Origin of the sequence: Pseudomonas soli (assembly GCF_021283165.2) — a bacterium.
Lineage (GTDB): Bacteria > Pseudomonadota > Gammaproteobacteria > Pseudomonadales > Pseudomonadaceae > Aquipseudomonas > Aquipseudomonas soli.
The window spans coordinates 330,515-388,185 of record NZ_CP128543.1 but is presented as its reverse complement, the minus strand read 5'-3'; the positions used below and the strand labels follow the sequence as shown (position 1 = coordinate 388,185).

The 57,671-nt window shown below is 63.8% G+C and carries 45 protein-coding genes and 3 pseudogenes (1 of these 48 cut by a window edge); 13 read left to right on the top strand and 35 right to left on the bottom strand.

Annotation, left to right across the window (positions count from 1 at the left end; all coding sequences use genetic code 11):
• The 8 genes from LU688_RS01630 to glnE form a co-directional block, all read right to left on the bottom strand.
• Positions 1-650, bottom strand: the 5' end (the start) of a protein-coding gene (locus LU688_RS01630; RefSeq protein WP_094011542.1) for a lipopolysaccharide kinase InaA family protein. Its footprint begins 793 nt before the window's first position; the window shows 650 of its 1,443 coding nt (coding positions 1-650); its start codon is at positions 648-650; its stop codon lies off the left edge, out of view.
• Complete coding sequence (locus LU688_RS01625) at positions 650-1,402, bottom strand: lipopolysaccharide kinase InaA family protein (RefSeq protein WP_094011543.1); 753 nt, start codon at positions 1,400-1,402, stop codon at positions 650-652. The genes LU688_RS01630 and LU688_RS01625 overlap by 1 nt, the downstream gene beginning before the upstream one ends.
• Entirely contained in the window at positions 1,399-2,133 is a 735-nt protein-coding gene (locus LU688_RS01620) for a lipopolysaccharide kinase InaA family protein (protein ID WP_094011544.1), read from the bottom strand. Before LU688_RS01620 ends, LU688_RS01625 begins: the two co-directional genes overlap by 4 nt.
• Positions 2,133-2,939 carry a lipopolysaccharide core heptose(I) kinase RfaP gene (rfaP, locus tag LU688_RS01615; protein WP_094011545.1) on the bottom strand — a complete coding sequence of 269 codons (807 nt, stop codon included), beginning with the start codon at positions 2,937-2,939 and terminating at the stop codon, positions 2,133-2,135. Before rfaP ends, LU688_RS01620 begins: the two co-directional genes overlap by 1 nt.
• Positions 2,936-4,060 carry a glycosyltransferase family 4 protein gene (locus tag LU688_RS01610; RefSeq protein ID WP_038707213.1) on the bottom strand — a complete coding sequence of 375 codons (1,125 nt, stop codon included), beginning with the start codon at positions 4,058-4,060 and terminating at the stop codon, positions 2,936-2,938. The genes rfaP and LU688_RS01610 overlap by 4 nt, the downstream gene beginning before the upstream one ends.
• On the bottom strand, positions 4,060-5,118 hold the full coding sequence (waaC, locus tag LU688_RS01605) for a lipopolysaccharide heptosyltransferase I (RefSeq protein WP_038707212.1): 1,059 nt from the start codon (positions 5,116-5,118) through the stop codon (positions 4,060-4,062). Before waaC ends, LU688_RS01610 begins: the two co-directional genes overlap by 1 nt.
• Positions 5,119-6,168, bottom strand: a complete 1,050-nt coding sequence (waaF, locus tag LU688_RS01600; RefSeq protein WP_094011546.1) for a lipopolysaccharide heptosyltransferase II — start codon at positions 6,166-6,168, stop codon at positions 5,119-5,121.
• Positions 6,169-6,385: 217 nt separating this feature from the next.
• On the bottom strand, positions 6,386-9,319 hold the full coding sequence (gene glnE, locus LU688_RS01595; protein WP_160291024.1) for a bifunctional [glutamate--ammonia ligase]-adenylyl-L-tyrosine phosphorylase/[glutamate--ammonia-ligase] adenylyltransferase: 2,934 nt from the start codon (positions 9,317-9,319) through the stop codon (positions 6,386-6,388).
• A 383-nt stretch (positions 9,320-9,702) separates the two neighbouring features.
• Between glnE and aceE the strand changes: the two genes are divergently transcribed.
• The 5 genes from aceE (at position 9,703) to LU688_RS01570 (ending at position 18,345) form a co-directional block, all read left to right on the top strand.
• Entirely contained in the window at positions 9,703-12,348 is a 2,646-nt protein-coding gene (gene aceE, locus LU688_RS01590; protein ID WP_023630463.1) for a pyruvate dehydrogenase (acetyl-transferring), homodimeric type, read from the top strand.
• A gap of 13 nt (positions 12,349-12,361) precedes the next feature.
• The gene (aceF, locus tag LU688_RS01585) at positions 12,362-13,993 is read left to right on the top strand and encodes a dihydrolipoyllysine-residue acetyltransferase (RefSeq protein ID WP_094011548.1); all 1,632 of its coding nucleotides are present in this window, start codon (positions 12,362-12,364) and stop codon (positions 13,991-13,993) included.
• Positions 13,994-14,246: 253 nt separating this feature from the next.
• Entirely contained in the window at positions 14,247-16,940 is a 2,694-nt protein-coding gene (locus LU688_RS01580; RefSeq protein WP_038707208.1) for a putative bifunctional diguanylate cyclase/phosphodiesterase, read from the top strand.
• 118 nt (positions 16,941-17,058) lie between these two features.
• Positions 17,059-17,727 carry a peptide-methionine (S)-S-oxide reductase MsrA gene (gene msrA / locus LU688_RS01575; protein ID WP_023632108.1) on the top strand — a complete coding sequence of 223 codons (669 nt, stop codon included), beginning with the start codon at positions 17,059-17,061 and terminating at the stop codon, positions 17,725-17,727.
• A 3-nt stretch (positions 17,728-17,730) separates the two neighbouring features.
• Positions 17,731-18,345, top strand: a complete 615-nt coding sequence (locus tag LU688_RS01570; RefSeq protein WP_104444596.1) for a glutathione S-transferase — start codon at positions 17,731-17,733, stop codon at positions 18,343-18,345.
• 177 nt (positions 18,346-18,522) lie between these two features.
• On the opposite strand, the gene creD is transcribed toward LU688_RS01570, so the two are convergent.
• The 4 genes from creD to rloA2 form a co-directional block, all read right to left on the bottom strand.
• The gene (creD, locus tag LU688_RS01565; RefSeq protein WP_160291023.1) at positions 18,523-19,851 is read right to left on the bottom strand and encodes a cell envelope integrity protein CreD; all 1,329 of its coding nucleotides are present in this window, start codon (positions 19,849-19,851) and stop codon (positions 18,523-18,525) included.
• Positions 19,852-19,980: 129 nt separating this feature from the next.
• A complete protein-coding gene (creC, locus tag LU688_RS01560; protein WP_160291022.1) occupies positions 19,981-21,414 on the bottom strand; it encodes a two-component system sensor histidine kinase CreC in 1,434 nt (477 codons plus the stop codon).
• Positions 21,414-22,094: a two-component system response regulator CreB gene (gene creB / locus LU688_RS01555; RefSeq protein ID WP_104444597.1), complete on the bottom strand. Its 681-nt coding sequence runs from the start codon at positions 22,092-22,094 to the stop codon at positions 21,414-21,416. The genes creC and creB overlap by 1 nt, the downstream gene beginning before the upstream one ends.
• A 108-nt stretch (positions 22,095-22,202) precedes the next feature.
• On the bottom strand, positions 22,203-22,703 hold the full coding sequence (gene rloA2, locus LU688_RS01550) for a retropepsin-like aspartic peptidase RloA2 (protein WP_023630860.1): 501 nt from the start codon (positions 22,701-22,703) through the stop codon (positions 22,203-22,205).
• A 182-nt stretch (positions 22,704-22,885) separates the two neighbouring features.
• Here rloA2 and yihG point away from each other — a divergent pair, with 182 nt between their 5' ends.
• Positions 22,886-23,773 carry a 1-acylglycerol-3-phosphate O-acyltransferase, YihG family gene (gene yihG, locus LU688_RS01545; RefSeq protein WP_094011551.1) on the top strand — a complete coding sequence of 296 codons (888 nt, stop codon included), beginning with the start codon at positions 22,886-22,888 and terminating at the stop codon, positions 23,771-23,773.
• Between the two features lie 171 nt (positions 23,774-23,944).
• Positions 23,945-25,294 carry an APC family permease gene (locus LU688_RS01540; protein ID WP_160291021.1) on the top strand — a complete coding sequence of 450 codons (1,350 nt, stop codon included), beginning with the start codon at positions 23,945-23,947 and terminating at the stop codon, positions 25,292-25,294.
• 53 nt (positions 25,295-25,347) lie between these two features.
• On the opposite strand, the gene LU688_RS01535 is transcribed toward LU688_RS01540, so the two are convergent.
• Positions 25,348-25,920, bottom strand: a complete 573-nt coding sequence (locus tag LU688_RS01535; RefSeq protein WP_160291020.1) for a DUF2780 domain-containing protein — start codon at positions 25,918-25,920, stop codon at positions 25,348-25,350.
• 209 nt (positions 25,921-26,129) lie between these two features.
• Positions 26,130-26,438, bottom strand: a complete 309-nt coding sequence (locus LU688_RS01530) for a hypothetical protein (RefSeq protein WP_143067553.1) — start codon at positions 26,436-26,438, stop codon at positions 26,130-26,132.
• A gap of 401 nt (positions 26,439-26,839) precedes the next feature.
• Between LU688_RS01530 and LU688_RS01525 the strand changes: the two genes are divergently transcribed.
• Positions 26,840-27,691, top strand: coding sequence for an RHS repeat-associated core domain-containing protein (locus LU688_RS01525; protein ID WP_232888116.1), 852 nt, complete (start codon positions 26,840-26,842; stop codon positions 27,689-27,691).
• A 326-nt stretch (positions 27,692-28,017) separates the two neighbouring features.
• On the opposite strand, the gene fdhA is transcribed toward LU688_RS01525, so the two are convergent.
• The 7 genes from fdhA to LU688_RS01490 form a co-directional block, all read right to left on the bottom strand.
• Positions 28,018-29,217 carry a formaldehyde dehydrogenase, glutathione-independent gene (gene fdhA, locus LU688_RS01520; protein ID WP_046787516.1) on the bottom strand — a complete coding sequence of 400 codons (1,200 nt, stop codon included), beginning with the start codon at positions 29,215-29,217 and terminating at the stop codon, positions 28,018-28,020.
• Between the two features lie 207 nt (positions 29,218-29,424).
• On the bottom strand, positions 29,425-30,282 hold the full coding sequence (gene purU, locus LU688_RS01515; RefSeq protein ID WP_023631289.1) for a formyltetrahydrofolate deformylase: 858 nt from the start codon (positions 30,280-30,282) through the stop codon (positions 29,425-29,427).
• 11 nt (positions 30,283-30,293) lie between these two features.
• Positions 30,294-30,926 carry a sarcosine oxidase subunit gamma gene (locus tag LU688_RS01510; RefSeq protein ID WP_038707202.1) on the bottom strand — a complete coding sequence of 211 codons (633 nt, stop codon included), beginning with the start codon at positions 30,924-30,926 and terminating at the stop codon, positions 30,294-30,296.
• 140 nt (positions 30,927-31,066) lie between these two features.
• The gene (locus LU688_RS01505; protein ID WP_160291019.1) at positions 31,067-34,084 is read right to left on the bottom strand and encodes a sarcosine oxidase subunit alpha; all 3,018 of its coding nucleotides are present in this window, start codon (positions 34,082-34,084) and stop codon (positions 31,067-31,069) included.
• Complete coding sequence (locus LU688_RS01500; RefSeq protein WP_023631299.1) at positions 34,081-34,416, bottom strand: sarcosine oxidase subunit delta; 336 nt, start codon at positions 34,414-34,416, stop codon at positions 34,081-34,083. Before LU688_RS01500 ends, LU688_RS01505 begins: the two co-directional genes overlap by 4 nt.
• A 17-nt stretch (positions 34,417-34,433) precedes the next feature.
• Entirely contained in the window at positions 34,434-35,684 is a 1,251-nt protein-coding gene (locus tag LU688_RS01495) for a sarcosine oxidase subunit beta family protein (RefSeq protein WP_160291018.1), read from the bottom strand.
• A gap of 15 nt (positions 35,685-35,699) precedes the next feature.
• Positions 35,700-36,953, bottom strand: coding sequence for a serine hydroxymethyltransferase (locus LU688_RS01490; protein WP_023631298.1), 1,254 nt, complete (start codon positions 36,951-36,953; stop codon positions 35,700-35,702).
• 294 nt (positions 36,954-37,247) lie between these two features.
• Here LU688_RS01490 and LU688_RS01485 point away from each other — a divergent pair, with 294 nt between their 5' ends.
• Complete coding sequence (locus tag LU688_RS01485; protein ID WP_094011558.1) at positions 37,248-38,288, top strand: threonine aldolase family protein; 1,041 nt, start codon at positions 37,248-37,250, stop codon at positions 38,286-38,288.
• 70 nt (positions 38,289-38,358) lie between these two features.
• Here the strand turns inward: LU688_RS01485 and LU688_RS27830 are convergent, their stop codons facing one another.
• The 4 genes and pseudogenes from LU688_RS27830 to LU688_RS01470 all read right to left on the bottom strand — a co-directional run bounded on the left by LU688_RS27830 (position 38,359) and on the right by LU688_RS01470 (position 40,962).
• The gene (locus LU688_RS27830; RefSeq protein ID WP_371041542.1) at positions 38,359-39,087 is read right to left on the bottom strand and encodes a methyl-accepting chemotaxis protein; all 729 of its coding nucleotides are present in this window, start codon (positions 39,085-39,087) and stop codon (positions 38,359-38,361) included.
• Positions 39,088-39,222: 135 nt separating this feature from the next.
• Positions 39,223-40,251, bottom strand: a pseudogene (locus LU688_RS27825) (HAMP domain-containing protein); the annotation flags it as partial.
• A 181-nt stretch (positions 40,252-40,432) separates the two neighbouring features.
• Positions 40,433-40,735 carry a cell division protein ZapA gene (locus LU688_RS01475; RefSeq protein WP_023630184.1) on the bottom strand — a complete coding sequence of 101 codons (303 nt, stop codon included), beginning with the start codon at positions 40,733-40,735 and terminating at the stop codon, positions 40,433-40,435.
• Positions 40,732-40,962 (bottom strand): hypothetical protein, encoded by a 231-nt coding sequence (locus LU688_RS01470; RefSeq protein WP_011536153.1) that lies wholly within the window; start codon positions 40,960-40,962, stop codon positions 40,732-40,734. Before LU688_RS01470 ends, LU688_RS01475 begins: the two co-directional genes overlap by 4 nt.
• A gap of 237 nt (positions 40,963-41,199) precedes the next feature.
• On the opposite strand from LU688_RS01470, the pseudogene LU688_RS27820 reads away from it, so the two are divergent.
• Both LU688_RS27820 and LU688_RS27815 read left to right on the top strand, forming a co-directional pair.
• A pseudogene (locus LU688_RS27820) lies at positions 41,200-42,009 on the top strand (MCP four helix bundle domain-containing protein); the annotation flags it as partial.
• The gene (locus LU688_RS27815; RefSeq protein WP_371918340.1) at positions 41,992-42,864 is read left to right on the top strand and encodes a methyl-accepting chemotaxis protein; all 873 of its coding nucleotides are present in this window, start codon (positions 41,992-41,994) and stop codon (positions 42,862-42,864) included. The pseudogene LU688_RS27820 and the gene LU688_RS27815, both read left to right, overlap by 18 nt.
• Before the next feature lie 87 nt (positions 42,865-42,951).
• On the opposite strand, the gene gbcB is transcribed toward LU688_RS27815, so the two are convergent.
• Positions 42,952-44,052 carry a glycine betaine monooxygenase reductase subunit gene (gbcB, locus tag LU688_RS01460; RefSeq protein WP_031314933.1) on the bottom strand — a complete coding sequence of 367 codons (1,101 nt, stop codon included), beginning with the start codon at positions 44,050-44,052 and terminating at the stop codon, positions 42,952-42,954.
• A gap of 297 nt (positions 44,053-44,349) precedes the next feature.
• On the opposite strand from gbcB, the gene gbca reads away from it, so the two are divergent.
• Entirely contained in the window at positions 44,350-45,642 is a 1,293-nt protein-coding gene (gbca, locus tag LU688_RS01455; protein ID WP_094011560.1) for a glycine betaine monooxygenase oxygenase subunit, read from the top strand.
• A gap of 191 nt (positions 45,643-45,833) precedes the next feature.
• Here gbca and LU688_RS01450 read toward each other — a convergent pair whose 3' ends face one another.
• The 8 genes and pseudogenes from LU688_RS01450 to LU688_RS01415 form a co-directional block, all read right to left on the bottom strand.
• The gene (locus LU688_RS01450) at positions 45,834-46,337 is read right to left on the bottom strand and encodes a hypothetical protein (protein ID WP_232888122.1); all 504 of its coding nucleotides are present in this window, start codon (positions 46,335-46,337) and stop codon (positions 45,834-45,836) included.
• A 21-nt stretch (positions 46,338-46,358) separates the two neighbouring features.
• A pseudogene (locus tag LU688_RS01445) lies at positions 46,359-46,658 on the bottom strand (RHS repeat-associated core domain-containing protein); the annotation flags it as partial.
• 735 nt (positions 46,659-47,393) lie between these two features.
• Entirely contained in the window at positions 47,394-48,164 is a 771-nt protein-coding gene (gene etfB, locus LU688_RS01440) for an electron transfer flavoprotein subunit beta (RefSeq protein WP_094011562.1), read from the bottom strand.
• 10 nt (positions 48,165-48,174) lie between these two features.
• A complete protein-coding gene (gene etfA, locus LU688_RS01435) occupies positions 48,175-49,407 on the bottom strand; it encodes an electron transfer flavoprotein subunit alpha (protein WP_094011563.1) in 1,233 nt (410 codons plus the stop codon).
• The gene (dgcB, locus tag LU688_RS01430; RefSeq protein ID WP_094011564.1) at positions 49,407-51,359 is read right to left on the bottom strand and encodes a dimethylglycine demethylation protein DgcB; all 1,953 of its coding nucleotides are present in this window, start codon (positions 51,357-51,359) and stop codon (positions 49,407-49,409) included. Before dgcB ends, etfA begins: the two co-directional genes overlap by 1 nt.
• A gap of 176 nt (positions 51,360-51,535) precedes the next feature.
• The gene (dgcA, locus tag LU688_RS01425; RefSeq protein WP_094011565.1) at positions 51,536-53,596 is read right to left on the bottom strand and encodes a dimethylglycine demethylation protein DgcA; all 2,061 of its coding nucleotides are present in this window, start codon (positions 53,594-53,596) and stop codon (positions 51,536-51,538) included.
• A 15-nt stretch (positions 53,597-53,611) separates the two neighbouring features.
• Entirely contained in the window at positions 53,612-54,142 is a 531-nt protein-coding gene (locus LU688_RS01420) for a DUF5943 domain-containing protein (protein WP_012316656.1), read from the bottom strand.
• Between the two features lie 77 nt (positions 54,143-54,219).
• Complete coding sequence (locus LU688_RS01415) at positions 54,220-55,197, bottom strand: dipeptidase (RefSeq protein WP_094011566.1); 978 nt, start codon at positions 55,195-55,197, stop codon at positions 54,220-54,222.
• A gap of 274 nt (positions 55,198-55,471) precedes the next feature.
• Between LU688_RS01415 and LU688_RS01410 the strand changes: the two genes are divergently transcribed.
• Positions 55,472-55,873 (top strand): lysozyme inhibitor LprI family protein, encoded by a 402-nt coding sequence (locus LU688_RS01410; RefSeq protein WP_023629701.1) that lies wholly within the window; start codon positions 55,472-55,474, stop codon positions 55,871-55,873.
• A gap of 55 nt (positions 55,874-55,928) precedes the next feature.
• On the opposite strand, the gene LU688_RS01405 is transcribed toward LU688_RS01410, so the two are convergent.
• Positions 55,929-57,605: a DUF4153 domain-containing protein gene (locus LU688_RS01405; RefSeq protein ID WP_094011567.1), complete on the bottom strand. Its 1,677-nt coding sequence runs from the start codon at positions 57,603-57,605 to the stop codon at positions 55,929-55,931.
• Positions 57,606-57,671: the final 66 nt, after the last annotated feature.

Genomic DNA, 57,671 nt, shown 5'->3' with positions numbered 1-57,671 from the left:
GCCAGGATGTAGTGCACCAGCGCCTCCTCGATGAAAGGCTCCAGGCGCTTGGGCAACTGGGCGAAGAACACCCCGAGGTTTTCCAGCACGCGCTGACGCGACAGCTGCTGGCCGGGGGTTTCGGCCTTGATACCGGCGCCGTCGATCAGGTACAGCGTGCCGTCCTGGCGCAGCAGGTTGTCCAGGTGCAGGTCCTCCTGCCACAACCCCTTGGCGTGCATGTGCGCAACAGCGGTCAACGCCTCGCCAAGCACCAGGTGCTGCTCGTCGGCGAGCATCGGCAATGATTCCACCTTGGCCCAGGCGTCACCCAGGCTTTCGGCGTGATCGAGGTATTCGAACAACAGCCAGCCACCTTCGCCTTCCTTGAGGCCATCGACCAGCAGCCGCGGCGTGGTCAGGCCCTGGTCGGCCATCAGTCGGGCGCCATCGCGTTCGCGCTGGAAGTGGCGAGCGGCATTGCCGCCGACCAGCAACTTGGCCAGGACCTTGGTGCCACGCCAGATGCCGGCGCCGACATAGCGCTGGCCCGGCAGCACGCGCAGCAGGCTGAGCAGTTGCAGGTCGGCGCTGCCCGCCGCGTCAGCGAGGGTGATGGTCAGGGGCAGGCTTGGGCTGCGCCCGGCCTCCTTCAATTCGGACAGGCGCATCAGCGGGCCTCTTTGTGACGGCGGCGTTGGGTCAGGCGTTGCAGCCAAGTGGAAACCAGGGCGCTGTCTGCCGGCTGCTCCAGGTAGGCGGCCAGCAGCACACGCACGTCTGCCTCGCTCCAGGCACGGGCACGCCTTAGCAGCGGCTCGAGGTCCTTGACCCGGTCACGCATGCCGAACAGCAGCGGGCGGGTCTTCTCCAGGTCGATCAGCTGTGCCTGCCAGCCCTCGCGGCGCTCACGCAGGAAGATATGCTTGGGGTAGAAGCAACCGTGCATCTGCCCGGCGGCGTGCAGGGTGCGGGCCAGTCGTCCACAGGCTTGGAGAATCGCCTCGCGCTGCGGCGCAGCCATCTGCGACCAGCGGGCAAGCAACTGCTCGAGATCAATCCATTCGTCCAACGCGCGGGTCATGAGAATCGCGCGATGCTGCCCAGCCTGTTTGCGCTCGCCGTAGAACACCGCCTGCAAGGCAGGGATGTCGAGCTTCTGGTAGCGGCTGATGTTGCGGAACTCGCGGGCGAACGTCGGCTCGCCAAATGGCCGCTGCAGGCTGCGAGTAAAGTAGTCGCTCTGGCGCTTGAGGTAGAAGCCCTTGCCCTCCAGCTCCAAACGGAAAACGCTGCTCCAGCCACCACGGCCAGTGTTGGGTTCATCGACAGCGTCCAGTTGCAAAGCCCAGAGCGCCTCGAAGTCGCCCAGTCCGTGGCGTTGCAGCAGTGCCTGATCGGCACTGGCCAGGTAGTCGGTCATTCTCTTCCCTCGAAAAAACCCAGGACCTGACGGATACGCTTCTTGTCGCGGCCATGCAGACGCGCATGTCCACGGTATTGCAGATAAAAGCGCAGGCGCTGGGTCGCCGACAAATGATATTTGGCAACCTTGTCCAGGCATGCCAGATCCTTGATCAACCGATGGCGCAGCATGAAGCCGCGCCAGAAGTCACCGGTTGGGCAATCGATGAAGAACAGCGTGCCCTGGTCATCGACCAGCAGGTTGCGCCACTTCAGATCGTTATGGGCGAAATGATGGTCGTGCATCACCCGCGTATGTCGCGCCAGCTGGCGGCTGACATGGTCGACCCAGGCCGCGTCACGCAGGCGCGGATCATTGCGCTCAGCCAACGCCGAAAGGTCCTCGGTGCGTGGCAGTTCGCGGGTGATCATCGCCCCACGGCCAAACGCCAGGCCCTGGCGCTCGAGGCCCCAGGCGACCACGTCGGCGGTGGGGATGCCCCACTTGGCGAACTGCTTAAGGTTCTGCCACTCGGCCTTGACGCGCGGGCGCCCCAGGTAGCGACGCATGTGCTTGCCGGCGCCAGTGTAGCGTTTGACGTAGTAGTTGACCCCGTCCCGTTCGATACGGATGACCTCGCTCAGCGGGTCGCGGGTCAGGCGCTCGCCCTTGATCGCGAACACCGCGTCGATACTGCCGAAATCGGCCGCCAGGTGCGCATACTCAGGCGCCAGGTTCCAGCTCGCCATCAGAGTGCGTCCCCGTAACGTTGCTTGCGGTCATAGAGTTTCTGCGCCTTGCGCTCCAGCCAGGCGAGCAGTGCGGCCTCGTCCTTGAGCACCTGGCGCAACGGGCGCTGGAAGTAGCCACGCAAGAAGCGCAGCTTGTCGCGGCGGGTCAGGCCGATGTCCAAGGCCGAGAAATACAGGGCGGCCAGGTCCTTGTCGCGCCAGCGGCGGGTAATTTTCGCCCGTGTCTGAGCGCGGTGCAGGTCGATCACCGACAGCTTGAAGTCTTCCGGCGTCACCGGGCGGTCGGTGTGCAGCAGGAAATGACAGATGTAGCAGTCGCGGTGATTGACCCCTGCGCGGTGCATGCCGCCGGTCATCTTCGCCACCTCGGCGATCAGTGCGCGCTTCAGGCGCGGCGCTGGCGGCTGCTTCACCCAATCGATGCTGAAGTCTTCCAGGCTGACGGTCGGCGCCAGCTCCTCGGTGACGATGAACGAATGCTGGGTGGCCGGATTGCCACCGCGCTCGCCGTAGGCCACGGCGGTCATGGTTGGCACGCCAGCTTCATGCAGGCGCTGGATCGCACGCCACTCCTGGCCGGCACCGAGCACCGGCAGCTTGGCGCTGAGCAGGTTCTTGAAAATCTCGCCCCAGCCGATGCCACGGTGGATCTTGACGAAGAAGCCCGCGCCATCGACCTCGGTACGCAGGGTGCGACGGCCTTCCAGCTCGCGATATACCTCGCCCTGCAGGGCCTCGACGGCATCGAAGGGGTCACGCCCGGCCCACAGGCGCTTGAACGGTTCGGCCAGTATCAGCTTCATGCGGTCTCCTGCCCAAGGATCACATCGGCGGCATGCTGCGGCATGCTGTACAGGTCGGCGGTGGCGGCGAACGCCACGCCGTTGCTCGCCCAGGATGCACGGGCCGCGGCGTCTTCGAGCATGCGTTGCAGATAGGCGTTGAGCTGGTCCTGCTCGAATGGCTCGTCCAGCACCAGGCCGCTGTCGGCCTCGGCGATGTAGTGGGCATAGCCGCACACCTGCGACACCAGCACCGGCAGGCCGGCGACCAGCGCCTCTAGCAATACGGTACCGGTGTTTTCGTTGTAGGCAGGGTGGATCAGCAGGTCGGCGCCAAGCAGGAAGCGCGGAATATCGCTGCGCCCCTTGAGGAACTGCACCTGGTCGCCCAGGCCGAGAGCCGTGCTCTGCACCTGGAACAGCTTGGGGTCGTCCTGGCCGATGACCATCAGTTTCGTACGCTTGCGCAGGGCTGACGGCAGCGCCGCGAGGGCCTTGAGGCTGCGGTCGACGCCCTTGGTCTTGAAGCCCGAGCCGATCTGCACCAGCAGCAACTCGTCGTCGGCCAGGCCGAACTCCTGGCGGAAGGCGGCGCGGATGGCCTCGGCGTCGGCCGGGCGCCGGCGGTCCTGGGAAATGCCCGGCGGCAGCAGGTGGAAACGCGCCTCGGGCGTACCGTAGTGCTTGATGAACAGCGGCTGCTGCACCTCGGAGATCATCAGGATCTCGGTACGTGCATCCTTGGCGAACACCGCCCGCTCGTACTCGGCGAAGTGGCGATAGCGGCCCCAGCGGCGGTAGAGGCCGCCGCGCAGGGTCTGGGCCTTGTCCTCGAAGCAGCCATCGGCGGCGTAGTAGACATCCAGGCCGGGCATCTTGTTGAAGCCGATCAGGCGATCGACCGGACGCTTGGCCAGGTCCGCCGCCATCCACGCACTGAGCTTCTCGTTGCGGCGATGGTTGAACAGCGCCTTGACCGGCGCCACCAGCACCTCGAAGCCCGGCGGAATATCGCCTTCCCAGATCAGCGTGTACACACGGATCTGGTGGCCACGCTTCTGGCATTCGAGGGCGATGCGCATGAAGTCACGCTGCAACCCGCCAAAGGGGAAATACTTGTAGAGCACAAAAGCCAATTGCATCAACGAACATCCTCAGCCAGCAGCAGCGCGCTCAAGCGGCCCGCCACATGCTCGGGATTCAGGCGAGTGAAGCACAGCGGCCACTCGCGTTTGAGATCGAACCGGCGCAGGTCCTCGGCACTCGGTTTATAGGTGCACTTCTTCTGCAGGCACGGGGCGCAGGGGAAGTCGCTCGCCTGGTGGATCTGGGCGCGTCCGTAGGCACCGGTCAGACCAGGGTTGGTGGGGCCGAACAGGGAGATGGTCGGCACATCCAGGGCGGCGGCCAGGTGGCCCAGGCCGGTGTCCACCGCCACGCAGGCCTTGGCGGCGGCCAGCACACGGGCCACGCCCGCCAGGTTCAATTTGGGCAGCACCTGGCAATTGCTCAAGCCCTGGGCGATGCGCTCGGCGCGGGCTTTTTCCGCAGGATTGCCCCACGGCAGCATCACCTGCAGCTTGCGCCGGCCCATGCGCTCGGCCAGCTCGCGCCAGTAGGCCTCGGGCCAATGTTTGGTGGCCCAGGTGGTGCCATGCAGGAACACCACGTAGGGCGCGGCAGGCGGCAGTTGCAAGCGGTTGAGGTCAAGGCCGTAGTTGCCCAGCCCTTCCGGCAGGTCGTAGGCAAGGGCCAGGGCGAACAGTTGGCGCACGCGTTCAACGGCGTGCTGGCCGACAGCGACCGACAGCCGCCGGTCATAGAAGCGGCTGGCCCAGCCCTCACGAGCCGAGTAACGGTCCAGGCCGGCTACCGGCGCTTTCACGTAACGGGTCAGCCAGGCCGACTTGACCAGGCCCTGGGCATCGATCACCAGGTCGTACTTGCGCTCGCGCAGGCGCTGCTTGAAGGCCTTCCACTCGCCGCTCTTGAGCGTCTGCCAGATATTCTTGCGCCAGCGGCGGATAGCCACCGGAATCACCTGATCGACCGCCGGGTGCCAGCTGGGGATCTCGGCGAAGCCTTCCTCCACCACCCAGTCGAAACGGATGCCGGGGATGGCGTGGGCGGCGTCGGTAAGGGCCGGCAAGGTATGGATGACGTCACCCAGCGACGACGTCTTGATGATCAGGACCCGCACTCAGTCGACCTCGGCCACGGTTGCGATCAGGTCGGAACCACCCAGGCTGTGCAAGGCGGCGATCACTTTCGCCGGCTCCAGCAGCCGCAGGCAGTTGTAGTGGCCGAAGCGGCAGGTGCGGTCGAAGCATGGGCTGCATTCGATACCGGTGCGCACCACTTCCACCTGGTCGGCCAGCGGCGGGGTAAAGCCCGGCGAGGTCGAGCCATACACCGCCACCAGCGGACGGTTGAGAGCGGCAGCCACGTGCATCAGCCCGGAGTCATTGGACACCACCGCGCTGGCGCAGGACATCAGGTCGATGGCCTCGGCCAGCGAGGTCTCGCCGGCCAGGTTGCAGGATTCCTCACGCAGGCCCGGGATCAGTCGGTCGCGGATCTGCTCACCGACAGGGTGGTCGTTCTTCGAACCGAACAACCACACCTGCCAGCCCTGGCGGATCATCGCCTCGGCCACTTCGGCGTAATGCTCGGCGGGCCAGCGCTTGGCCTCGCCGAACTCGGCGCCGGGGCACAGGGCGAGCACCGGGCGGTCCAGCTCAAGGCCGAATTTGGCCAGGGCGGCCTCGCGGCTGGCCGCCTCGATTTGCAGGGCCGGGCGCGGATACGGCTTGGGCAGTTCGCTACCCGGTGCGTAGGCCAGGGCCATGAAGCGCTCGATCATCAGCGGGTAGCGCGCCTTGTCCAGCTTGCGCACATCGTTGAGCAGCAGGTAGCGCATCTCGCCGCGCCAGCCGGTGCGCTTGGGGATGCCGGCGAAATACGGCACCAGCGCCGACTTGAGCGAATTGGGCAGCAGGATCGCTTGGTCGTACTGGCCGGCCAGCGACTTGCCGATGCGCCGCCGCGTGGCCAGCTCCAGCGCGCCGTGGCCGAGCGGAAAGCTCAAGGCCTGGCGCACCTCGGGCATGCGTTCGAGGATCGGCCGGCTCCACTCGGGTGCCAACACGTCGATCACACAGTCGGGGTGCTGCTGTTTGAGGCTCTGGAACAGGGTCTGCGCCATTACCATGTCGCCGACCCAGCTGGGGCCAATGATCAGTATTCTCATGCTTTATCCAGAAACATTCGGGGAGGCTGCAGGCTGCGCTACAACCTGGCCTCCCCTCTTTATATTCAGGCGATGTGGCGGACAGTGTACCACCGAGGGCGCGCTGCGCCCTTTTCGCCGGCAAGCCGGCTTCCACATGGACCGCATTCACCTGTGGGAGCCGGCTTGCCGTGGCGACGAACCGCGACGAAAAGGCCGCAAAGCGGCCCCGACAATCTCAGCTCAAACCCAACTGCCCCCAGATCCGCCGCACCTCGCGACGCTCCTCGGCGAACTGCGCCGCGTCGATCACCCCGGCCTGCTTCTGCAAGGCCTGGCGGTGCGAGGCCGAGCGGAACGCCTTGTACAGCTCGCGCAGCAGCACGGCGTCGGCGGCGGGCATCAACCCGGCCTGTTCGAGCTCTTCGAGGATACGGATGTTGTCGGTCCAGCGCAGTATGGCCGGATGGTCGTGGGACCAGGCCAAAGCGGCGTATTGCACCATAAATTCGATATCCACGATACCGCCGGCATCCTGCTTGATATCGAAGGGTTGCCCGGCATCGAAGGCATTGCCCGCCGTGCCCGCGGCGGTGGCCTTGGTGCCCAGGTTGTCGCGCATCTTGGCGCGCATCTCGCTCACTTCGGTGCGCAGCTTGTCCAGGTCACGGGGCTGGCCGAGCACCTTGGCCCGCACGCTCTCGAACGCACTCGCCACCTGTGGACAACCCACCAGCACCCGGGCCCGCACCAGGGCCTGGTGCTCCCAGGTCCAGGCCTCGTTCTGTTGGTAGCGCTCGAAGGCGCCCAGCGAGCTCACCAGCAACCCCGAGGCGCCGGACGGGCGCAAGCGCATGTCCACGTCATAGAGCTGGCCGGAGTTGGTCTGGGTGGTCAGCAGGTGGATGATGCGCTGGCCCAGGCGGGTGTAGAACTGCGCGCTGTCGATCGGCTTGGCGCCGTCGGTCTCGGCGTTCGGGTCACCGTCGTGGATGAACACCAGGTCCAGGTCCGAGCCGTGACCCAGCTCGAGGCCGCCGACCTTGCCGTAGCCAACGATGATGAAGCCAGGGTCGCATAGGCTGCCGTCGCTGCGCTTGGGCTGGCCATGGCGTGCTACGGTCTGGCGCCAGGCCAGGGCCAGCACCTGGTCGAGAATGGCCTCGGCGAGCCAGGTCAGGTAGTCGCTGACCTTCATCAACGGCAGGTTGCCACTGATCTCCGAGGCCGCCACGCGCAGGCTGTGGGCCAGCTTGAAGTGGCGCAGGGCCTCCATCTGCTGTTCCAGGTCATCCTCGGGGATACGGGTGAGCCGTTCGCGCAGCTCGGCGGCCAGCTCCGGTGCCAGCGGCGGGCTGAACAGTCGGCCTTCGTTGAGCAACTCGTCGAGCAGCAGGGGGTAGCGCGCCATCTGTTCGGCGATCCATGGGCTGGCCGCGCACAGGGTCAGCAGACGGCGCAGCGCGCCGGGGTTTTCAGTGAGCAGCACCAGGTAGGCCGAGCGGCGCGCCACCGCCTCGACCAGGGGCAGCACCCGCTCCAGCACCAGGTCCGGGTTGTCGTGCTCGACCGCCTGGGCCAGCAGCCGCGGGATGAAGGCATCCAGGCGTTCACGACCGATGCGCTGCATCGAACGCAGTGTCGGGCTGACCCGCAAGGCATTGAGCCGGCGCAGCGCCTCGGCAGGCTGGTGGAAACCGGCCTCCTGCAACTGGCGCCCGGCGGCTTCTTCATCCTGAGCCTGCTCCCACAGGGGCGACCATTCGCCACCGACTACCAGTTCGCCCTCGGCCTCATCCTCATCCGGATCGGCGATCACCTGGCGGAAATGCCAGTCGATCCGCCCACGCCAGTTCATCAGTTGGGCATGGAAACCATCCCAATCGGCAAAGCCCAGCATATAGGCGATGCGCGCGCGGTCGGTCGGGTCGTCCGGCAGCATCTGGGTCTGGCGGTCGGCGATGGCCTGGATCGCGTGCTCCGTGTAACGCAGGAACTCGTAGCCGTCGCGCAGCTCGGTGACCACCGCCGGCGGCAGGTAGCCCTGGCCCTCCAGGGTGGTCAGCACTTTCAGCAATGGCCGCTGCTGCAGGCTCAGGTCGCGCCCGCCATGGATCAGCTGGAATGCCTGGGCGATGAACTCGACCTCGCGGATGCCGCCGGCCCCCAGCTTGATGTTGTCGGCCATGCCCTTGCGCCGCACTTCCTGCTGGATCAGTTGCTTCATGGTGCGCAGCGCCTCGATGGCGGAGAAGTCCAGGTAGCGCCGATAGACGAATGGCCGCAGCATCTCCTGCAACTGCGCGCCGGCCGCCTGGTCGCCGGCCACTACCCGCGCCTTGATCATGGCGTAGCGTTCCCAGTCGCGCCCCTGGTCCTGGTAGTACTGCTCCAGGGCATTGAAGCTGAGCACCAGCGCGCCTGCAGAGCCGTAAGGACGCAGGCGCATGTCGACACGGAACACGAAGCCATCGACGGTGACCGGGTCGAGCGCCTTGATCAGGCGCTGGCCGAGGCGGGTAAAGAACTCCTGGTTGTCCAGCGAGCGCTTCACGCCTTCGGTTTCACCGCCCTCGGGGAAGGCGAAGATCAGGTCGATGTCCGACGACAGGTTCAACTCCACCGCGCCCAGCTTGCCCATGCCCAGCACCACCAGGTGCTGGGGCTGGCCGCTGCGGTTGCCGATGGGTGTGCCGAACTGCTGGCAATGGCGCGGGTACAGCCATTGATAGGCTTCGTCGATGCTGGCATCGGCGAGGTCGGACAGGTCGCGGCAGGTCTCGGCCAACGCCGCCTGGCGGGTGACGTCGCGCCAGATGATGCGCAGCTGCTGGCGATTGCGCTCGCGGCGCAGGTTGCGCGCCAACTCGTCCTCGGATTGCGCGGCCTGGGCGGCGTCCTTGATGCGCGCACGCAATTCGCCTGGTGCGAAGGCACGTGCCATCTCGCCGCCGGCCAACAGGTCGAACAGCATCGCCGGCTCGCGTTGGGCCTGGGTGAGCACGAATTCGCTGGCCGCCGCCACCTGGTCGAACTGCCGACGCTGATCTTCTGTCCAGCTGCTTGTCGCCAGGTCAGGGTGCGCAACCAGTGCGTCTGCTAGGAACTGTCGATTACGAACGACCAGTGGTTGGAGAGCGGCAGGCAGATCGAGCGGCAAAGGCAGGCGCATGGTCTATCCTTGATCGGCGTGAATGAGAGGGGTTGAGGGGGTCAAGCGCAGGCTGGACCACGGTTGGACTGTCGTACAAAAGTTGGAAATAGCCGAAAAAACCGAAAGATTGGCAAAAAACATCAAGATCCACCCGTTAGCAACACAACGCCAACCAACATGAACGTTTTTCCTCACAACCCAGGGTGCGACCAAACGTCGCATTTGTGTAGTTTTACTACTACGCCCAACGTGCAAAAGCATGAAATGCGAAAGCATTTGTAGTAAAACTACACCGCGCCGGATGACTGTCCGGTAATCCAAGAATTCACGACGTCTGCCCATAAGGCCAGTCGCAAACTCAGGCCATCGATTCTGGTGGCCTTTCCGCCCTGGAGCAAGCCATGCAAGACCTCGATCCAATCGAAACCCAGGAATGGCTGGATGCCCTGGAGTCGGTCCTCGACAAAGAAGGCGAAGACCGCGCTCATTACCTGATGACCCGTATGGGCGAGCTGGCCACCCGCAGTGGCTCGCAGCTGCCGTATGCCATCACCACGCCGTACCGCAACACCATCCCTGTCACCCACGAAGCACGCATGCCCGGCGACCTGTTCATGGAACGCCGCATTCGCTCGATGGTGCGTTGGAACGCCCTGGCCATGGTCATGCGTACCAACCTGAAAGACTCGGACCTGGGCGGACACATCTCCAGCTTCGCCTCCAGCGCCACCTTGTATGACATCGGCTTCAACTACTTCTTCCAGGCCCCGACCGACGAACACGGCGGCGACCTGATCTTCTTCCAAGGCCACGCTTCCCCGGGCGTCTACGCCCGCGCCTTCATGGAAGGCCGCATCAACGAAGAACAGATGAACAACTTCCGCCAGGAAGTGGACGGCAACGGCCTGTCTTCGTACCCGCACCCATGGCTGATGCCTGACTTCTGGCAGTTCCCGACCGTTTCGATGGGTCTGGGCCCGATCCAGGCCATCTACCAGGCGCGCTTCATGAAGTACCTGGAAGCCCGTGGCTTCATCCCGGCCGGCAAGCAGAAGGTCTGGTGCTTCATGGGTGACGGCGAGTGCGACGAGCCGGAATCCCTGGGCGCGATCGCCCTGGCCGGCCGCGAGAAGCTGGACAACCTGATCTTCGTCATCAACTGCAACCTGCAGCGCCTCGACGGCCCGGTTCGCGGCAACGGCAAGATCATCCAGGAACTCGAAGGCGTGTTCCGTGGCGGTGGCTGGAACGTCAACAAGGTCGTCTGGGGCCGCTTCTGGGACCCACTGCTGGCCAAGGACACCAATGGTGCCCTGCAGCGCCGCATGGACGAAGTCATCGACGGCGAGTACCAGAACTACAAGGCCAAGGACGGCGCGTACGTCCGTGAGAACTTCTTCAACACCCCAGAGCTCAAGGCCATGGTCGAAGACCTGTCCGACGAGGAGATCTGGAAGCTCAACCGTGGCGGCCACGACCCGTACAAGGTCTACGCGGCATACCACCAGGCTGTGAACCACAAGGAGCAGCCGACCGTCATCCTGGCCAAGACCATCAAGGGTTACGGTACCGGTGCCGGCGAAGCCAAGAACACCGCGCACAATACCAAGAAGGTCGATGTCGAAAGCCTGCGTCACTTCCGTGACCGCTTCGACATCCCGGTCAAGGATGCCGACCTTGAGAACCTGCCGTTCTTCAAGCCTGAAGAAGGTTCTGCCGAAGCCAAGTACCTGGCCGAGCGTCGTGCTGCCCTGGGCGGTTTCGTGCCTCAGCGCCGCGCCAAGAGCTTCAGCGTGCCGACCCCGCCACTGGAAACGCTGAAAGCGATCCTCGACGGTTCGGGCGACCGCGAAATCTCCACCACCATGGCCTTCGTGCGCATCCTGGCGCAGCTGGTCAAGGACAAGGACATCGGCCAGCGCATCGTCCCGATCATCCCGGACGAAGCCCGTACCTTCGGTATGGAAGGCATGTTCCGCCAGCTGGGCATCTACTCGTCGGTTGGCCAGCTCTACGAGCCAGTCGATAAAGACCAGGTGATGTTCTACCGCGAAGACAAGAAGGGCCAGATTCTCGAGGAAGGCATCAACGAAGCCGGCGCCATGTCGTCGTTCATCGCTGCCGGTACCTCGTACAGCTGCCACAACCAGCCGATGCTGCCGTTCTACATCTTCTACTCGATGTTCGGCTTCCAGCGCATTGGCGACCTGGCGTGGGCCGCTGGCGACAGCCGCACCCGTGGCTTCCTGATCGGCGGTACTGCCGGCCGTACCACCCTCAACGGTGAAGGCCTGCAGCACGAAGACGGTCACAGCCACATGATGGCGGGCACTATCCCGAACTGCCGCACCTACGATCCGACCTACGGCTACGAGCTGGCGGTGATCATCCAGGACGGCATGAAGAAGATGACCGAAGAGCAACAGGACATCTTCTACTACATCACCGTGATGAACGAATCCTACCAGCAGCCAGCCATGCCGGCCGGTGTCGAGGAAGGCATCATCAAGGGCATGTACCTGCTGGAAGAAGACACCCGCGAAGCCGCGCACCACGTACAGCTGATGGGCTCCGGCACCATCCTGCGCGAAGTCCGCGAAGCCGCGAAGATCCTGCGTGAAGAGTTCAACGTCGGCGCCGACGTGTGGAGCGTCACCAGCTTCAACGAACTGCGTCGCGACGGCCTGGCCGTGGAACGCGCCAACCGCCTCAAGCCTGGCCAGAAGCCTCAGCAGACCTACGTCGAAGAGTGCCTGGCCGGTCGCAAGGGCCCGGTCATCGCCTCCACCGACTACATGAAGCTGTTCGCCGAGCAGATTCGCCAGTGGGTGCCGAGCAAAGAGTTCAAAGTCCTGGGTACCGACGGTTACGGTCGCAGCGACAGCCGCAAGAAGCTGCGTCACTTCTTCGAAGTCGACCGCCACTTCGTGGTGCTGGCTGCCCTGGAAGCCCTGGCTGACCGTGGCGAGATCGAACCCAAGGTTGTGGCTGACGCCATCGTCAAGTTCGGCATCGACCCGGACAAGCGCAACCCACTGGACTGCTGAGGAGTATTTTTAAGTGAGCGAACTCATTCGCGTACCTGACATCGGCAGCGGTGAAGGTGAAATCATCGAGCTGTTCGTCAAGGTCGGTGACCGTATCGAGGCCGACCAGAGCCTGCTGACCCTGGAGTCCGACAAGGCCTCCATGGAGATCCCGGCCCCCAAGGCCGGCGTGGTCAAGGAACTGAAGGTCAAGCTGGGCGACCGCCTGAAAGAAGGCGACGAGCTGCTGGTCCTGGAAGTCGAGGGTGCCGCTGCCGCGGCACCTGAGGCGCCTGCCGCTGCTGCTCCGGCGCCAGCTGCTGCCCCAGCGCCTGCCGCCGAAGCCGCCCCTGCTCCGGCCGCAGCCCCGGCTGCCGCCAGCGTGCAGGACATCCACGTGCCGGACATCGGCTCATCGGGCAAGGCCAAGATCATCGAAGTACTGGTCAAGGTCGGCGACACCGTCGAAGCCGACCAGTCGCTGATCACCCTGGAGTCCGACAAGGCCTCCATGGAGATCCCGTCGCCCGCCGCTGGCGTGATCGAAGCCGTGCTGTGCAAGCTGGAAGACGAAGTCGGCACCGGCGACCTGATCTTCAAGATCAAAGCCGCCGGCGCTGCCCCTGCTGCCGCGCCAGCGCCAGCCGCCGCTCCGGCCAAGGCTGAGGCTGCTCCAGCCGCGGCACCTGCCGCTGCTGCTCCGGCTGCCGCCCCCGCACCGGTCGCCACCGCGCCGGCCGCCGGCAGCAACGCCAAGGTCCATGCTGGCCCTGCCGTTCGCCAACTGGCCCGTGAATTCGGCGTCGACCTGGGTTCGGTCGCGGCTACCGGTCCGCACGGTCGCATCCTCAAAGAAGACGTGCAGGTCTACGTCAAGGCCATGATGCAGAAGGCCAAGGAAGCCCCGGCTGCCGGTGCTACCGGCGGCGCTGGCATCCCGTCGATCCCGGCTGTTGACTTCAGCAAGTTCGGTGAAGTCGAAGAAGTCGCCCTGACTCGCCTGATGCAGGTCGGTGCCGCCAACCTGCACCGCAGCTGGCTGAACGTACCGCACGTGACCCAGTTCGACTCCGCCGACATCACCGAGCTGGAAGCTTTCCGCGTTGCGCAGAAGGCCGTGGCCGAGAAGGCTGGCGTCAAGCTGACCGTGCTGCCGCTGCTGCTCAAGGCCTGCGCCTTCCTGCTCAAGGAACTGCCGGACTTCAACAGCTCGCTGGCGCCAAGCGGCAAGGCGATCATCCGCAAGAAGTACGTGCACATCGGCTTCGCCGTGGACACCCCGGACGGCCTGCTGGTCCCGGTGATCAAGAACGTCGACCAGAAGAGCCTGCTGCAACTGGCTGCCGAAGCCGCCGCCCTGGCCGAGAAAGCTCGCACCAAGAAGCTCTCGGCCGACGACATGCAAGGCGCCTGCTTCACCATCTCCAGCCTCGGCCATATTGGCGGTACCGGCTTCACGCCGATCGTCAACGCGCCGGAAGTGGCGATCCTGGGTGTCTCCAAGGCAACCATGCAGCCTGTCTGGGACGGCAAGGCCTTCCAGCCCAAGCTGATGCTGCCGCTGTCGCTTTCCTACGATCACCGAGTGATCAACGGCGCCGCCGCCGCGCGCTTCACCAAGCGCCTGGGCGACGTGCTGGGCGATATCCGCACCATGCTGCTGTAATCGCTGCACGCTGCCCCTCAAGCGAGGGGCAGCACCGTTTTCGAGCTGCCACGCTCGTACCTCAACCCCGCCAATTGGCGGGGCTTTTTTTATTGGGCCCGCTCCCACCAAGGACCTCGCTTCAGATTTCATCCTGTTGGCCGACAACCTGTTCACAGCATCCCGCATGGGCGCTTGCCAGCCCACGGGACATGATGCAACCTTGCCCGATACGCCGTGCCTCAGGCCGCGCCCCAGTTCAAGCGAGTCTTCGATGAAAAGCCAACCCGATGCCGCCAGCCGTGTGGCGGCCGAGGTCGTGACGCAGCTCCCCGTGCCCTCGCGGCTCGGCATGCTGCGTTTCGAACGGCTGAACGAAGCCAGTTGGGCGATGCTCTACCTTGATCCGGCGTGCGACCGCCAATTCGGCCTGCCCGCTGCCGAGCTCTGCGCCCTGATCGGCTCGCCCTATGCCAGCCTCATGGAGCCTCAGGCCCGCTATAAGCTGCACGACGAGATCCAGCTGCAACTGGCTCAGCGCGGCCACTACCGGGTGCACTACACCCTGCACGCCAGCCCAGCGCCACTGCGCCTGCTGGAAGTCGGCGAAAGCTACAAACAGCACAGCCGCCAACTGCTGCGTGGCTACCTGACGGTGTTCGACGATCACCCGCAAGACGCCCCCGACCTCGATGCGAACGACCTGGAATCGCGCAACAATCGCCTGCAACTGGCGCTACAGCTGAACCAGCGCGCCCAGCAGGAGCAGCTCGAGCACCTGGATCGGGTACGCGCCCAGCAGGACCTGATCCTGCGCCTGGCACGCCAGCGCTACAGCGTCGGCAACTCGCTGCTCGAAGCCGCCGAACTGATCACCCGCAGCGCCTGCGAGATCTACCGGGTCGACTGCGCCAGCATCTGGTACCTGAACGATCAGCGCCTGGAGCCGATCAGCGCCTGGTACCGCCGCGAACAACAGCACCGCATGCCCGAGGCGATCGACGCCAGCCGCTTTCCCGACTACCTCGAGGCCTTGCACGCCAGCCGCGCCATCGACGCCCACAACGCCAGCCACGACCCGCGCACCCGCGAGATGGCCGAGTCGCTGTACAGCACCGACGACAACGCGATGCTCGATGCCAGTATCCGCATCGATGGCCAGGTGGTCGGCGTGCTGTGCCTGGAACAGACCGGCCAGCCGCGGGCCTGGCAGTCGGACGAGATCGCCTTCGCCGGCGAGCTGGCCGACCAGTTCGCCCAGGTCATCAACAACCACAACCGACGCACCGCCGCCAGCGCCCTGCACCTCTTCCAGCGGGCCGTGGAGCAGAGCGCCAGCGCCTTCCTGCTGGTCAACCGCGACGGCGTGGTGGAATACGTCAACCCCAGCTTCACGGCGATCACCCAGTACAGCACCGAGGAAGTCCAGGGCCACCACCTGGCCGAACTGCCGGCCCTGGAAAACCTCAGCGAGCTGCTGTTCGACTCGCCGTCGAGCCTGGCCATGGGCAACAGCTGGCAGGGCGAGTTCAAGAGCCGGCGCAAGAACCTCGAGCCCTACTGGGGGCAACTGTCGATCTCCAAGGTGTACGGCGACAACCGCGAGCTGACCCACTACATCGGCATCTACGAAGACGTCACCCAAAGCAAGCTGGCCCAGCAGCGCATCGAGCGCCTGGCCTACACCGACAACCTGACCAACCTGGGCAACCGCCCGGCGTTCATCCGCAACCTCGACGAGCGCTTCGCCCGCGACAGCAACAGCCCTATCTGCCTGCTGCTGGTGGACATCGACAACTTCAAGCGGATCAACGACAGCCTCGGCCACCAGACCGGCGACAAGCTGCTGATCAGCCTGGCCCGGCGCCTGCGCAACAGCCTGGCCAACGGCGGCAGCCTGGCGCGCTTCGCCAGCAACGAGTTCGCCGTGCTGCTCGACGACACCAGCCTAGATGACGGCCAGGGCGTGGCCCACCAGCTGCTGCGCACCCTCGACAAGCCGATGTTCGTCGACAACCAGCTGATCAACGTCACCGCTTCCGTGGGTCTGGCCTGCGCGCCATTGCACGGCAGCGACCCGGCCACGCTGATGAAGAACGCAGGCCTGGCCCTGCACAAGGCCAAGGCCAACGGCAAGCACCAGGTCCAGGTGTTCACCGAGGTGCTCAACGCCGAGGCCAGCTACAAGCTGTTCGTCGAGAACAACCTGCGCCGCGCCCTGACCCAGAACGAACTGGAGGTGTTCTACCAGCCCAAGCTGTGCCTGCGCAGCGGTCGCCTGCTGGGCCTGGAGGCGCTGCTGCGCTGGAACCACCCCGAGCGCGGCATGATCCGCCCCGACCAGTTCATCAGCGTGGCCGAGGAAACCGGCCTGATCATCCCCATCGGCAAGTGGGTGGTGCGCCAGGCCTGCCGCATGAGCCAGCAGCTGCGCGAAGCAGGTCTTGGCAACCTACACGTGGCCATCAACCTGTCGCCCAAGCAGTTCTCCGACCCGGAGCTGGTCGGCTCGATCGCTGGCATCCTCAAGGAGGAAGCCTTGCCACCGCACCTGCTGGAACTGGAGCTGACCGAAGGCCTGCTGCTCGAAGCCACCGAAGACACCCACCGCCAGCTCGACGAGCTCAAGGCGCTGGGCCTGACCCTGGCCATGGACGACTTCGGCACCGGTTACTCCTCGCTGAGCTACCTGAAGAAGTTCCCGATCGACATCATCAAGATCGACCGCAGCTTCATCAACGAGATCCCCGACAACCAGGACGACATGGAGATCACCTCGGCGGTGGTGGCCATGGCCCACAACCTCAAGCTCAAGGTGGTCGCAGAAGGGATCGAGACGCCCGAGCAGCTGGCATTCCTGCGCCGCCACCGCTGCGACGTCGGCCAGGGCTACCTGTTCGACCGCCCTATTCCGGGGCGCGAGCTGAGCGAAAAACTGCGCCGCTATCCCCGTGGTCCGGTGGACTGACAGCAGCGTAAAGCTCGGGCACTATAGAAGCCATTCGGTCCCCATCGCGTGCGCCGATGCGACTTGCCCCGCGATGGGTCCAACACCTATCCCACTGAAAAAACACAGAGGAACGGCCATGGTCCTGCGTTCGGAAATCCTGGTGAACAAAAATGTCCTGCCCACCGCGGAACAGGCCCTGCCTGGCCGCGAAACCCCGATGACCCTGCCCGAGTTCCACTACGTGTTCGAAGGCACCCCGCTGCTCGGCCCGTTCTTCGAAGGCGACATCGACTTCGCCATCTTCGGCCTGGGCTGCTTCTGGGGCGCCGAGCGGCGCTTCTGGCAGCGCGAAGGCGTGGTCAGCACCGTGGTCGGCTACGCCGGCGGCTTCACCCCCAACCCGACCTATGAAGAAGTCTGCTCGGGCCTGACCGGCCACACCGAAGTGGTGCTGGTGGTGTTCGACAAGAACAAGGTCAGCTACCGCGAACTGCTGGCGATGTTCTGGGAACTGCACAACCCGACCCAGGGCATGCGCCAGGGCAACGATGTCGGCACCCAGTACCGCTCGGCGATCTACTGCACCTCGCCGCAGCAACTCGAGGAAGCCCAGGCCAGCCAGGCCGCCTTCCAGGCCGAACTGAGCAAGGCAGGCTTTGGCGAGATCACCACCGAGATCGCCCAGGCGCCGACCGTGTACTTCGCCGAGGCCTACCACCAGCAGTACCTGGCCAAGAACCCGGACGGCTACTGCGGCATCGGCGGCACCGGCGTGTGCCTGCCGCCCAGCCTGCAGGGCAACTGAGCCATGATCCTGTTCCATTCGCCGTTGTCACCGTTCGTGCGCAAGGTGATGATCGTCCTGCACGAGACCGGCCAGTTGGAGCGCGTCAGCGTGCAGGGCGTGAACATCAGCCCGCTGAACGGCGACGAGCAGCTCAACCGCGACAACCCGATCGGCAAGATCCCGGCCCTGCGCCTGGGCGATGGCAGCGTGTTGCACGATAGCCGGGTGATCTGCGAATACCTCGACAGCCAGCATGTCGGCCTGCCGTTGATCCCCCGCGAGGGCTCGGCGCGCTGGCGGCGCCTGACCCTGGCCGCGCAGGCCGACGCGATCATGGATGCCGCCGTGGCCACGCGCTACGAGACCTTCCTGCGCCCGATGGACAAGCAGTGGGACGGTTGGGTGACAGCGCAGGGCGAGAAGATCCGCCGCGGGCTGGCGAGCCTGGAGCACGAGCACCTGGCAGAGATCATCTCCGGCTTCGATATCGCCGCGATCGGTGTGGCCTGCGCCTTGGGTTATCTGGACTTGCGCCAGCCGGAGTTCGACTGGCGCGGAGAGTATCCGGGGCTGGCGGCGTGGTACGCCGAGGTCAGCCAGCGGGCGTCGATGCTGGCCACCGCACCGGCAGCCTGACCGGGCCCTATCGCGGGGCAAGTCGGGCCGCCGCATCGCCGCTCCCACGCCAAAATCTGGATCGAAGCCTGGATTTGCGTGGGAGCAGGCTTGCCCCGCGATGGCCTCACCTCGGCAGCACAGGAAACAACTGCCCGATCCGCTGGGCCAACCACCGCCCGATCTCTCTATCCTCCCTCATCCCAACCTCCCCACCCGCGACCAGTCCAGCCGGCGGGTCAGCACCATGAACACACCCAGCAGGCCAAAGCACAGCAACGAGCCCATCAGCAGTGCGTAGTCCTCGGCGCTGAGCAGCCCGTAGAGCATGCCGTACAACGCCGCCAACCCCGCCGCAAAGCCCACCCCGCGTCCCAGGCTGCGCAGCACGTGCACCAGGTAGAAGCCGATCAGCAGCACACAGCCCGACGCCGACAGCCCATAGGCCAGGCCGAACCCCAGGTGCTCCGACAACGACAGCAGCAGCAGGTAGAAGAACGCCAGGGCCACGCCCACCAGGATGTACTGCACCGGGTGCACGCTGAGGTTCTTCAGCACCTCGAACAGGAAGAAGCCGGCGAAGGTCAGGGCGATGAACAGCAGCGCGTACTTGATCGCCCGCTCGGTCTTGAGGTACTGGTCCACCGGGTCGACGAAGCTGACGCCGAAAGCCCGGTCGGTGAAGTCAGCGCACTTCTGCGCAGTGGCGCACAGGCGCACCGCCTCCTCCAGGTTGGTGGCGAAGAACGTGGTCTGCCAGTGGGCGCTGAAGCCTTTCTCGTCGATGGCGCGGCGGCTGGGCAGGAAGTTGCCGATGAAGCTCGGGTGCGGCCAGTTGGCGCGCATGTCCACGGTACTGCTGCGCCCGACCGGCAGCACGGCCAGTTGCCCGGTGCCCAGCAGGTCCAGGTCGAAGGCATAGGTGAACTCCCGGGCCTGCGGCTCGCTGAACTGCGGCAGGTCCACATGCACGCCGCCAGGCAACCAGTCGACACCGTTGCCGGGCTGGAACGGCAGGCGCTGGTCGTCCAACTTCAGTTCAAGGCTGTTCTCGATGCCGCGGATATCACTGATACCGACCATCAGCCGCGGCTTGTCGAAGCGATAGTCTTCGTAGTCCTTCTCGATCCCCCAGCGCTCGGGCAGCTTGAAACGGCCGCTGATCCTGCTCTTGGCATGGAACAAGCGCGCCTGGTAGATGCCCCGGGCACGCAGCTCGGTATCGACGCCCACATCCATTTCGAAGGTTTCCGGCAGGAAATACAGCTGGCCGTGGACCGTGCTGGTTTCCTGGACGCTCTTGCCGTCCTTGTCGATCCAGCGGCGCTCGTACTTGCGATAGGGCACTACCACGACCGGGCCACTGACCAACTGGTCGAAACTGGAGCTCGCGGCGATCTCGCCGAGCACGTTGTTGCGCAGTTGCTGACGTTCGTCGATCAAGCCGCCGATCATCAGCAGGGGAATCAGCAGCAGCAGGATCAGCACGGCAATCAGGCCGAGCTTGAAACCTAGGGTCTTGTTCATGGGGTTGGGCTCCGTTTGCGATGGGGGCAGTGTCTGCCCGCTGCGTGGAGCCCTTGGGGAGGGAATGTGGAGATTGTGTGGAGATTGGAGCGGTCAGCAGAAAGCCTGTGGGAGTGGGCGACTTGCCTCTCAGGTAAGTCGCCGCGCCGGCAGCCACAACCTCACCCGCACGCCACCCTCGACGTTGTCCACCGCCAGCGCCCCGCCATGCAACTGCATCACCTCGGCCACGAAGTTCAGCCCCAGCCCGGTGCTCTTGCGCCCGGTGCCGGGCCTTGGCAGCGAATAGAAGCGCTCGCTGACCCGGCCCAGGGCATATTCGGGGATCGCCTGCCCCTGGTTGAACAGGCTTAAGGCCACCCGCTCGCCATCGCGCTCCAGCTCGAAGGCCAATGCGCCTTGCTGCGGGGTGAAGTCCAATGCATTGTCCAGCAGGTTGGCCAACGCCTGGCGCATCAGGAATGGATCGCACAGTAGCCTGAGGCCCGCCGGGATCCGCTGGCGCACCTGCAACCCGGCACCGTCGATCCTTGTACCTTGGGCCAGCAACAGTTCGTCGATCAACGCCGCCACCGCCACCTGCTGCTCGTCCTCCAGGGCCTGCATCTGTTCGACCCGGGCCAGGTTGAGCAACCGCTCGATCATCTGCTGCAGGCGGTCGCTCTCGCGCTCGATGTTGCCGGCAAAGCGCGCCCGCTGCTCTTGCGGCATGTCGCCCTGCAGCAGCTCAGAGGCGCCACGGATCGCCGCCAGCGGGCTCTTGAGTTCATGGGTGAGCGTGTGCACATAACGTTCGACGTAGGCCTTGCCTTCGAGCTGGGTGCGCATGCGCTCCACCGCCGTGGCCAGTTGCAGCAGCTCGCCGCCCTTGTAGTGCGGCAGCGCGGCGCGCTGGCCCTCGCTGACCGCCTGGGCATAGTGGGTGAGGCGGCGCAGCGAACGGGTCAACCACCACGACAGCGCCGCACCGACCAACAGGCCGAGCACGATCAGCCCGAGGCCGAGGATCAGCAGGCGCCGCTCGGAGCGGTCGATGTATGGCTGCAGCGAGCTGTTGGGCTTGGCCACGGTGACCACGCCGATGATCTGGCCACCGTCGAGGATCGGCGCCGCCACATGCATCACCGAAGTGCTTTCGTCATCCGGGTCGCTGCGGGTCGAACGTGCGCCGTACTGGCCACGCAAGGTCAGGTAGACGTCATTCCAGCGCGAATAGTCCTTGCCCACGTCCCGGCCGCTGGAGTCGAGCAGGACGATGCCCTTGGCATCGGTCACGTAGATCCGGTGGCTGACCTGGTTTTTCGCCAACCCCCAGATCTGCGCGCTCGGGCGCCGCTCGCCATAGGAGGCCAGTACCTGCGACAGGCGGCCCTGGGTCAGGGTGCCGTTCTTCACATCGTCATGCAGGATCTCGGCCAGCAGGTTGGCGGTGTCCACCAGGGTTTCTTCCGATGACTGACGCACCACCGGGCGGATCTGCTCGCGCACTGTATTGAGCAGGAAATAACCCGCCAGGCCGACGAACAGGAAGTACACCAGGAAGATGCGAATCCCCAGGCGCATCAGGCGTGCTCCGGGCTGTAGCTGTAGCCCAGGCCGCGGTGCGTCTGGATCGCCTCGGCGTCAGGGGCAACCTGGCGCAGCTTGGCGCGCAGGCTCTTGATATGGCTGTCGATGGTGCGCTCGTAGCCCACATCCGAGGCCACGCCCAGGCCGTCGAGCAGTTGCTCGCGGCTGAACACCCGCCGCGGTTGCTCGAGCAGGCTTTGCAGCAAGCGGAACTCATGGCGGGTGAGCGCCAGCGCCTGACCCCGGTAGCTGATACGCATCGCCAAGGTATCGAGCTGGAACGGTGTGCTGTCGCTGGCCACTTCAACCCTCGGCGCCATGCGCTTGAGGATCGCCCGCACCCGCGCCGCCACCTCGCGGGGGCTGAATGGCTTGACCACGTAGTCGTCGGCGCCGATCTCCAGGCCCAGCACGCGGTCGATCTCGGCGTCGCGAGCGCTGAGGAACATCACGGGCACCTCGCTGAAGCGGCGCAGCTGGCGGCAGGTCTCGAAGCCACTGATATCGGGCAGGCCGATATCGAGGATCACCAGGTCGGCCGGGCACAGGCGCTGCTGCTCGACGGCGGCGCTGCCGAGGGTCACCCACTCGGTGCTGTGGCCGTCGGCCTGCAAGGCGTAGATGAGGGTGTCGGCGATGGCGGATTCGTCTTCGACGATGAGGATGTGGGGCATCTGAGCGGCAAGCCTCGAGCTGCAAGCTTCAAGTGAAAGCGGATCGCGGCAACTTACACCGATCCGCCGTTTCTTGCAGCTTGTCGCTCTATGCTTGCAACTGCTGCATCAGCAGCCCGGATTGCCTGCCGTGAACTTCTCGCGCGGGTCCACCGCCGCCTTGAACTTGCGCAGGGCCTTGGAACCGATCAACAGCGGATAGCGGAAATTGCTGCGGTCGACCAGGTTGACCTCCACGGTGCGTTTCACATCGCCCAGACACATTTCCAGGTCGATCACCGGGCGATGCGAGAGCGCGGGCGACTCCTCCTCGTCATCTTCCTCGGCGCGGTTCTTGATCTTGCTGATACGCGACACTTCATGCTCGTAGAGCTTGTCGCTGGCGCCCTCGGTCGCCAGGCGGAAGCGCACCCACTCGTTGCCATCACGTTTGAACATCTCGATGTCCTTGGCCGACAGCGAAGCGGTCCAGGCGCCGGTATCCATCTTGGCTTTGAGGGTCTGGCCGATCTCCGGCAGCTTGATGTTCTCGTAACGGCCATAGAGCGTCGGTTCGGCGGCCATTACCGGCAGCGCCAGAAGGGACAGCAGGGCAAGCAAGGGTTTCACAGGGCAGGCTTCCTTGAGAGGGGTCAGTGCTTAGACTGTGCGGGCAGGATAGGTTCGTCGCCACAGGTTAAACAACATAATGTGAAACATTTGTCCCAGTTAATGGACGTACGACGTTTGGCTAAGGGCCATACCCTGCTTATCATTGCCAACCGTTCACCTCACACAACAAGAGTCCCCTTATGCGTCGCCTGCTGACCGGCATCCTCACCCTCACCCTGCTGCTGCTCAACACCCTGGTGCTGATCGGCCCGCTGCTGGTCTTCGCCCTGCTCAAGCTGGTGCTGCCGGGCCGTGGCCGCGACTACGCGTCGGCCGCGGTGATGTGGATCGCCGAAACCTGGTCGGAAATCGACAAGGCCATCTTCGCCCTGTGCATCCCCACCCAGTGGGACATTCGCGGCGTCGACACGCTGCGCCAGGACACCTCGTACCTGTGCGTGAGCAATCACCAGACCTGGGTGGATATCCCGGCGCTGATCGAGAGCCTCAACCGCCGCGTGCCGTTCTTCAAGTTCTTCCTCAAGAAAGAGCTGATCTGGGTACCGCTGCTGGGCCTGGCCTGGTGGGGCCTGGATTACCCGTTCATGAAGCGCTACAGCAAGGCCTTCCTCGACAAGCACCCCGAACTCAAGGGCAAGGACCTGGAGATCACCAAGGCCGCCTGCGAGCTGTTCAAGCGCCAACCGGTGACCGTGGTCAACTACCTCGAAGGCACCCGATTCACCGAGGCCAAGCGCGCCGAGCAGCAATCGCCCTACCGTCACCTGCTCAAGCCCAAGGCCGGCGGCGTGGCTTTCGTACTGGCGGCGCTGGGCGAGCAGCTGGATGCGCTGCTCGATGTGACCATCGTCTACCCGGGCGACAAGGCGCCGGGGTTCTGGGACCTGCTCAACGGCAGTATCAGCCGGGTAATCATCGACATCCGCGTGCGCGAGCTGGACCCGGCGTTGTGCGCGGGCGATTACGAGAACGATCCGACGTTCCGTCAGACGGTGCAGGCCTGGGTCAACCAGCTGTGGCTGGACAAGGACCAGCGGATCGCGCAGTTGCGCGCAGAGATGCGCTGAAACCAATGGCCCTGGCGCGCTCTTGCCCGCGATAGGGCCTACAAATACCTCACCAAACCCCGATTAAAATCCAGATTTATAATCGACATAAGGAACTCTTTGTTTGTCACCACCCATCTGAGTGGATAAAAATCGATCAACCACAACTACAAGAAAAGCCAGGATCGATCGATGGCCAACCCTCCCTGCTCCGCCCCCGCGCAACTGCGCCGCGTCCTGGGCCTGCCCGCCCTGGTGTTCTTCGGCCTGGTGTACATGGTCCCGCTGACCATCTTCACCACCTACGGCATCGTCACCGAACTCACCGGTGGCCGCACCGCCGCTGCCTACCTGGTCACCCTGCTGGCCATGCTGTTCACCGCCACCTCCTACAGCTTCATGGTCAAGCGCTTCCCGGTCGCGGGCTCGGCGTACTCCTACACCAACATGGCGTTCGGCCCCAACGTGGGTTTCCTGGCGGGCTGGTCCCTGCTGCTCGACTACCTGTTCATCCCGATGATCAATTACCTGCTGATCGGGCTGTTCCTCAACATCGCCTTCCCGGCCATCCCGGCCTGGGCCATCGTGCTGGCGGCCATCGCCGTGGTGACCGTGCTCAACGTGGTCGGCATCCACTCGGTGGCCAAGACCAGCAACCTGATCGTCGGCGCGCAGATCGTCTTCATCGGCGTGTTCGTCGCCCTGTCCTGGCAGGGCCTGGCCGGCCAGCCGGTGGACCTGCTGGCGCCGCTGCGCGGTGATGGCAGCGCGCCGGGCTTCGCTGCCTTGATGGCAGGGGCTGCGGTGCTGTGCCTGTCGTTCCTCGGCTTCGATGCCGTGTCGACCCTGGCCGAAGAATGCAAGGACGCCCGCCGCGACGTGCCGCGAGCGATCATCCTCACCACCCTTGGCGCCGGGCTGCTGTTCACCGTGCTGGCGTATGTCAGCCAGCTGGTGCTGCCGGGCAGCACCTTCGCCAACACCGATGCCGCCGCCAACGAAGTGATGATGAAGGCCGGCGGGCAGTTCCTCGCCAACTTCTTCACCGCTGCCTTCGTTGCCGGCAGCCTGGGCTCGGCGCTGGCCTCGCAGGCGGCGGTGTCGCGCATCCTGTTCACCATGGGCCGCGACCACGTACTGCCGCAGCGCAGCTTCGGCTACCTGTCGCCACGCTTCGGCACGCCGGTGTTCGCCACCCTGCTGGTATCGGCGTTCTCGCTGCTGGCACTGGTGATCGACCTGGCCACCCTCGCCTCGCTGATCAGCTTTGGCGCGCTGGTGGCGTTCTCGGCGGTGAACCTGGCGGTGGTGAAGACGCACCTGATGGATGACGCGGGACAGCGCACGCCGCTGGGCCTGCTGCGCTATGGCGCGGTACCGCTGGTGGGGTTGGGCCTGACCTTGTGGCTGTGGACCAGCCTGTCGGCGCTGACGCTGGTGATCGGCTTGTGCTGGTTTGCGTTGGGGCTGGCGTACCTGGCGGTGCTGACGGCCGGTTTTCGTCGGCCAGTGCGGCTGGTGGATTTCTCCGAAACCGCGTAGCCCCGCATGTCTCCTGCAGGAGTGGCAGTGCAAGCTCCTGCAGAGGGTGGGGGTCAGACCGACGGGGTATGTACCGCCGGGCTACCCCACAAACTCCCCAGGTTTTGCAGCAGCGACCCGGCAATCCCCTGCTGGCCCAGGTACTGCAGGATCAACGGCGCGAACTGGCCGATCATCCCGGTATCCATGCCCAGCGCCTTGAAGGCGTTGTCCAGGTCATTGCGGTTCTCGACTTCACCGCCCAGCGCATTGCTCAGGGCCGAGCTGTTCTTGTCATTGCCCAGCAACTGCCCCAAGCCGTTCAGCCCACCCAGCGCATTGTTGCCCGACAGCAGGTCGAGCCCCGGCACGGCCTTGGTCAACTGCCCGTAGTCATCGCCGCTGAGGTTGTTGCGCGCCAGGCCCAACATGGCCCCCGCGCCGCCGATGGCTTGCTCCGGAGTGATCTTCAATTCGCTACCCAGCGTGTTGAGCAGGTTGGCCTGGGCGGCTGGCGCTTGTCCCTGAACCTGCTGGTTCTGCATGGCCGAGACGGCATTGGCCGCGTCGCTGAGGTTGAAGGCGAACACCGGGCTTACGGCCAGGGTCATCAGGGTTGTCAGGGTTGTCAGGGTGAATGCTTTCATCGGGAGGGACCTCGTCGGCCGGAATGGCCGGGAAACGAAGGGTTGGACTGGGGTGCCGGAGGTTTGTTCCGGGCCGGCCATCGGTGTTCATCCCAAGGCCCAATCGCTGGCAAGCCAGCTCCCACAGTGGATTGCACAACAGCCTAAGGCCTGCGCTGTACCTGTGTGTGGGCTTGCCGGCGATGGGCCGCACAGCGACCGCGGCTATTTCAACCCGGCTGATAAAAGCCCGAGGCAGGCACCTGCTTCAACGCCCCCACCAGCGCATCTGACTGCCCCCAGGCGACAGTCAGATGCTGCAGGCTCGACGCCTGGAGCTGCTTCACATCGCCGTCGGTCGCCAGCTCTTGGGCGTGATAGCCGTCGGTATAGGCGATGAACATGAAATGGCAGACGTTCATCAGCACCTCCTCGATGGGCACGGCGCCTTCGAGGAGAGCAGTGGAAAGGGATTGGCCGGGTGGGAGTTGTAATTTGGCGTGGAGGTCTTCGGGTGGGTCGGGGGACGATTTTTTCATGACAGTCACCTGAATGCAGTGATGCTGCATTATTCGTTTCCACACAAAAGGGTTGCAGCTGTACACGGGGTGGACTCGGATGCATTCAGGAAAACCCGGTAGGCACTAAGCCTCCCGCGCACAGCCGCCATAACGACACGTTCCAGGACGCATATCCGGGTTTCCACACCCGATCGCTGAACCGACAGCGACCGGGAAAGCCTAGTGGGCAGGATTTCCCCGGACAATCAGAAGTGCATCGACATATCGCGTAGGATATTTCCTGCAACCTCAAGCAGTATGTGGGGTATAGCCTCATTCTGGGTAGGATTCTTTTTGAGACCTAGCATTTTTGCCAGTAGCGGGCCTAGCTCCATTGCCGCAAATTTGTGAAGGAGACCCAAGATCATTTGGAGACAGTCATGCAACCGAAGCACCTCTCCCCCTCGGCAACATCGTTACTGGCAACAGACATGCAAGGTTCAATATTGCGTGCGCATACAAAACAAGAGCCTCTTTCACTATCGTATGCGACCTACGGGTTCGACCCACATGCAATCTCGGACAGCCCCCAGCTCCGATTCAACGCGGAACTTCGCACAGTTGCAGGCTTCTACCTACTTGGCAGCTACAGAGCCTACAATCCAATACTGATGCGTTTTCACTCGCCCGACCGCTTAAGTCCTTTCGGAGCCGGTAACATCAATGCTTACGCTTACTGTTCTAATGACCCGGTAAATTATACGGACGCCTCCGGCTACATGAAAAATCCGCTACGAAGCCCAGCGGGCTTAACGCTAATCGGCGATAAAAGCAATATAAACGGGAAGCTCTACAGAAATGAACAAATCAACGGTCAAACAAAACTAGTACCAGCTCCTAAATTCACCGATTCAGAAACTATCCATCTACAAAATTTAAGTCAAGAACAAACGCAAGAAATTCAGAAAACGAGCCAAAACATTCAAAATTACAAAAAAAAATATGGTCGCGGCATTAAAAAAATGCTTGAAGCGGAAGCCGCCATAGATGACCTTAACACGCAGCGCAAAAAATACGTTGAGTTACTTAAAAGGACTCAAGACCTTGGCACAATAACAGACGAAATCTCTGCTATAGATGACAAAACAAAAAAAAATCGCATAATATTTACAGAATTATCAGCACAGTATTCAGCCCCCAAAAAAAATCTTATTCTACTCACCCATCATCTAAAGCAGCTTGAAGCCGACCTTGACTACGCGCAAAACCTTATGCGAACCAACACCAAATAATACTTTTAATTATACATAAACCGTCAGATTTCTGGCTTCACAGCAGCTTCAGGCGCAAAGTCTCTCAACATAGGTTTCCCGTATGACACAGAAACATAAGCGCATGACCTCCACGACATTACTAGCAACTGATATGCAGGGCTCAGTGCTCCGTCATTCCCCCCCAAAAAACCGTAATACTTTTTACGAAAGGCTCTCTGAAAAAGACGAAACATCTCCAACTGCAAATTCATCAGAGCCGAAAAAGTCGCACACTTAAAGTGCCTATCGAACATGAGCAATACAAAAAACAGAGCCCCTATATACGGGGCTCTGATTATTCCGACCTACGCCGCACTAAACGTCTTATGCGGATCAATCACAAACTTCTTCGGCACCCCTGCATCAAACTCGCCATACCCCTCGGGCGCCTGATCCAGGCTGATCACCTGCACCCCCACCACTTCGGCGATATTGATGCGGTCCCACATGATCGCCTGCATCAGCTGGCGGTTGTACTTCATGGTCGGGGTTTGCCCGGTGTGGAAGCTGTGGGACTTGGCCCAGCCCAGACCAAAGCGGATGCTCAGCGCGCCGATCTTGGCGGCAGCATCCACCGCGCCCGGGTCTTCGGTCACATAAAGACCCGGGATGCCGATGTTGCCGGCGACGCGGGTCACTTGCATCAGCGAGTTGAGCACGGTGGCCGGGGCTTCGTGCTTGGCGCCTTCATGACCATGGCCACGGGCCTCGAAGCCGACGGCATCGACGGCGCAGTCCACTTCCGGCTCGCCGAGGATATCGACAATCTGCTCATGCAGCGGGGTGTCCTTGGACAGATCGACCACCTCGAAACCCTGGGACTTGGCATGGGCCAGGCGCAGCGGATTAAGGTCGCCGACGATCACGCAGGCGGCGCCCAGCAGGCGGGCGGACGCTGCGGCAGCCAGGCCGACTGGACCGGCACCTGCAACGTAGACGGTGCTGCCCGGGCCAACGCCCGCGGTGACGGCACCGTGGTAGCCGGTGGGCAGGATGTCGGACAGGCAGGTCAGGTCGCGGATCTTCTCCATGGCCTTGTCGCGGTCCGGCAGTTTCAGCAGGTTGAAGTCGGCGTACGGCACCAGCACGTATTCGGCCTGGCCGCCGGTCCAGTCGCCCATGTCGACATAGCCGTAGGCGCCGCCGGCGCGGGCCGGGTTGACGGTAAGGCAGACGCCGGTGTGCATCTCTTTGCACGAGCGGCAGCGACCGCAGGCGACGTTGAACGGCACCGACACCAGGTCGCCGATTTTCAGGCGCTCGACATCACGCCCCATCTCGACGATTTCACCAGTGATTTCGTGGCCCAGCACCAGGCCGACCTGGGCGGTGGTGCGGCCGCGGACCATGTGCTGGTCGGAGCCGCAGATGTTGGTGGAGACCACCTTGAGAATGACACCGTGCTCGATCTTCTTGCCGCGCGGGTCCTGCATCTTGGGGTAGTCGATCTTCTGCACCTCGACCTTGCCCGCGCCGAGATACACCACTCCACGGTTACCAGACATGCTCTTACCTCGCTTGATTTGTATTTATGCAGCGGTGGTGGAAAGCGCCGCCTTTCCGTGGGCGGCCTGTGTTACTGGAATGAAGGGATTGTGGGCTTGATGGGGGATGGGGCGGTGACTGGATGCGACAGGGGGATACCTGTTTGCGGCGCACCATCTGTCGTAAAAAAACCATCGCGATGCGACTTGCCCCGCGATGGTTTCGGCTTAGAGAACGACAGTCCTATTCGCGTTTAGGAACACCCTTCTTTCGATGTGATAGCCAACCGCCCGTGCCAGGGTCAGGCACTCGATATCCCGCCCCTTGGCGATCAGGTCTTCCGGATAGTGGCTGTGATCCACCACCTCCACGCCCTGGGCGATGATCGGCCCTTCGTCCAGGTCGTTGTTGATATAGTGCGCGGTGGCACCCACCATCTTCACGCCCTTGTTGTAGGCCTGGTGATACGGCTTGGCGCCCTTGAAGCCAGGCAGCAGCGAGTGGTGGATGTTGATCGCCCAGCCATCCAGCCGGCGGCACAGCTCCGGCGACAGCACTTGCATGTAGCGGGCGAGGATCACCAGTTCGGCGCCGCTCTCCTCGATCACCTGCAGCACCTTGCGCTCCTGCGCCGGTTTGTCGTTGGGGTCGAGGGCGAAGTGGTAGTACGGAATCTTGTGCCAGTGCGCCAGGGGCTCCAGGTCGGGGTGGTTGGACACCACCGCTACCACGTCCATGGCCAACTGGCCGATGCGTTGGCGGTACAGCAGGTCGTTCAGGCAGTGGTCGGCCTTGGACACCATGATCACCACCTTGGGGCGGTGATTCGGCGCGGTCAGCTCGAAAGCCATGCCGAAGGCTTCGCTGCGTTCGGCGAGGCCGGCACGGAAGCCCTCCTCGTCGAAGCCGTCCGCGGCGCGGAACTCCACACGTATGAAGAACCGCCCCGATAGCCGGTCATCAAAGGAATGGTGCTCGGTGACGTAGCAGCGCTGCTCGTAGAGGTGACGCGTCACCACATCGACCGTGCCGAGCATGCTCGGGCAGTCGGCGGTGAGAATCCAGGTGTCCGGTGCCCGACTCATGGTGCTGCTCCTTAGGCTTCGATGGCCAGGCCGTACTCGGCCGACGCGTCCTGCAGCCACAGCCACCAGTAGTCGGAGAAGCTGCGGCGAATCACCAGCTCCCAGGTGTCCTCGGCGGTGCGGCGTATCACCAGTTGCGACTTGGCGAACACGGTGCCGACGGCCTTGCCGACCGGGAAGTTGTTCGGGTGTACATCATAGCTGGTGGATTTCATCAGCACGTCGCGCACGTTGGGGCCACGCAGCTCGAGCAGGGTCTGCCCACCGGTGACGTTGACCACCTGGATATGCTGGCCGTCGAGGGCATCGCGCAGCTTCTGCTCGACGGCGAACTCCTGGCCGCCGGGGACGATCAGCAACCACTCGTCCGGGCCGACCCATTGCAGCGACATCTCGCTGTTGGCGACCACGGTCAGGGCCACCGGCAGCTCCAGGCCAAGGGCCTTGTGCACGCCGCCGGCGAAGGCCTGGTCATGGCCGTCGCCACGCAGGGTCAGGTGGCCGAGGAATTTCTTTTCGCGCAGGGTCACGCCTGCATTCTTGCGGCCCTTGCCGACCAGGCTGGCCAGGTCGGCGTGGTGCAGTGGCGACTGAGCCTTGGCTTCAGGGCCTGGGTTTTGCTGGAAGACGTTGATAGCGCTCATTTCTTACCTGCCTTGAATTCTTGTAGGTCAGAGCGGCATCGGCACCGTGGGAGCTTGCCCCGCTATGGGGGCGCCAAGGCCTCCATCGCATCGCGGGGCAAGCCCGCTCCCACAGTATCCGGTGTCGCCAGCCGGAAGCCTTAGACGTTCTGCCGCTCACCCTTCGGGTCGAAGAACACCGAAGACACGATTTCCGCCTCGATCACGCTGCCATCGGCCTGCGGCGAATACACCCGCTCGCCCATGCGCTTGAGGCCGCCCTTGACCACGCCCATGGCGAACGAATAGCCCAGGGAGTTGGCCGCGTAGCTGGAGGTGACGTGGCCGACCATGTCCATCGGGATCGGCTGCTTGGGGTCGAACACCAGCTGGGCGCCCTCCGGCAGCCACACGTTCGGGTCCACGGGCTTGAGGCCCACCAGCTGCTTGCGATTGTCGCGGGTGGTGTCTTCACGGTTCATGCCGCGCAGGCCGATCCAAGAGAAGGCCTTGTTGCGGCCCACGCACCAGCTCATGTTGAGGTCGTCCGGGGTCATCGAGCCGTCGGTGTCCTGGCCGACGATGATGAAGCCCTTCTCGGCGCGCAGCACGTGCATGGTCTCGGTGCCGTACGGGGTCAGGTTGTACTTTTTGCCCGCCTCGACGATCTGCTCCAGCACGCCCATGGCGTAGTTGGCCTGCACGTTGATCTCGTACGACAGCTCGCCGGTGAACGAAATGCGGAACACCCGCGCCGGCACGCCGCCGACCAGGCCTTCCTTCCAGCTCATGAACGGGAAACCGTCCTTGTCCAGGTCGATGTCGCTGACCTCGGCCAGCAGCTTGCGGCTGTTGGGGCCGGACAGGGTCATGGTCGCCCAGTGGTCGGTGACCGAGGTGAAGTACACCTTCATTTCCGGCCATTCGGTCTGGTGGTACAGCTCCAGCCACTGCAGCACGCGAGCGGCGCCGCCGGTGGTGGTGGTCATGATGAAGTGGTTGTCGCCGACGCAGGCGGTCACGCCGTCGTCGAAGACCATGCCGTCTTCCTTGCACATCAGGCCGTAGCGGGCCTTGCCCACGTCGAGCTTGGTCCAGGCGTTGCTGTAGATGCGGTTGAGGAACTCGCGGGCGTCCGGACCTTGGATGTCGATCTTGCCCAGGGTCGAGGCGTCCAGCAGGCCGACGCTGTCACGCACGGCCTTGCATTCGCGGGCCACGGCGGTGTGAATGTCTTCACCTGGCTTGGGGAAGTACCACGGGCGCTTCCATTGGCCGACGTCCTCGAACTCGGCGCCGTTCTTGATGTGCCAGGCATGCAGGGCGGTGAAGCGCACCGGCTCGAACAGGTGGCCGCAGTGCCGGCCGGCTACCGCGCCGAAGGTCACCGGCGTGTAGTTGGGGCGGAACATGGTGGTGCCCATTTCCGGGATGCCGATCCCGAGCGAACGGGCGGCGATGGCCAGGCCGTTGATGTTGCCCAGCTTGCCCTGGTCGGTGCCGAAGCCCAGCGCGGTGTAGCGCTTGACGTGCTCGACCGACTCGAAGCCTTCGCGGGTGGCCAACTCGATGGCCGCGGCGGTGACGTCGTTCTGTTGATCGACGAACTGCTTCGGCGCACGGGCGGTGCCTTTGTCGTGGGGCACCTGGAACAGGGCAACGGTGGCCTCTTCCTTGCGCGCCAGGGTTTTCGGCAAGGTGCCGACACTGGCCTTGAAGCCCGCCTCGGTAGCGGCGCGAACACCGCCTTCGAAACCGTCGGCGATCACGTCACCGAGGGCGTAGACACCGTTCACGCCCCCGACGCACACGCGCTTCTGCGGCGCATCTCCCGGCACGAAGCCGAGGATGTCCTCACGCCAGACCGGGCGACCGCCCAGGTGCGAGGCCAGGTGCACCACCGGGCTGTAGCCGCCGGAGGTGGCGATCAGGTCGCAGTCGAGGGTTTCACCGGGGCTGGTGACCTTGTGCGCCTGCACATCGATGGCGGCCACGCGGGCGCCGGTGACGTGCTTGCTGCCCTTGGCCTCGATCACGGCGCTGGAGGTGAGGATGCGGATGCCCTTGGCACGCGCCTCTTCGACCAGCGAACCGCGTGGGTTGTGGCGCGCGTCGGCGATGGCGACCACTTGCAGGCCGGCGTCGTGCCAGTCCAGCGCGGCGCGGTAGGCATGGTCGTTGTTGGTCGACAGCACCAGCTTGCGGCCTGGGGCCACGCCGTAACGGCGCACGTAGGTCGATACGGCGCCAGCAAGCATGTTGCCCGGCAGGTCGTTGTTGCCGTACACCAGCGGGCGCTCGTGGGCACCAGCCGCCAGCACCACGCGGTTGGCGCGCACGCGATGCACCCGCTGACGCACCTGGCCTATCGGGGCGCGGTCGCCGAGGTGGTCGGTGAGGCGTTCGTGGATGGTGAGGAAGTTGTGGTCGTGGTAGCCGTTGACCGTGCTGCGCGGCAGCAGGGTGACTTCCGGCAGGCTCTCCAGCTCGGCCACCACGGCGCTGACCCAGTCGGCGGCCGGTTTGCCGTCGAGGGTTTCGCGGCTGTCGAGCAGGGTGCCACCGAACTCTTCCTGTTCATCGGCGAGGATCACCCTTGCACCACTACGCGCGGCGGCCAGCGCGGCGGCCAGGCCGGCGGGGCCGGCGCCGACGATCAGCACGTCGCAGTGCTGGTTCATGTAGTCGTAGCTGTCGGGGTCGTTCTGCAGCGGCGCGCGCCCAAGGCCCGCCGCCTTGCGGATGTACTTCTCGTAGGTCATCCAGAACGACTTGGGGTACATGAAGGTCTTGTAGTAGAACCCGGGCGGCATCATGCTGCCGCCGACCTTGCCGATGATGCCCATCATGTCGTTATTGACGTTCGGCCAGCCGTTGGTGCTGGTGGCCACCAGGCCTGCATACAGGGCCTGCTGGGTGGCGCGCACGTTGGGGATCTGGGTGGCTTCGCTGGCGCCGATCTGCAGGATCGCATTCGGCTCTTCGGTGCCGGCGGCGATGATCCCGCGGGGACGCGAGTACTTGAAGCTGCGCCCGACGATATCGACGCCGTTGGCCAGCAGCGCGGCGGCCAGGGTGTCGCCGGCATAGCCCTGGTAGGTCTTGCCGTTGAAGGTGAAGTTCAGCACCTTGCTGCGGTCGATACGGCCGCCGCTGGCGAGGCGATAGGTCTGGCTCATACTTTTTCCCCTTGGCCCTTGGCGGTCGCTGGCGCGCTGCTCTGTTTCGAGGCGGCGGTGACCTGAGGCTTCTCGCCGATCTTGTAGGTTTCCAGAATCTCGTAGGTCACGGTGTCGCGGGTGACGTTGAAGTACTGGCGGCAGCCGGCAACGTGATCCCACAGCTCGTGGTGGATGCCACGCGGGTTGTCGCGGAAGAACATATAGGTGCCCCACTCCTCGTCGGAGCAGGCGTTCGGGTCCAGCGGGCGGGCGATATGGGCCTGGCCGGACGCGTGGAATTCTTCCTCGGAGCGCAGCTCGCCGCAGTGGGGACAGAAGATGTGCAACATGACGGTTGTCTCCGGGGTCAGTGGGCGACGGCAGCGGCGCCGTGTTCGTCGATCAGCGCGCCGTTGTAGAAACGGTCGATGGAGAATGGCGCGGCCAGCGGGTGCATCTCGCCCTTGGCCAGGCTGGCGGCAAACACGTTGCCCGAGCCCGGGGTGGCCTTGAAGCCGCCAGTGCCCCAGCCGCAGTTGAAGAACATGTTCTTCACCGGGGTCTTGGAGATGATCGGGCAAGCGTCGGGGGTGGTGTCGACGATGCCGCCCCACTGGCGGTTCATGCGTACGCGGGAGAGGATCGGGAACATCTCGACGATCGCCTGCAGGGTGTGCTCGATGACCGGGTACGAGCCGCGCTGGCCGTAGCCGACCCAGCCGTCGATGCCGGCGCCGATCACCAGGTCGCCCTTGTCGGACTGGCTGATGTAGCCGTGCACGGCATTGGACATGATCACGCTGTCGATGATCGGCTTGATCGGCTCCGATACCAGCGCCTGCAATGGGTGCGACTCCAGCGGCAGGCGGAAGCCGGCGAGCTTGGCCATGTGCCCGGAGTTACCGGCGGTGACCACGCCGACGCGCTTGGCGCCGATGAAGCCCTTGTTGGTCTCGACGCCGATCACCGCGCCGTTTTCCTTGCGGAAGCCGATCACTTCGGTCTGCTGGATCAGGTCCACGCCCAGCGCGTCAGCGGCACGGGCATAGCCCCAGGCCACGGCATCGTGGCGAGCCACTCCGCCACGCCGTTGCACGGTGGCCCCGAGGATCGGGTAGCGGGTGTTCTTCGAGCAATCCAGATAGGGGATCTCGGTCGCTACCTGTTCGGTACGGATGAGCTCGCCATCGACGCCGTTGAGGCGGTTGGCGTTGACCCGGCGCTCGGAGTCGCGGATGTCCTGCAGGGTATGGCACAGGTTGTAGACGCCACGTTGGGAGAACATCACGTTGTAGTTGATATCCTGTGAGAGGCCTTCCCACAGCTTCATGGCGTGCTCGTACAAGTGCGCAGACTCGTCCCACAGGTAGTTGGAACGCACGATGGTGGTGTTGCGGGCGGTGTTGCCGCCGCCCAGGTAACCTTTCTCGATCACTGCGACATTGGTGATGCCGTGCTCCTTGGCCAGGTAGTAGGCGGTGGCCAGGCCATGGCCGCCACCGCCGACGATGACCACGTCATAGACCTTTTTCGGCGTCGGCGTGCGCCACATGCGCTGCCAGTTCTCGTGGTGGCTGAGGGAGTGCTTGAAGAGGCCGAAGCCCGAATAACGTTGCATGGTGTTCTGCTCCACTCAGCGGTAGACCGGGAAGTCGGCGCACAGCGCGGCGACGTTCTTGGCCACATCGGCCTCGACATCGGCGTCGCCCAGGTTGTCCAGCACATCGCAGATCCAGCCGGCCAGCGCCACGCACTGGGCGACCTTGAAGCCGCGGGTGGTGACGGCCGGGGTGCCGATGCGCAGGCCCGAGGTGACGAACGGCGACTGCGGGTCGTTGGGCACGGCGTTCTTGTTGACGGTGATATGGGCGCGGCCCAGGGCGGCGTCGGCGTCCTTGCCGGTCAGGCCCTGGCGGATCAGGCTGACCAGGAACAGGTGGTTGTCGGTACCGCCCGACACCACGTCGTAGCCGCGCTCGATGAACACCTGGGCCATGGCCTGGGCGTTTTCGATGACTTGTTTCTGGTAGGCCTTGAACTCGGGCTCCAGTGCTTCCTTGAAGCACACCGCCTTGGCGGCGATCACGTGCATCAGCGGGCCGCCCTGGGCACCGGGGAACACGGCGGCGTTGAGCTTCTTCTCGATCTCTTCGTTGGACTTGGCCAGGATCAGGCCGCCACGCGGACCGCGCAGGGTCTTGTGGGTGGTGGTGGTGACCACGTCGGCGAAGGGGATGGGGTTTGGGTACAGGCCGGCGGCGACCAGGCCGGCGACATGGGCCATGTCGACGAACAGCAGCGCGCCGACTTTATCGGCGATCTGGCGGAAACGCGGGAAATCCAGGGTCTTGGAGTAGGCCGAGAAGCCGGCGACGATCATCTTCGGCTTGTGTTCCACGGCCAGACGCTCGACTTCGTCGTAGTCGATCAAGCCGGTTGCGGTGTCGATTCCGTACTGCACGGCGTTGTACAGCTTGCCCGAGGACGACACCTTGGCGCCGTGGGTCAGGTGGCCGCCGTGGGCCAGGCTCATGCCCAGGATGGTGTCGCCGGCCTGCAGCAGGGCCAGGTACACGGCGCCGTTGGCCGAGGAGCCGGAGTGCGGCTGGACGTTGGCGTAGTCGGCGCCGAACAGCTGCTTGGCGCGCTCGATGGCCAGCGCCTCGACTTTATCCACATGTTCGCAGCCGCCGTAGTAGCGCTTGCCCGGATAGCCTTCGGCGTACTTGTTGGTCAGGCCGCTGCCCTGGGCCTGCATCACGCGCTTGCTGGTGTAGTTCTCCGAGGCGATCAGCTCGATGTGATCTTCCTGGCGCTGTTCCTCGGCATTCATCGCCGCCAGCAGTGCGTCGTCGTAACCCTGGATCTGGTCTTGCTTGCTGAACATCGTGTATCTCCCGGCAGCGATCGTTTCTTGTCTGGTGAGGGTTTTCCCACCCTTTGCAGCGATGGTATGACCGGGCACGGCGGTACAGATGCCTGCGCGCGCCTTGCAATGGCGCGTTTACGACATTGTTCAAGGCACTGTGGAAAACAGCGCGGGAGCGGGCTTGCCCCGGATGGCCTCATCGCGGGCAAGCCCGCTCCCACGAGGCCTGCGCTGCCTTTGGACAACCTGTATAGGCAACCGCCGAATCGATGGTTTAGAGTGCGTGCCTGCGTCGTAAAAAGGACAGGCGTCATGACCAACAACAACCAGCAATTCGCCAGCGACAACTATTCCGGCATCTGCCCCGAAGCCTGGGCCGCGATGGAAAAGGCCAACCAGGGCCACGAACGCGCCTACGGCGACGACCAGTGGACCGAACGGGCCTCGGAGTACTTCCGCAAGCTGTTCGAGACCGACTGCGAAGTGTTCTTCGCCTTCAACGGCACCGCTGCCAACTCCCTGGCACTCGCCTCGCTGTGCCAGAGCTACCACAGCGTGATCTGCTCCGAGACCGCTCACGTCGAGACCGACGAATGCGGCGCGCCGGAGTTCTTCTCCAACGGCTCCAAGCTGCTCACCGCGCCTAGCGTCAACGGCAAGCTCACCCCCGAGTCGATCCGCGAAGTGGCGCTCAAGCGCCAGGACATCCACTACCCCAAGCCGCGGGTGGTGACCCTTACCCAGGCCACCGAAGTGGGCACCGTCTACCGCCCCGACGAGCTCAAGGCGATCAGCGCCACCTGCAAGGAGCTGGGCCTGAACCTGCACATGGACGGCGCGCGCTTCACCAATGCCTGCGCGTTCCTCGGCTGTTCGCCGGCCGAGCTGACCTGGAAGTCTGGCGTCGATGTGCTGTGTTTTGGCGGCACCAAGAACGGCATGGCGGTGGGCGAGGCGATCCTGTTCTTCAACCGCGACCTGGCCGAGGACTTCGACTACCGCTGCAAGCAGGCCGGGCAGTTGGCGTCGAAGATGCGCTTCTTGTCGGCGCCATGGGTCGGGCTGCTCGAAGACGGCGCGTGGATGCGCCATGGCCAGCACGCCAACCACTGCGCGCAGCTGCTGGCGTCGCTGGTGAGTGACCTGCCGGGGGTGGAGCTGATGTTCCCGGTTGAGGCCAACGGGGTATTCCTGCAGATGCCGGAACCTGCGCTGGAGGCGTTGCGCAACAAAGGCTGGCGTTTCTATACCTTCATCGGTAGCGGTGGTGCTCGGTTCATGTGCTCGTGGGATACCCAAGAATCCCGCGTGCGGGAGTTGGCGGCGGATATCCGCGCCATCGTTGGTGCCTGACAGACCCTAATCGCGGGGCAAGCCCGCTCCCACGCAACTGTCGTGGGAGCGGGCTTGCCCCGCGATTGTTTTACAGCCTGAACCCACCCATCTGTCGCGCCAGGTCATCGGCCAAACCACGCAGCGCCTGGCACTCCTCGCGGCAATCCTGCACCTCGGCCGCCGTCTGCCGCGCCAGGTCGGAAATGCCCTGTACCGTCCGGTTGATCTCCTCGGTCACCGCCGACTGTTCCTCGGTGGCCGTGGCTACCTGCTCGTTCATGCCGCTGATGCGCTCGACCTGATCGGTGATCGCGCCGAGCGAGGTACCAGTGCGCTGGCTCGACTCGACACCGTTGCCGGTGGCCGTTTGCCCGGCCTGCATCGACGCCACCGCCATGCCTGCGCCCTGCTTGAGACGCTGGATCATCTGCTGCACTTCGTCGGTGGACACCTGGGTGCGGCGCGCCAAGGTGCGTACTTCATCGGCGACAACCGCGAAGCCCCGGCCCATCTCACCGGCCCGCGCTGCCTCTATGGCGGCGTTGAGCGCCAGCAGGTTGGTCTGCTCGGATATGCTGCGGATCACCGCCAGCACCTCATCGATCGAGGCAACCTCGTCGGCCAGCTGGGTCACGGCCTCGGCGGCGCGGCCGATCTCCCCGGACATGCCCTCGATGTTGTGGATCGAGCGGCGCACCACCTCCCGCGCCTGCAGCGCTTCGTCCCGCGCCGATTGCGAGGCGTGGGCGGCGGAGCCGGCGTTCTGGGCGATATCCTGCACGGTCAGGCCCATTTCATGCACCGCGGTGGCGACCATTTCGGTCATCTCCTGCTGGCGGCCCGAGCGCTCGGCGGTGTTGTCCACCACCTGGGTCACCTGCTCCACCGACCGGTGCAGGCGTTCGGTGGTGCGCAGCACCTCGCCAATCAGGCCGCGTTGACTGTCGAGAAAGCGGTTGAAACCCCGGGCCAGATCGCCCAGTTCGTCCTGGCGCGCATCGTCCAGGCGATGGCTGAGGTCGCCCGCGCCACCGCCGATCTGCACCAGCGCCGCTGTGACCTGGCGGATCGGCCGTACCAGCCCGCGCGCCAGCAGCACCACCAGCAACAACGAGATCAGCGCCACGGCGCCGCCAATCAGGCAGGTCTGCCAGATGGCCTGGCGCGCCTGGGCGTAGATCTCGGTTTCCGGCACCTCGGCCACCAGCGTCCAGTTCAGGTCGCGCAAGGGCAGGCCCAAGGCCAGGTAGTCCTCGCCATCACGTTGGAAACGGCTGCTGCGCAGGCCCTCGCCGCCCATCAGCACAGCGTTTGCCGCCTCGACGTCCAGCTGCTCGGCAAGTTGACGCTTGCCGCTGAACTGCTGGTCGGGATGAACCTGGATCAGCCCGTCGTTGCGCACCAGGAACACCTTGCCGTGCTCGCCGAAGCTGAAGTCGTGGATCAGCTTGGACAGCTCGGTCATGCGCAGGCCCATGCCTGCCACGCCCACCAGCTGGCCGGCCTTTTCCACGCGATAGTCGATGAACAGCGCCAGTTCCCCCGTGGAGCCATCGATGTCGATGTTCAGCATGCGTTCGGCGCCGCTGTCGATATAGCCGTAGAACCAGTTGTCCTTGGGGTTGGCGCGGCTGAGGGTGCGGTCAAGGCCTTTTTCGTTGTAGTAGTTGCCACTCACCGTGGAGGCGAACAGGGTGGTAAAGGCGTGGTTGCGCTGCTTGGCGGCGTCGAGGTACTCGATGAACGCCGGCAGCGCGGCGGGATCTTCACCGGCAGCCAGCCAGTCGCGCAGGAGGGTGTTGCCGGCGATATCTGCGGCCGCCACCAGCGGGCGGCCGAGCATGCGCTCGATATCGTTGCGGATGGCCTCGATACTGGCCGGCAAGGCCGTATCGACTAGATAGCGCTCGGTGAGGCGGTTGAGCGCCACCGTATAGATCGCCACCACCACCAGGATGCTCGCCAGCAGGGCGGCGCCCATGCTCGCGATCAATTGCCACTGGATGCTCCGCTGCCAGATGCGCATGTGCCACTCCCCGATAATTATTGTTTTTCGGGAAGTGTATACACTTAAGTATCCAGTTGTTCCAGTGATCTGCGACAGACTGGACGCCCGCATCGCGGGGCAAGCTCGCTCTCACGAAGGCGCACGATGACGTCAGTCAGACGTCGGAGACGGCCTTGCTGATGGCATCGACCGTAGCGTCGATCTGCGCCTGGGTGCGCTCGAGGGTGCGGTCGTGCTCGCGCTGCAGTTCGATCTGCTTGGAGCACAGGTTCAGGGCTGCCAGCACCAGCAGCTTGTCGCCGATCAGGGTCGGGTAGCTGCGCTTGGTCTCGGCCAGGGCGACATTGAGCATGCGCACGGCCTGGTTCAGGGTTTCTTCCTGGCCCTCGGGGGCCTTCAGCGAATAGTCGTTGCCCAGGATCGACACGACGTTGACCGGCTGCGCTTGCAGTCTCATGCGTTCACGACACCTGCGCTGGCGCGCTCGACCAAGGCCTGGATGCGCGCGGCGGTGGCGCCGTGCTTCTCTTCCTGCTCCATGAGCGACAACTGCAGGCTGTCGTTCTCTTCCTTGGCTTGCGCCAGTTCCTGGCTGAGGCTGGCGTTCTGTTCGGCCAGCTGTGCGTTCTTGTGCATCAGGTCGCTGACCAGTTGCTCGAGTTGATTCAGGGAAGTTTCCAACATGCGTCTATCTCGGTTGTTGCAAAGGGCGCACACGATAAGGAAAAACCTGCGCCCCCGCCATTAAATATCGGATTCAAAAGGTGTTTGCCGGGTTGAGGTTGACCCAGGATCAGCCCCCTTGTTCCGACCTAGGTCAACCGCTGGTCAGGAAAATAGTTAGCTGCCTCACAATTTCATCAAGTCAGCCTAAAGACTGGCCGGTCACGACCGATAGGCAGGCAGGTCTTCTTCCGTCGCATGGATCGCGGCACCTCCTCTGCCTTGGAAACCGCCTCCATGTCCTTACGCAATATGAATATCGCGCCCCGCGCGTTGCTCGGGTTCGCCGTGATCGGTGTGCTGATGCTCGGCCTGGGTATCTTCTCGCTGATCCAGATGGGCAACATCCGCCAGGCCGGCGTGACCATCGAAGAAGTCAGCGTGCCCAGCATCAAGACCCTCGACGAGCTGACCGCACTGAACCTGCGCCTGCGCACCCTCTCCTACCGCCTGCTGCTCAACCGCGAGCCGGCCACGCAGCAAGACACCCTGCGCCTGCTGGACGAGCGCAACGCGCAGATCGACAAGGCGCGCCGCGCCTACGAGCCGCTGGTGACCGCCGCCGACGAGAAGGCCGCCTTCGACCAGTACGGCCTGCTGCTCAACCAGTACCGCCAGCTCGAGGCGCGCATGCGCAGCCTGAGCCAGGCCGGCGACCTCGATGCCCTGCGCGAACTGCTCAACCGCGACCTGCTGGACAACTCCGAGCAGATCAACAAGGTCATGGACGCGCTGGTGCGCATCAACACCGAGCAGACCAGCGCCACCAACGCCCAGGCGGCCGAGCAGTACAGCGGCGCCTTCGCCCTGGTCATCAGCCTGCTGGTAGCGGCCACGGTGCTGACCTTGCTGTTCGCCTTCCTGCTCACCCGCAGCATCGTCAAGCCCATCGACGAGGCGCTCAAGGCCGCCGAGCAGATCGCCGAAGGCGACCTGACCCACAGCATTCACGCCGACGGCACCGACGAGGCCGCGCGCCTGCTCAAGGCCATGGCCAAGATGCAGGACAAGCTGCGCGACACCCTGCAGCTGATCGCAGGCTCCGCCACCCAGCTGGCCTCCGCCGCCGAAGAGCTGAACAGCGTCACCGACGAAAGCGCCCGTGGCCTGCAGCAGCAGAACAACGAGATCGAGCAGGCCGCCACCGCCGTTACCGAGATGACCAGTGCCGTCGAAGAAGTGGCCCGTAACGCGGTCAGCACTTCGGAAGCCTCCAGCGAAGCCAGCCGCTCGGCCGGCGATGGCCGCGACCTGGTACTGGAGACCGTGGGCGCCATCGAGCGCATGAGCGGCGATGTGCAGGCCACCGCCAAGCTGATCGCACACCTCGCCGAGCAGTCCCGTGATATCGGCAAGGTGCTCGACGTGATCCGCGGCCTGGCCGACCAGACCAACCTGCTGGCGCTCAACGCCGCCATCGAGGCCGCCCGCGCTGGCGAGGCAGGCCGTGGTTTTGCCGTGGTTGCCGACGAAGTGCGTGCCCTGGCTCACCGCACCCAGCAGTCCACCAGCGAGATCGAGCGGATGATCGGCAGCATCCAGGGTGGCACCGAGCAGGCCGTGGACTCGATGCGCACCAGCACCGAGCGCGCCGAATCGACCCTGAACATCGCCCGTGGCGCGGGCCTGGCACTGGACACCATCGCCGGCGCGGTGGCGCAGATCAACGAGCGCAACCTGGTGATTGCCAGCGCCGCCGAGGAGCAGGCCCAGGTGGCCCGCGAGGTGGACCGCAACCTGGTGAACATCAACGACCTGTCGGTGCAGAGTGCCACCGGGGCGCACCAGACCAGCGCGGCAAGTGCCGAACTGTCGCGGCTGGCGGTGGATCTGAATGGGTTGGTGGCGCGATTCCGTACCTGATCCTCAAACGCATCGCGGGGCAAGCCCGCTCCCACCAGCCTCACTGCGTGGGAGCGGGCTTGCCCCGCGATCGCATCCGATCGAGGATCAATACTCGATCCGCACATCCCCCTTTGGCACGCTGCAGCACGACAGGATGTAGCCCTCGGCCTCGTCCTCCTCGGTGATCCCGCCGTTGTGCTCCATCTCCACCTCGCCGCCGAGCTTGAGCACCTTGCAGGTGCCGCAGATGCCCATGCCGCAGGCCTTGGGGATCATCAGCCCGACCTTGGCCGCCGCCGCATGCACGGTTTCGCCCGGGGCCACGCGGATGCTCTTGTCACTGCCGACGAACTCCACCAGGTTGAGGTCGGCTGCATCCACTTCCGGCGCATCGGCCGCCGCTTCGGCGTGCTCCACTGCGTCGGCCTTGGCTTCAGGCGGCGTCGCGCCGAACGATTCCTCGTGGTAGTTCTTCATGTCGAAGCCGACCGCTTCGAGCATGCGCTTGACCGCGCTCATGTAGGGCGTGGGGCCGCAGCAGAAGATGGTGCGCTCAAGGTAGTCCGGGGCGATCAGCTCCATCAGCCGCTGGTTGAGGTAGCCGCGATAACCCGCCCACGGCTCGCCCAACCCGTGCTTCTCGCAAATGATATGCAGGCTGAAGTTGGGGATGCGCGAGGCCATCTGTTCCAGCTCGCGGTGGTAGATGATGTCTTTCGGCGAGCGGGCGCTGTGCACGAAGACCATGTCGACATTGGCGTTGGTGTCGTAGAACCAGCGCGCCATGGACATCACCGGGGTGATGCCGACGCCGCCGGACAGATAAAGGGTCTTGCCGGCCGGGAAGTCGATGGCGTTGAACAGCCCCACCGGCCCGTGCACCGGCAACTCGGCGCCTTCGTGCATGGTGTCGTGGAGGAAGTTGGAGACCAGCCCGCCCGGCACCCGCTTGACGGTGATCGAGAAGCTGTAAGGCACCGACGGCGAGCTGGAGATGGTGTACGAACGCATCACCGGCTTGCCTTCGATCTCCAGCTCAAGGGTGACGAACTGCCCGGGCTTGAAGAAGAACATGATCGGCTGGTCGGCCATGAAGCAGAAGGTGCGCACGTCCCAGGTTTCCTGGATGACCTTGACGCAACGCACGATGTGGCGGCCATTGGCCCAGGTCTGGGTGGTAACCGGATTGAGGAAGGTATCGGACATGTTCATCTCCAGCAGCCGACTGTCGGCCTTTCTTATGGCTCCGATAATGCGCATAGCGCCGTCTACGTACATTCCCATCCGCGACATCGGCGTGCTTATCGCGACCAGCCCCGCGCTACAAGGGCTGGCGCGTCGGAATTCGATGCGGCCATGTCGCCCGTGGATATGGTCCTTTCCCGGCCCGGACGCACACTCCTCGGCAAAACAACACGCTGTTTATCCCAAAGAACAGCCTTGCGGCACTACAACAACGATTAGCCACTTCAGCCGGCCGCACGCGGCCACGAGGACCACACGATGGACGTCACCGCAACCCTGAGCCTGGGCGATCCACTGGAACCTGCACGCAAGGCCACCGCCAAGATGCTGCAGACCCGCGAGCGCACCTACTCGCTGCCGCAACCGTTCTACTGCGATGAGCGCCTGTTCCAGATCGACATGCAGGAGATCTTCCACAAGGAGTGGCTGATCGCCGGCATGGTTTGCGAGATCCCGACCAAGGGCAACTACATCACCCTGCAGATCGGCAAGAACCCGATCATCGTGATACGCGGTGCCGAAGGTAAGGTGCATGCCTTCCACAACGTCTGCCGCCACCGCGGCTCGCGCCTGTGCGTGAGCGACAAAGGCAAGGTGGCCAAGCTGGTCTGCCACTACCACCAGTGGACCTATGAACTCGATGGCCGCCTGCTGTTCGCCGGCACCGAGATGGGCGCCGACTTCGACATGAACCAGTACGGTCTGAAACCGGTGAACGTTAAGGTGGCCGGGGGCTACATCTTCATCAGCCTGGCCGAGAATCCGCCGGCCATCGACGAGTTCCTCGCCACCCTCGACCACTACATGGAACCGTACGACATGGAGAACACCAAGGTGGCGGTGCAGACCACCTTGATGGAAAAGGCCAACTGGAAGCTGGTGCTGGAGAACAACCGCGAGTGCTACCACTGCAACGGCTCGCACCCGGAGCTGCTGAAAACCCTGCTGGAATGGGACGACACCAACGACCCGCGGGCCAGCCAGGAATTCAAGGACCACGTGGCCGCCTCGGCCGCCGCCTGGGAGGCCGAGAAAATCCCTTACCTGCACAAGAGCCATGGCCTGCGTAACCGCATCGTGCGCATGCCGCTGCTCAAGGGCACCGTGTCGATGACCATGGACGGCAAGGTGGCTTGCAAGAAGCTGATGGGGCGCATCAAGAACCCGGACCTCGGCTCGATGCGCATCCTGCACCTGCCGCATTCGTGGAACCACTGCATGGGCGATCATATGATCGTGTTCACCGTGTGGCCGATCAGCGCCCAGGAAACCATGGTCACCACCAAGTGGCTGGTGCACAAGGATGCGGTGGAGGGGGTGGATTACAACCCTGAAGAGATGCGCAAGGTGTGGGATGCCACCAATGACCAGGATCGGCGGTTGGCCGAGGAGAACCAGCGGGGGATCAATTCCACGGCTTACCAGCCGGGGCCGTATTCGAAGACTTATGAGTTTGGGGTGGTGAATTTTATCGATTGGTATAGTCAGCGGTTGTTGAACAACTTGGGGGCGGAGCCGGCACCCTACCTGAAGGAAGTGCTCGCTCAGTGAAAGAAATCGACCACGCCTGGCGCACCAGCCAAGGCGTGGTCGGTTCAGGGCGCAATTTCTCCATCCTCGACAAGTATAAGCGTCGCCATCATTTATACGTCGGGAATACGTACCTGCACATTCTATCTATGGGTCAACCACATGATTCCATAAACCCAATAAAATTGGGTCAACCAGAATCTCAGGAAAACTCACAGACCAGCATCCGCACCACTTGACGTATCTAACATCGCAATATCCGCGGCAGCACCGAAGTCATGTCCAGCCTCGGGATCCTCTCCACTACGCATATTCTTATTTAGATTATTCTTCATTCTTGCTCTATCCAGATCCACGCCCGCGATAAAAGTCTCAATTATAACAGACGCGGTCCCTGTTGCTGCTGCTGCGGCCTTAACAATCAAGGCCTGCGTCAAATCATCGTCCCGGTTTGATTGCTGAAACATGTTTTCAGGATCTGTAACTTTAGAAGCAAAAAATTTTCTTAACTCACTTGCACCTAACAAAGTAATAGTTGAGACTTTCAGGAATTGCGAGACTAACTCAGGTAGCTTTAGCGGATCTGTCCACGGACGTTTCGCCCCAGTGACTTCAGACCTCCAGTGCTTAAGCCCCATATTTATACCATCAAATGTAATCTTAGCTCCTGTAGCATAAACAATTACATTGACCGCTGATGTCACAGGGGCAGTCATTGGAAGTCTACCGCTAGGATCAGTCCTATTTACAGGATCACGACTACAATAGGCATATGTATTTATCCCTCCCTTGCCAAAAGGGCTTAGCCTGTCAGGAGAGTGAAAACACTTCAGTACTGTATTGTAAATTCTATGGCCGTTACCCAGTAGGTAAAAACCTACGGCGGGCTCGCATAGCTGGCCGGTGAAACCGAGACTTGGCTTCGCGGTGAGCCCATGCTTGTAACCATGTGGCAAGTACGCGGCAGTGCTAGTGCATGCACCAAAACGGGCAAGTGGACTGTGAAGGCGATCAACTGCCAGTAGCGTGCTCGACATTAACTAGAACTCCTAAGAGGAAATGACAGCCGATAAGGTCGATGCCTGCCCCGCGAAGGCCTGCACAGCCCTGTAGAAGGGCTACTGGAAGTACGCTATCACCGACGCGAAATTGTGATAACTGGTAAAAATGCCAGGTCAAGGGCAAGCTTCTTAACCTTCAGCCCCACTTTTATCCATAAGATGCCTATGTGGCGGCTGCCGCTAGCCGATTGATCAAAAAACGATCAACCAAATGGACGCCACGTAAATTAACGCCTGTAGCGTTCATCCAACACGTTATCCACAGGGACGCCAACAGCATCTGTTGAAAACAACAGGTCAACCATCACACCGCTGTGGATATCATGCGCCAGACCTATCGATGCATGGCTCTACAGCATGCTGCATAGCTTTGATCATTTTCTGATCAACTGCATGCAAGGCACCGACAGCGTGGGCTTCAAGCAACTCTTTACAAATTATCCACAGGTCGATCAACAGTATTTGTGGGCAAATACTTGCTTAAGCTATCCAATCCGGATTTCTGGCTTTCAATTCGCCAAAACCTGGGCTGATCAATTTTCGAACGACTGCCCGTGCGCCTTGAGTTTCGTGCTCTCCAGCAAATGGCGAACACTTTATCCACAGTTTGGCAAACAGAAACGGTGGGCAAAAAGCAATGATCGCTCCTACAGGCGATACGCAAGGCCAGTAGGAGCGGAGCTATACGGAGACGACGTGCCCCTGGTGGCATCAGCGCAGGACACCCTCCTCCACCAATAGCTTCAGGATCGCTTCGGCCCCCTCCTGAGCAGAAACATCCTTGAGCACCTTGCCGCCTCCGCCACTGGCCTTGGCCGTGGCGGCCTTCATGCGATCGGCGCCGCTCTTGGCCTTGATCACCTTGAGCCGCTTGGGGCGTGGGCGGGCCGGTTGCAGGGCATCTTTGGCCAGCAACGGATCGTCCACAACCTCTGCAGTGCGCGCCGCCAGCACCCCACGCCGGGCCGGGCCGAAGGCTGATTGTCGTGGCTTGGGCGCGGCGTTATCCACAGTCGCCAGCAATGGCAGGCGCACTTTCAGGCGACGCCGCTGGCCGCGTGGCAGTGCTTGCAACACTTGGGCGGTGCCATTCTCGATCGATTCCACCTCGGCCAGTCCTACCACCAACGGCCAACCCAGCTTCTCGGCCAGCAGGAACGGAAGCATGCCCGAGCCCTCGCCGGTTTCGGCCTGGCTGCCGGCCAGCACCAACTGGGCGCCGGCATCGCGCAGGTAATCGCCCAGCACGCCCAGCACATCGGCGCCAGCGGGTTGCTCCAGCACATCCAGGTGATCCAGCCCCATGCCCAGGTAGCCACGCAGCGCTTCTTCGCGGGGATCGCCGGCATGCACCACCTGCAAGTTATCCCCAGCCAGTTGCAGGCCCAGTTCGACGGCGCGGGCATCCTGCTCGGCGCGACGGGCGCGCCCGGAACTGGGGTGGGCACCGATGGAAACCAGGCTGATGACTTTCGTACTCATGCGCGTGCCCCTATGCCGCGTCGCGCTGGCCGCCGCTGCGGAAGTTATCCACAGCCTCGATCAGTGCCTGGAGAATCGCCGAGCTGTCGCCAATCACCGACAGGTCGGCCCGTTTGATCATGTCGCATCCCGGGTCCATATTGATCGCCACCACCTTGTCGCAGGCGCCGATGCCCTGCAGGTGCTGGATGGCGCCGGAGATACCCACAGCCACGTAAACCCGTGCGGTAACCCAGGTGCCGGTAGCGCCGACCTGGCGGTTGCGCGGCATGAAGCCGTCATCCACCGCCACCCGCGAGGCGCCTTCGGTGGCGCCCAAGGCAGCGGTGGCCTGGTGATACAGGTCCCAGTCCTTGACGCCGTTGCCGCCGGATACGATGAACTCGGCCTCTGCCATGGCGATGGCCGCCGGGTCCACGGCCACCGAGCCGAGGTCTTCGATGCGCGACAGGCTGCGCGCCACGCCTGTGGACAACTCCACTGGCAGGGCTTCATGGCGGGTTTCACTGACCGGCTCGGCGCATTCGGCGGCGGCCAGGATCAGCCTCGGCATGGCGCGCTGGATATCTTGCTGGCCCGCGCCAGCACGGCCGATGCACTGGCCATCCTTGACCTGCCACACCCTTGTTGCCGGGCGCTCACCCAGGGCCGCGGCGAAGCGTCGGCCCAGCTCTCCGCCGCCGCTGCGGCTGTCAGGCAATAGCCAGTGGCGTGGTGCGAACTGGTTATCCACAGCCCGCAGGCCCTGGACCAGTTGTTCCGGTGCATAACCCTCGAAGGCCTCACCCTCGACGACCAGCAGGCGGTCGACGCCGGCTGTGGAAAAGTTGCTTTCCTTGTGCTCGCCGAACACCACGGCCAGCACCGCACCGTCGCTACCGGCCAGGCTGTGGGCCAGGCCCAGCAGGTCGCGGTCGTGGCTGCCGAGACGACCGCCGACCATGTCCGGGACCACGGCGATATAGAACGCAGGCGCGGCAACTTGGTGCAGCGGCAGCTGCACCTCGGCGGCGGCTGTGCGCCGCCCACCCACACCGGTGCCCTGCTGGGCGCCGCTGCGGTCGATACGCTTTAGGCCGTTGGGGCCTATGAAGCCAGCAGCAATCGCATGGGGATTCTTGCGCATCAGCCCATTGGGGCCCATCCAGCTGGTTTGTTGCGTCTGCATGGCCGCATGCAGCGGGTGCAGGCGGTTACGGGCGATCCACTCGGCGCGTGGGTCACGGCGGATGATGTCGCTCATCAGTGCACCTCCGCAGGTTCACATTTGGCCGCTGGCGACTTTGCGCTGGCTGGGGCCTCATCTTCGATCAGTACATCGGCGACCAGCTCGGCCAGGTCCTTGATCTGCGGGCGCGGTTCGACCACGCCTTCGAGCATCGCCGTGCACTGCGGGCAGCCCACGGCCACCAACTCGGCCTCGGTCTCGCGGATATCGTCCATGCGCATGTCGGGGATACGCTGCTTGCCGGGGATATCGGTGATCGGCGCACCGCCGCCTCCGCCACAGCAACGGGAACGGAAGCCCGAGCGCTGCATTTCGCGTACCTCGATACCGAGGGCCTTGAGCACGTCGCGCGGGGCTTGGTACTCGCCGTTGTAGCGGCCCAGGTAGCAGGGATCGTGATAGGTGACGCTGCCGCCCTTGTGCTGGCCGAGGTTGAGCTTGCCGGCGGCGATCAGTTCGGCGATGTAGGTGCTGTGGTGCTGCACCTGGTACTCGCCGCCAAGGGCGCCGTATTCGTTCTTCAGCACATGGAAGCTGTGCGGGTCGCAGGTGACGATGCGCTGGAACTGGTACTTGGCGAGGGTCTGGATATTGCGCTTGGCCAGTTGCTGGAAGGTCGCTTCATCGCCCAGACGGCGCGCCACGTCACCGCTGTCTCGCTCTTCCAGGCCGAGCACGGCAAAGTCCACTCCGGACGCCTTGAGCACTTTGACGAAGGCGCGAAGGGTGCGCTGATTGCGCATGTCGAAGGCGCCATCGCCGACCCAGAACAGCACCTCGGTGGTTTTCACCTCTGAGAGCAGCTTCAGGTTGAGGTCAGCCGCCCAGTTCATCCGCCCGCCGGGGGCGAAGCCGCCGGGGTTGTCGGTGGCAATCAGGTTGTCCAGCACCTCGGCGCCCTTGTTCGGCGTGGCGCCCTTTTCCAGGGTCAGATGGCGGCGCATGTCGACGATGGCATCGACGTGCTCGATCATCATCGGGCATTCCTCGACGCAGGCGCGGCAAGTCGTGCACGACCACAGCGTCTCGGCATCCACCAGGCCGTTGACGATCGGCTGGTGCGGGTGGCCGCCATGCTCGCCGATCGGCTTGCCCGGGTACGGGCTGCCGGCGAAGCGCGCGTCGGTGCCACCGGCCAGGCCGATGACCATGTCCTGGATCAGTTTCTTCGGGTTCAGCGGCTGGCCAGCGGCGAACGCCGGGCACATGGCCTCGCATTTGCCGCACTGCACGCAGGCGTCGAAACCGAGCAACTGATTCCAGGTGAAGTCCACCGGTTTTTCCACGCCCAGCGGCGCATTCGGGTCTTCCAGATCCAGCGGCTTGAGGCCCGTGGAGCGGCCACCGCCAAAGCGTTCGGCGCGGCGGTGCCAGGCCAGGTGCAGGGCGCCGGCGAAGGCGTGCTTCATCGGCCCGCCCCAGGTCATGCCGAAGAAAAGCTCGGACACGCCCCACAGCACACCGATACCCAGCAGTGCCACCAGTACCCAGCCGCCCGTGCCTTCAGGCAGGATTCCCGCCACCGGCAAGGTGGCAATGAAGAAGCTCGCCGCGAACATCAGCAGGCTCTTGGGCAGGCGCATCCACGGGCCCTTGGACAGCCGGGAGGGCGGGTTCAGCCGGCGTTTGAAGACAAACAAGGCGCCACTGAACATGACCACCGTGGCCACCAGCAAGGCGTAACCGAGGATCTTGCTGTGCAGGCCAAAGCCATGCACCAGGATCGCCAGCACGGCCGAGAGCACGAAGCCGCCGGCGGTGGCCACGTGGGTCTTGGACATGTACTTGTCACGCTCGACCACATGGTGCAGGTCCACCAGGTAGCGCCGTGGCATGGCCAGCAGGCCGCCAAGCAGGTCGACCTTGCTCGGCCGCCCGCGCCGCCACATGCGCACCCGGCGCAGGGCGCCGAGCACCGCCAGGGCGAGGGCGGTGAACAGCAGGATGGGTAGAAGGGTGTTCAACATGGGAGGCTCCCACAACAGCGGTAAGCGTGCGTCGGTCCCTGTGGGAGAGCTCGGTGGGAGCGGGTTTGCCCCGCGATAGCGTCCGGTCGGCCAATCAGGTTGCACCTGCTGGCGCTATCGCGGGGCAAGCCCGCTCCCACCGTGTTCTCCCTACAGGAACCGCGTTGGTCCTGGGCTCAAAAATCCTTGCACAGCCGCAAGGCGTCATAGATCGCCGCGTGCACGTTGCGCTGGGCCACGCAGTCGCCGATGCGGTACAGCAGGTAACCCTCGCCCGGCTGGCTGAGGATCGGCTGCGGCTTGATGGCGAACAGCGCCTCCACGTCGATCTGGCCCTTGTTGCGCGAACCGTCCTTGAGCGCGTAGTACAGCTGCTCGTCGGGACGCACACCGTTTTCCACCACCACCTGGTCGACCACCCGTTCTTCCTTGGCGCCGGTGTACTCGTTCTCGAGCACCGCCACCAGCTTGTCGCCTTCGCGGTAGACCTTCTCCAGCATCATGTCGCCGGTCATGATCACTTCTTTCGGGTACATGCTGCGGTAGTAGGTCGGGAAGGTGGTGCCGCCCATGGCCACGCCCGGCTTGATATCGTCGGTGACGATCTCGACCTGGCTGCCCTTGTCGGCAATGAAGTCGGCCACCGACATGCCGGTGAATTCGCAGATGGTGTCGTACACCAGCACGTTCTTGCCCGGCGCGACCTTGCCGTCGAGCACGTCCCAGCTGCTGACCACCAGGCCTTCGGCAGCCCCCCAGTGCTCGTTCTGTTCAAGGAACGAGTGCCCGCCCACCGCCAGCACGATCACATCCGGGCGCAGGTCCTGGATGGTCACCACGTCGGCGGCAGTGCCCAGGCGCAGGTCGACCTTCAAGCGCGCCAGCTCCAGCTGGTACCAGCGGGTGATACCGGCAATCTGGTCACGCTGCGGGGCCTTGGCGGCGATGGTGATCTGCCCGCCAATCTGCTCCTTCTTCTCGAACAGGGTCACGTCGTGGCCACGTTCGGCTGCCACGCGGGCCGCTTCCATGCCGGCGGGGCCAGCGCCAACCACCACCACCTTGCGCTTGACCCCGGTGGTTTTCTCGATGATGTGCGGCACGCCCAGGTATTCGCGGGAGGTGGCCGCATTCTGGATGCACAGCACATCCAGGCCCTGGTACTGGCGGTCGATGCAGTAGTTGGCACCGACGCACTGCTTGATCTGGTCGATCTGGCCCATCTTGATCTTGGCGATCAGGTGCGGGTCGGCCATGTGCGCGCGGGTCATGCCGACCATGTCGACGTAGCCGCCTTCGAGAATGCGCGTGGCCTGGTTCGGGTCCTTGATGTTCTGCGCGTGCAGCACCGGGACCTTGACCACTTCCTTGATGCCGGCCGCCAGGTGCAGGAACGGCTCCGGCGGGTAGCTCATGTTGGGGATGACGTTGGCCAGGGTGTTGTGGGTGTCGCAGCCCGAGCCGACCACGCCGATGAAATCGAGCATGCCGGTGGCGTCGTAGTAGGCGGCGATCTGTTTCATGTCCTCGTGGCTGAGGCCATCGGGGTGGAACTCGTCACCGCAGATGCGCATGCCCACGCAGAAGTCGTCGCCGACTTCCTTGCGCACAGCCTTGAGCACTTCCAGGCCGAACTTCATGCGGCCTTCGAAGGTGCCGCCCCATTCATCGGTACGCTTGTTGACCCGCGGGCTCCAGAACTGGTCGATCATGTGCTGGTGCACGGCCGACAGCTCGACGCCGTCCAGGCCGCCCTCCTTGGCACGACGCGCAGCCTGGGCGTAATTACCGATCACCCGCCAGATCTCTTCCACCTCGATAGTCTTGCAGGTGGCGCGGTGCACCGGTTCACGGATCCCCGACGGCGACATCAGCGTTGGCCAGTTGAAGCCGTCCCAACGCGAGCGCCGGCCCATGTGGGTAATCTGGATCATGATCTTGGCGCCATGCTTGTGCATGGCGTCGGCGAGGTTCTGGAAGTGCGGGATGATGCGGTCGGTGGACAGGTTGACCGAGGCCCACCACTCCTGCGGACTGTCGATGGCCACCACCGACGAGCCACCGCAGATCGCCAGGCCGATCCCGCCCTTGGCCTTCTCTTCGTAGTACTTCACATAGCGGTCGGTGGTCATGCCGCCATCGGTGGCATACACCTCGGCGTGCGCGGTGCTGAGCACGCGGTTGCGGATGGTCAGCTTGCCGATCTGGATCGGCTGGAACATTGCTTCGAAGGCCATGACGCTATCTCCGGCTTACAACGGCTTTGTAACGAACAGGCCATCTTCGTGGCCTTCTTCCGACCCGCCGTAGACCTGCTCGGCCACGGTGCGGATCGAGCTGCCGCGAGCGGCGAGAATCTGGTCCATGGCGCCGGCGAACCAGCCGGTGAACATGTAGTCGACCTTGCGGCCGCACTTGCCGTACACGTACACGAACGCCGAGTGCTTGAGCTTGACGCTGCAGGTGCCTTTGTCCAGGTCGATGTCCTGGATCTCGAACAGGCCCCAGCCACGCTGGCTCAGGCGCTTCATGTAATGCTCGAACACCGCCACGCCTTCGAGGCCATGGCATTCGGCTTCCTTCTCGCACCAGTGCCAGGCGGACTTGTAGCCGGCCTTGTAGAGGATCTCGGCATAGGCGTCGGCGCCCAGCACTTCCTCGATGCCCATGTGGTTGTTGACGAAGAAATGCCGCGGCACGTAGAGCATCGGCAGGGCGTCACTGGTCCAGACACCGGTCTCGCTGTCGACTTCGATTGGCAATTGCGGGGCGATCTTGGCCATGGAAACTCAACTCCATACAAATTTTTTTTGGTGTGCCCCGGCGTTGCTGGCAGGGGCTTTCAGGCTTGGAGAGCGGCTTACTCGCCCCAGACGTCTTTCAATACGTTGACCCAGTTTTCGCCCATGATCTTGCGTACCACGCGCTCGGAATGGCCACGCTTTAGCAGCGTCTCGGTCAGGTTGGGGAACTCGCCGACGGTGCGGATGCCCAGCGGGTTGATGATCTTGCCGAAATTGGTCAGGCGCCGGGCGTAGCCCTTGTCGTGCGTGAGGTACTCGAAGAAGTCCTGGCCGTGGCCCTGGGTGAAGTCGGTACCGATACCGATGGCATCTTCACCGACGATGTTCATGGTGTACTCGATGGCTTCGGCGTAGTCGTCGATGGTCGAGTCGATGCCCTTGGCCAGGAACGGCGCGAACATGGTCACACCGACGAAACCGCCGTGGTCGGCGATGAACTTCAACTCTGCGTCGGACTTGTTGCGCGGATGTTCCTTGAGGCCCGAGGGCAGGCAGTGGGAATAGCAGACCGGCTTCTTCGACTCGAGGATGACTTCCTCGGAGGTTTTCGAGCCGACATGGGACAGGTCGCACATGATGCCTACCCGATTCATCTCGGCGACGATCTCGCGGCCGAAGCCCGACAGCCCGCCGTCGCGCTCGTAGCAGCCGGTGCCGACCAGGTTCTGGGTGTTGTAGCACATCTGCACGATGCCCACGCCCAACTGCTTGAACACCTCGACGTAGGCGATCTGGTCCTCGAACGCGTGGGCGTTCTGGAAGCCGAAGAGGATGCCGGTCTTGCCCAGTTCCTTGGCCTTGCGGATGTCGGCGGTGGTACGCACCGGCATCACCAGGTCACTGTTTTCGCGGATCAGCTTCTGGCTGGAAGCGATGTTGTCGACAGTGGCCTTGAAGCCCTCCCACACCGACACCGTGCAGTTGGCCGCGGTCAGCCCGCCCTTGCGCATGTCCTCGAACAGCTCGCGGTTCCATTTGGCAATGATCAGGCCGTCGATGACGATGCTGTCGGCGTGAAGTTCGGCTGGGCTCATCAGGCTGTCCCCTTTTATTGAAGTTTGCAGACGCCGAACCTTGTGCCGACGCTTTGGGGCCAGCATATGCCTGCGGCCCGAGGCGCCCCGATGCAAAAACGACAGGGGGTTTGCCGAAAGCGTCAATGGCTGACCTGGCACGCTCTAACGCGCCCCTCGGCAATGAGAGCGAGTCTCGACAACGCTGTTTCATGAACATTTTCTCGGGGAGCTATCGCCCGGGCCTGGGCTGAGCGAGAATCCAGCGACTCGCAGCCTCTTCAGGAGAAACCCGATGAAATCAATGGCATGGCTGGTCTTGCTGGCAGTGGCTTTCGGCGCGCACGCCGCCGAAGAGGAGAGTACCCCCTGCGACAACGTCGAGACCGACCAGCAGGGCTATGCCTGCGCCGCCTACAACAAGCAGACCGCCGAACGCGAGCTGAAGGCGGCCTATGACGACCTCATGCAGCGCATTCGCGACCAGTACGCGGATGAAAGCGACAAGGCCGCGGCGCTGAGCGGCAAGCTGGAAGCCGCCGAGAAACTCTGGACGCAGCTGCGTGACGCCGACTGCAAGGTCGAGACCTGGGCCGAGAAACCCGGCAGCAAGGCGTTCGAGGCGGCGTGGGACACCTGCGTGGCGCAGCGTAGCGATGAGCGCTCTGAGTACCTGCAGGGCATCGGCCAGCAATGACCTTTTGCCCGCGACGGGCCGCCAAGCGGCCCCCGGGGAGTTTCTGCGCCGGGCGCTAGCGCCTGAAGTCAGGCCGCAGCTCCTGGCCATCGATGCTCAGCGTCTTGTAACGCGGCGCCACCAGCTTCACCGCCCCCTCGCGAATACCGTTGGCCAGGCCTTCGAGGTTTTCCATGTTGCCGCTCAGGCTGCCCACCTCACGCCACTCGCGGTCCTCCCAGGTGAAGACGAACAGCTGCGATGCATAGGTGTGCCGGGGGATCATCAACACCTCGTTGTGCCCGTCGCCATCCAGGTCGACTGCCCACAGGTAGCAGCCCTTGCCACCGCACTGGCTTTGCGCAAGCGTGGCGTCGGCCAATGACTCGCTGCTCGATTGCACCGACCCGAGCCACTCGAACTTCGGGCCATGGTCTTCGGCCACTGTCGGTTGACGCACCTGGGCCATCTGCGCCAGCAACTGCTGGCGGCGGCCCGCATCGAACAGCTCATCCGTCTGCAGCCGCTGCTCGAGCTGCTCGAAGGCTTCACGCCCCGGCTGGCCGAGGTCGCGATACAAGGTCTCGGCGTCGAACTCGGTGATCGGCGTGTGCCCGTTGACCAGGCGCTGCACCTGGCTCCTCGCACTCAATGCCTGCGGATCGAGCAGAGGCGTATAGAACACCACCACCAGCAGCGCACTGAGCAGGGCGATCCATGGATTGCTCAGCCGCAGGCTGTGCAGCCAGGCCTGGCGCGAACCCAGCACCGCCCATACCGCCGCCAGGCCATGCGCCAGCATTACGGCCACCAGCATCGACGCCATGATCCGTGTCGGTGTCAGCCCGTACTGGTCGATACGCAGCCAGCTCGCATAGGCCGCCAGGCCCACCAGCACCGGCAGGCACAGCAGGCTGGCCTCCACCAGGCGCTTGAGCGGCGCGGGGTAGACGCTACCTTGCCGGCCATCCTGGAACACGCCGTTGACCAGGAACAGGTTGATGCCCGCCAGTACCAACAGAAGAGTGGTCGAATAGCCGGTGTCCCACACCGGTTGCAGGCCGGAGAACGGCAATGTCAGGGTGAACAGCACGGCGATCAGCGCGCTGAGCGGCAGCAAGAAGCGGCACAGCGTCAACAGGATGCCGCGCAGCAGGCCGATGATCTTTTCGTTTTCCCGGCCCATGCGCATGCCCAGCGAAAACACCACCGGCAACACCAGCCAGAGAAACACCGGTGACTCCACCGCGTCCTTGACCTGCGCAACGCCCAGCATGCTGAACAGCAGCGCGCACAACCACAGCAGTTGCCAGAACAGTCCGGTCAGCAGCTGTGCCAGGAAGACGATGAAAACGTTGTTCCAGGCATGCCGGAACAGGTCTTCGTAGCGCGGGCGCAACCCTTCGCCGGTCGGCCAGGCGAGAATGAACGCGGTTCCGATATAGGCCAGCACGATGGCGGCCAGGCACCAGGTCTGCTGCAGCCAGTCCATATGCCCGGTATCGAGGAGCCAGGCACTGATCCCGCTGAGCAGCACGGTCAGGCCCAGTACCAACCAGCCGGTGCCACGCTGCAGCACCGCGCTGCCAAGCAACTGCAGGTTCACGCCCGCTACCGCCACCGCGACGCACAGGGCTACCGACAGGCTGAAACCCAGCAGCTGACCCTCCCCCTTCACGGTGGTGAGCCACACCAGGCCCTGGATCAGGCCGATGACGACGTAGAACAATAAGGAGCGACTTGGCGCTGGCATTGCAAATCCTTTTGGCCAGTGAGGTAGGAGGCGCGCAAGTCTACCGAAACCGGCTCGTACCACGCC

What these genes read in the sequence shown, in the direction of transcription:
- LU688_RS01625 (WP_094011543.1), bottom strand. Translation starts at nt 1,402, where the DNA reads ATGACCGACTACCTGGCCAGTGCCGATCAGGCACTGCTGCAACGCCAC.
- LU688_RS01620 (WP_094011544.1), bottom strand. Translation starts at nt 2,133, where the DNA reads ATGGCGAGCTGGAACCTGGCGCCTGAGTATGCGCACCTGGCGGCCGAT.
- rfaP (WP_094011545.1), bottom strand. Translation starts at nt 2,939, where the DNA reads ATGAAGCTGATACTGGCCGAACCGTTCAAGCGCCTGTGGGCCGGGCGT.
- LU688_RS01610 (WP_038707213.1), bottom strand. Translation starts at nt 4,060, where the DNA reads ATGCAATTGGCTTTTGTGCTCTACAAGTATTTCCCCTTTGGCGGGTTG.
- waaF (WP_094011546.1), bottom strand. Translation starts at nt 6,168, where the DNA reads ATGAGAATACTGATCATTGGCCCCAGCTGGGTCGGCGACATGGTAATG.
- glnE (WP_160291024.1), bottom strand. Translation starts at nt 9,319, where the DNA reads ATGCGCCTGCCTTTGCCGCTCGATCTGCCTGCCGCTCTCCAACCACTG.
- aceE (WP_023630463.1), top strand. Translation starts at nt 9,703, where the DNA reads ATGCAAGACCTCGATCCAATCGAAACCCAGGAATGGCTGGATGCCCTG.
- LU688_RS01580 (WP_038707208.1), top strand. Translation starts at nt 14,247, where the DNA reads ATGAAAAGCCAACCCGATGCCGCCAGCCGTGTGGCGGCCGAGGTCGTG.
- msrA (WP_023632108.1), top strand. Translation starts at nt 17,059, where the DNA reads ATGGTCCTGCGTTCGGAAATCCTGGTGAACAAAAATGTCCTGCCCACC.
- LU688_RS01570 (WP_104444596.1), top strand. Translation starts at nt 17,731, where the DNA reads ATGATCCTGTTCCATTCGCCGTTGTCACCGTTCGTGCGCAAGGTGATG.
- creD (WP_160291023.1), bottom strand. Translation starts at nt 19,851, where the DNA reads ATGAACAAGACCCTAGGTTTCAAGCTCGGCCTGATTGCCGTGCTGATC.
- creC (WP_160291022.1), bottom strand. Translation starts at nt 21,414, where the DNA reads ATGCGCCTGGGGATTCGCATCTTCCTGGTGTACTTCCTGTTCGTCGGC.
- creB (WP_104444597.1), bottom strand. Translation starts at nt 22,094, where the DNA reads ATGCCCCACATCCTCATCGTCGAAGACGAATCCGCCATCGCCGACACC.
- yihG (WP_094011551.1), top strand. Translation starts at nt 22,886, where the DNA reads ATGCGTCGCCTGCTGACCGGCATCCTCACCCTCACCCTGCTGCTGCTC.
- LU688_RS01540 (WP_160291021.1), top strand. Translation starts at nt 23,945, where the DNA reads ATGGCCAACCCTCCCTGCTCCGCCCCCGCGCAACTGCGCCGCGTCCTG.
- LU688_RS01535 (WP_160291020.1), bottom strand. Translation starts at nt 25,920, where the DNA reads ATGAAAGCATTCACCCTGACAACCCTGACAACCCTGATGACCCTGGCC.
- LU688_RS01530 (WP_143067553.1), bottom strand. Translation starts at nt 26,438, where the DNA reads ATGAAAAAATCGTCCCCCGACCCACCCGAAGACCTCCACGCCAAATTA.
- LU688_RS01525 (WP_232888116.1), top strand. Translation starts at nt 26,840, where the DNA reads ATGCAACCGAAGCACCTCTCCCCCTCGGCAACATCGTTACTGGCAACA.
- fdhA (WP_046787516.1), bottom strand. Translation starts at nt 29,217, where the DNA reads ATGTCTGGTAACCGTGGAGTGGTGTATCTCGGCGCGGGCAAGGTCGAG.
- purU (WP_023631289.1), bottom strand. Translation starts at nt 30,282, where the DNA reads ATGAGTCGGGCACCGGACACCTGGATTCTCACCGCCGACTGCCCGAGC.
- LU688_RS01510 (WP_038707202.1), bottom strand. Translation starts at nt 30,926, where the DNA reads ATGAGCGCTATCAACGTCTTCCAGCAAAACCCAGGCCCTGAAGCCAAG.
- LU688_RS01505 (WP_160291019.1), bottom strand. Translation starts at nt 34,084, where the DNA reads ATGAGCCAGACCTATCGCCTCGCCAGCGGCGGCCGTATCGACCGCAGC.
- LU688_RS01500 (WP_023631299.1), bottom strand. Translation starts at nt 34,416, where the DNA reads ATGTTGCACATCTTCTGTCCCCACTGCGGCGAGCTGCGCTCCGAGGAA.
- LU688_RS01495 (WP_160291018.1), bottom strand. Translation starts at nt 35,684, where the DNA reads ATGCAACGTTATTCGGGCTTCGGCCTCTTCAAGCACTCCCTCAGCCAC.
- LU688_RS01490 (WP_023631298.1), bottom strand. Translation starts at nt 36,953, where the DNA reads ATGTTCAGCAAGCAAGACCAGATCCAGGGTTACGACGACGCACTGCTG.
- LU688_RS01485 (WP_094011558.1), top strand. Translation starts at nt 37,248, where the DNA reads ATGACCAACAACAACCAGCAATTCGCCAGCGACAACTATTCCGGCATC.
- LU688_RS27830 (WP_371041542.1), bottom strand. Translation starts at nt 39,087, where the DNA reads ATGGTCGCCACCGCGGTGCATGAAATGGGCCTGACCGTGCAGGATATC.
- LU688_RS01475 (WP_023630184.1), bottom strand. Translation starts at nt 40,735, where the DNA reads ATGAGACTGCAAGCGCAGCCGGTCAACGTCGTGTCGATCCTGGGCAAC.
- LU688_RS01470 (WP_011536153.1), bottom strand. Translation starts at nt 40,962, where the DNA reads ATGTTGGAAACTTCCCTGAATCAACTCGAGCAACTGGTCAGCGACCTG.
- LU688_RS27815 (WP_371918340.1), top strand. Translation starts at nt 41,992, where the DNA reads ATGGCCAAGATGCAGGACAAGCTGCGCGACACCCTGCAGCTGATCGCA.
- gbcB (WP_031314933.1), bottom strand. Translation starts at nt 44,052, where the DNA reads ATGTCCGATACCTTCCTCAATCCGGTTACCACCCAGACCTGGGCCAAT.
- gbca (WP_094011560.1), top strand. Translation starts at nt 44,350, where the DNA reads ATGGACGTCACCGCAACCCTGAGCCTGGGCGATCCACTGGAACCTGCA.
- LU688_RS01450 (WP_232888122.1), bottom strand. Translation starts at nt 46,337, where the DNA reads ATGACTGCCCCTGTGACATCAGCGGTCAATGTAATTGTTTATGCTACA.
- etfB (WP_094011562.1), bottom strand. Translation starts at nt 48,164, where the DNA reads ATGAGTACGAAAGTCATCAGCCTGGTTTCCATCGGTGCCCACCCCAGT.
- etfA (WP_094011563.1), bottom strand. Translation starts at nt 49,407, where the DNA reads ATGAGCGACATCATCCGCCGTGACCCACGCGCCGAGTGGATCGCCCGT.
- dgcB (WP_094011564.1), bottom strand. Translation starts at nt 51,359, where the DNA reads ATGTTGAACACCCTTCTACCCATCCTGCTGTTCACCGCCCTCGCCCTG.
- dgcA (WP_094011565.1), bottom strand. Translation starts at nt 53,596, where the DNA reads ATGGCCTTCGAAGCAATGTTCCAGCCGATCCAGATCGGCAAGCTGACC.
- LU688_RS01420 (WP_012316656.1), bottom strand. Translation starts at nt 54,142, where the DNA reads ATGGCCAAGATCGCCCCGCAATTGCCAATCGAAGTCGACAGCGAGACC.
- LU688_RS01415 (WP_094011566.1), bottom strand. Translation starts at nt 55,197, where the DNA reads ATGAGCCCAGCCGAACTTCACGCCGACAGCATCGTCATCGACGGCCTG.
- LU688_RS01410 (WP_023629701.1), top strand. Translation starts at nt 55,472, where the DNA reads ATGAAATCAATGGCATGGCTGGTCTTGCTGGCAGTGGCTTTCGGCGCG.
- LU688_RS01405 (WP_094011567.1), bottom strand. Translation starts at nt 57,605, where the DNA reads ATGCCAGCGCCAAGTCGCTCCTTATTGTTCTACGTCGTCATCGGCCTG.